Source organism: Niallia circulans, assembly GCF_007273535.1.
Lineage (GTDB): Bacteria > Bacillota > Bacilli > Bacillales > Cytobacillaceae > Niallia > Niallia circulans_B.
Map to the genome: position 1 here is coordinate 780,172 of NZ_RIBP01000004.1, position 57,671 is coordinate 837,842.

Genomic DNA, 57,671 nt, shown 5'->3' on the forward strand with positions numbered 1-57,671 from the left:
CTAATGTTTTAACTTCAGGCAATTGTGCAAAGTTATAGAATTGTACAGGTGAAGCTGTATGCCATTCTAGAGTTCTTGCATCCCATGGATCTGTAGAAATATTGCGTTTTGCATAACGTGCACTCCAGTAGATGTTATACACTAATACTGCGAATCCAGCCGCAAGAATCAATGAACCTACTGCAGAAAGTGCGAATAATGGTGCAAACCCTGACTCTACAGAGAATGTGTAAGAACGTCTTACTGCACCTTTTAAGCCTAGGAAGAACATAGGCATAAATGTTAAGTTGAAACCAATGTTGAACAACCAGAAATGCCATTTTCCAAGACGTTCGTTTAATGCGTGACCGAACATCTTTGGCCACCAGTAATAGAATCCTGCAAATACCGCGTATACTACCCCTGGAATCAACACATAATGGAAGTGAGCTACTAGGAATAAAGTATTATGGTATTGATAGTCAGCTGCAGCCATTGCAAGCATAACCCCTGTTACCCCACCAATAGTGAAGGTCGGAATGAAAGCAAGTGACCATAGCATTGCAGTTGTAAACTGGATGCGGCCTTTTCTCATTGTAAACAGCCAGTTGAAAATCTTAACCCCTGTAGGAACAGCGATTAACATTGTCGTAATAGAAAATACTGAGTTAACGACTGGTCCAGATCCCATTGTGTAGAAATGGTGAACCCAAACGACGAAACTCAAGATTGCAATTCCGACAATTGAAATAATCATAGATTTATATCCATATAATGTTTTTCTTGAGAAAGTTGAAATAATCTCTGAGAACATACCAAATGCAGGCAGAACAACGATATAAACTTCAGGATGTCCCCATAGCCAGAATAGGTTGTTCCAAAGCATTGCATTTCCTCCTCCTGAAACAGTGAAGAAATGTGTACCGAACATACGGTCAAAAGTCATCAATGCTAAAGCAACAGTAAGAATTGGGAATGCAAAAATGATTAAAACGTTTGTCAATAAAGCAGTCCAAGTAAACATAGGCATTTTCATTAATGTCATGCCTTTTGTACGCATTTTCAGGATTGTGACAACAAAGTTAATACCTGTCATCAATGTTCCTGCCCCTGCAATCTGCAAGCCAATTGCGTAATAGTTATTACCTACTCCAGGTGTAAACTCCTTACCTGCAAGCGGGAAGTACGATGTCCAACCAGCATCTGGAGAACCACCGACTACGAAAGAAATATTGAAAAGCATTGCTCCTGAGAAAGTTAGCCAGAAGCTCAAAGCGTTCAATTGCGGGAACGCAACGTCACGTGCTCCAATTTGTAATGGAATAACAACGTTCATAAGACCAATTAAAGCAGGCATCGCCATGAACAAGATCATGATAACACCATGTGTTGTAAATACTTCATCGTAATGCTGTGCATCCAAGAACTTCATGTCTGGTGCCGCTGTTTGTGCTTTCATCATTAAACCATCTATACCGCCACGGAAGAACATTAATACCGCAACAATAATGTACATTATACCAATACGTTTATGATCGACAGTTGTGATCCATTCATCCCATAGGTAACGCCATTTTTTCAAATACGTGATTAGAACTAAAGCACCAATCATCGTCAATGCGATACCGATTTGGGAGCCAAGGATCAACGGGTCTCCTTTAACAAGGATTTCATTCCACTTAATGTCCATCAATGCTCACCCCCATCAGTTTTCTCTTCGCTGTCTGCATCTTCATGATCGAAGATTTTACCTTGGTAACCATGAACTTTGTACAATTCAGGGTTCAAGTAATAGTTAGAAGTTCCGCCTTTACCATGATCAATCCATTCTAAATGTGTATTAGAGAATGTCATGCGTCCTAAATGCGTAGGCTTCAACAATTCTTTATATTTATCTTCTGATAGCTTAGGTGCAGTATCTTTTACTTCATCTACCCAAGCATTGTAATCATCTTGTGTTTCAGCTTCTACGTTGAATTGCATTTCTGCATATCCTTTACCGTTGAAGTTTGTGTTTTGTCCTAAATATTCACCTGTATGATCTGCAACTAGGTATAGCTCTGTTTCAGCTCCATACATTGTGTATTTTTGACCAGCAAGCTGTGGAACCCAGAAAGATTGCATTGTTCCAGCAGAAGTCAATTTAAATTCAATCGGAACACCAGCAGGGATTTTAACGTAGTTCACTGTTTCAATTCCCTCTTCTGGATAACTGAAAATCCATTTCCAGTCTGCAGATGTGACATTGATCACAACTGGTTCCTGATCTTCGTAATTCTTTGGAATATCTTCCACTGCATAGATTGTTTTGACAGTTGGAATTGTCAAAGCAATAATGATTAAGAAAGGGATAACAGTCCAGACAATCTCAAGCACTGTACTTCCGTGCTCCTCTGGCGGTTCATACCCTTCATTTTCAGGTTTAGCACGGTATTTCCAAACAATGTAACCGAACAAACCAAAAACAACTATTACGATAATTGCCATAAAAATAAGCGACCAGTTAATCAAATCCATAATGCTTTTAGCTACAGGGCCTTTTGGATCAAATACAACCATGCTTTCACAGCCGCTAAGTACAAAAATTGGCAAAATCGCTAGAAGTGATAATAACAAGCCTTTTTTTGACTTCATTTAGTGCATCTCCTTCCAATTTAACTTTTAAATGTTAAAATATTCACAGAATGTTCAAGATTTAGACATAGAACATTCATTTTAAATAGGTAAAATACTATTATTACTACCTGTATGATGATATCATATCTCGAAGCATGTAAATGTGACAAAAATCGTAAGGATATTTTTTCCAAATATCACAATTAAATTGCCCTTAATCTAGCAAACATTTTCCAAGAAGATACCAACTCAGTAATTATAGCAGATGTGGCTATGAAAATCTATGTCCATAAACTTGTCACATCTACTTTTTTAAAAGGATATGGACCCATTATTACCCAAACGAAATGCTTCTATTATATATACCTTTTTTTCATGAGAATTAATATAGAAAAGGCTGGAACATTTCGTTCCAGCCTTTGGTTTTTATTGACCCATTATTTCATTCCATTTGTCTTTAAGCTTACCGCTGATAACTCCAGCATCTTCTTTCATTTCATCTAGCACTTGACTCCATTTGGAAGAATTCTCTTCAATTGTTGTTTGAATTTCTTTTGCCTTTTCCTTAATTGCTTCTTTTGTTTCTTCCACTTTCTGTGTTCGCTCTTTTTTACCTGCAAGCTGGTCGCTCACAGATATAACAGCGAAGTTCTCTGGCTCCACATACTGGACTGCTTGATCCATGATTGTTTTGAAAATTGGTACGACATCTCCTGAGCTTTTACTCTTAAGATAATGCTGATTATCAGTTTTGTCATAGCCGAGCCACATTGCTCCAACTAAGTTTGGCGTATAGCCGACAAACCACTGATCTTTTGTACCAGACAGATTAGCGTTAGCCAATTGTGTCGAGCCTGTTTTTCCAGCTATTTCAAAACCTGTCACCTTTGCTCCTTGGCCTGTACCTGAATCTATAACATCCAACAGCATGGAGGTCATATCCTCTGCGACAGACTTTGATGTCACTTTAGTCGACTTTGATTGATACTCTGCAATGACATTGCCTGTTGGTCCTACAATCTTAGTAATCAAATGGCCTTCCATCCGAATTCCGTTGTTCGGGAATGTGGAATATGCTTCTGCCATCTGCAGTGGAGATACACCCTTATACATTCCTCCAAGTGCAATACCTAGATATTTATCTTCTGTCTCATCATACGGAATGCCGAATCGCTCTAAAGCATCGAGCCCTTTATCAAGTCCTATTTTATCCAATAACCAAACTGCAGGAACGTTTAAAGATTTCTCCAGTGCCTCATACATCGGCACATCCCCTTGGTAGGTCTTTGTAAAGTTTTGCGGCTCATAGTCACCTTTTTTAAACGGTTCATCCTTCAGAATAGAAGTGGTCTTATAGCCTGCTTCAAGTGCCGGTGTATAAACCGCCAACGGCTTCATTGTTGAGCCCGGCTGAACCTTAATTTGTGTTGCACGGTTATAGCCTCTGAAAACCTGTTCTCCCCTGCCCCCAACAAGACCTCTAATACCGCCTGTCTCAGGGTCAAGCAACACAGCACCACCCTGTGAAGAAGTTCCATCACTGCTTGATGGAAATAAGGAGTCATTTGCAAATGTTTTTTCTAGTGTTGATTGCAGGTTCTGGTCCATTTCTGTATATATTTTATAGCCTCTTGTTAAAATCTCTTCTTGGGTAAGCCCATATTGGGAAATTGCCTCATCTATTACAGAATCGACAAAGTAAGGATAATCTCTATCAATGAACGAGCCTCCGCCGTCTTCTAGCACAATCTTTTCATCAATCGCTTCTTTATATTCAGCTTCTGAGATTACTTTTTCTTCCTTCATTTTGCCAAGCACTATATTTCGCCGCTTAATCGCACCTTCATAATTTTTATACGGATCAAGAGCAGATGGTGCCTGTAGCAAGCCCGCAAGCAGTGCTGATTCGCTTACAGAAATATCCTTGATGTTTTTGTTATAGTACTTTTTAGCTGCTTGATCTATTCCCCATGCACCGCTCCCAAAGTAAACATGATTAAGATACATTTGTAGAATTTCATCCTTGCTGTAGTGCTTCTCTATTTCCACAGCTAAAAATAATTCCTCTGCTTTCCGTTTGTATGTCTGTTCAGAAGATAACAGGGCATTTTTTGTAAGCTGCTGTGTAATTGTGCTGCCTCCGCCCGTTATACTGCCAGCAAGAAGGTTTTTAAAGAAAGCGCGTGTTATGCCTTTTAAATCAAAACCATTATGACTGTAGAATCGCTCATCCTCAATGGAGACTACAGCCCCCGGCACATAATCTGGCAGATCCTTCAGCTCTATTCCTTCCGTTCTTTCTGTCTTTATTTCCGTGGCCTCATCGCCGTCTTTGTCATAAATGACGGTAGCCTGGCTTAATCCAGCCTTCAACGTACTTACGTTTGCTTGGCTTGCCAAATACATGAAATATAATATAGAAACTAGTACAAATAATAGTAATGCTAACAAAAGAATTTGTGTTAAATGTCTTCTTTTCCAAAACCGCCAGAACATACCTAGCAGAGATTTGATTTTATCCATCATTTTACCCTTTCCTTTTCTTCAATCTATATACTTTCTATTTAGACGTAATGTTGCCATAAATTGTTGCAGTTCATTCTATAAAAACTATATGCTCTTTCAGCAGCAAATACAATATTTATTATAGCCAAAATACTAGACTCTCCCTCCTTTTGGCTTGTTTATCTATTACTCAGGCTGGGAATAGATAAGAAAAAGGAGTGATTGATATGAAGAAAATGATAAGAACAGCAATTAAATGGGCTCCAGTCATTTATCCTATCGTCAAAAAACTGATGGAAAAGCGAAAGCAGTCTAAAGGCGGTTCTGCTTCACGAATGCCAAACTAAATAAAAAAGGCTGAAACTTAAAGGTTTCAGCCTTTTCTAATAGAAAAAAAAGCTGATATTCGTCAGCTTTTTTCCATTATATGTTCTTAGCACTTGCTCCTTGCTCTAACCCTGATGCAGTCTTTTCTAAGTAATGATAATATGTCTTTTTATATGGGTGAACATATCCTTTGAGCCACGGCTTTTCTTCTCCGCAGAAATGAACAATTGCAGGCTTACTGAATGCTTCCTGCTTTTTGATTTCATCAATGAATTCTAATTTTTTTTGTTTTAACAATAAATACGCTTGAGCATTCCACTTTGGATGAAGCTCGAGCCACTGATTACAAAGCAATGTATTAAGAATATCTTGGTCATGGTATTCTAGCTGTTCATCCGTTGCATTTTTTATATAGTCAAAGGCTCTGTCTGTTATCTGGTTGTCCCTCCAGCTTTTTAAGTCTATTAGCATAATGCCTGCATTAAAATAGTTTGCATCCTCACTCACGTTAAGTGTTTGCAGTCTGTCATGAAGTCCGCAGTCAATTACTGCAGCAGCAATATTAGGTGAAATATCTAGATCGTAGATTTTGGAAACATCCTCTAGCACTACAGTGTCACTGTCGATATAAAGGACCTTTTCAATATCTGGATCAGAAATTAAATCTGGAATGGAAATACGGTAATAGGAGGCTTTTGTGATATGTCTGCTTTCAATAGCATTCTCATATTGTTTTGGATCAACATCCAAAAATTGTATAGAAGTTTGATATGGAGCGACAGTCATTTGCAGCCATTGTTTATTCTTCTCAGCTATGCCACCATTCAGCACATATAGCTGCACCTTTCTGTCTTGTTGTGTATTTTCTAAGAGAGAAACAAACATCACTCCTAGATGGGGAACATAATTATCATCTGTTGATGAAACCACATGGATAGTCTTATTAGTATTCATTTTATTTTCTCTCCTCTCTGTATGCTCCTTATTTACCCTTGCCCAATTCCAGCAAAACTTATTGGAAAATAATACAAAAAAAGCCGTCCTATTTAAGGACAGCTCTCTTAATCAAGTTATTGAATTTCTTTGTAAGCAGCAGCTACAGCACTAACGAGCTTGTTGTCTGCTGACAATCCAGATGCCTCACTGAATGCTTGCTCTGCACCTTTTGCCAAAATCAATTCTTTTAACTCAACTGATTCTTGGTCTTCTGATGAGTAAAATAACATTGCTGAAGCCATTACTTCCACTAATCCTGCCGGAAGTCCTTTGAATAGTTCAACGTATTCCATTGCTGGTGCAACTAAGCGGTCATTGCGGCTTAATTTGCGAAGTGGAGAACGTCCAACCCTTTTCACATCATCAACGATATGTGGATTAGAGAATCTTCCGATGATTTTTTGAATATACTTTTGATGCTCTTCCTTGTCGAACTTGTATTTTTCAACGAGTACTTTTCCTGTCTCACTTAAGACTTTTAACACTTTTTCCTCCACATCTTTATGAGCAATTGTTTCAGAAATTGTTTTAAAGTCTTTTATGTTACCAAGGTATGCTGTTGTTGCATGACCAGTATTAACAGTGAACAGTTTTCTTTCAATATAAGCAGTTAAGTTTTCAACGAAATGTGCTTCTGGAATCTCAGGCTTTTCACCTTTAATTTTCGTCTCATCGATAACCCATTCAAAGAATGGCTCAACAAGTACGTCCAACAGCTTTTCATTTGACTGATTTGGAACAATGCGGTCTACTGCAGAATCAGGGAATCCAATATATTCTTCCGCCCATGTTTTTTCTTCATCATTTAGGTGCTCAAACACGAACTTCTTCAATTCTGTGCTTCCGCCAATCATGTTTTCACACGCAATGATATTCAAAAATTGTCCATTTTTTGCTTTTCTTGCTTTTAACCCATCTGCAATTAATGGTGCAATGAACTTAAGGATATTTGGACCAATAGCCGTTGTAACTAAATCAGCAGATGCAATTTCTTCCACTGCCTTTTCCGGATTTGCTTTGCTGTTAATACCTTTAATATTCGTGACTGTAAATTGGTCCTTCGCATCATTTGCCAAAAGTACATTGTATGTACCCTCTTGGTTGATTTCATCAATGACTTTTTCATTTACATCCACAAAGTGAACTTCATATTTTGATTGATGTAATAAGAGGCCAATAAAGCCTCTCCCAATATTTCCTGCTCCAAAATGGATAGCTTTCATATTAGTTAACCTCGCTTAAAATTGAAATGATTTCCTCTTCTGATTTTGCTTGTACAAGCTTTTCAACATTTTCTTCTTCTGAACATACGATTGCGATTTGAGAAAGAATCTCTAGGTGCTCTCCGTCTTTACCTGCAATACCAACTAGTAATTTCACAATGTTTCCATCACCGAAATCAACACCGTTTGGAACTTGTACTACTGAAAGACCTGATTGTAGAACAGCTGCTTTTGCTTCATCTGTACCATGAGGAATCGCTAGGAAGTTACCCATGTAAGTAGAAGAAAGTTCTTCTCTTTGAAGCATTGCTGGAATATAATCTGCTGAAACATAGCCTTGGTCTACCAAGATTTGACCAGCTAATTTAATAGCCTCTGTTTTTTCAGATACATTGCTGTTTAGGATGATGTTTTCTTTTTTTAATATAGACATTTCGTTGCCTCCTGATTTGTATGAATATAGTTTTTTAAGTATTGGTTGCTAATGAAATGCGCTAATTCATCTTTAGTTCCATTTTCAAACAGCTTAATGCTAGTTTGCGACTGAATAATCAAGGAACTAATAAAGCTTAATAATTCCAATGTTGATGAAGTCAGCTTGAACGGTGCCAGCAATAGCAAAATTCTTGTTACTTTTTCGCTTCCTCCATTCATCGCCTTTAATTCATAAGCAGTTGTTGCATCTATTATATTAAAAGATGGGTATGCCACTTTCTCACTTCTTGTATGGTAAAGGGCAAGTGTTGTATCTGGAATAGCTAAGCCGCCTATCTTTTCTCTATTCTGTAGAGAGCACAATACTTCGTTAGCGTCTAAGATAGAACCTTTATACAAAAGCCTTTCCAGCCCATCCTGTAATACCTTGTTTAAATCAGCGTTGCCTGCTTTCCACACCTCAAAATCCTTCAATAGGTCTGCAAGAACTGTTACTTGCTTGCCAAGTTGATCAAAATGTTGAAAGCTGAGGGATAATATTTCAACCCCATCATTAGCCGGTTCTGCTATTTCTGTTAATTGTCCGCCTTTTTCTTGCAAATAGTTTTTGACAAGTTCGAGTTCCTGATTCGTCAAAATTGGACTGACTACAAAATAATCTCTATTTATATCCTCAATTGGAATCGTTGAAAGAATAGCATCATATTCATCAAGGGAAATGTTTTTCATTTCAAAAACAGATGCCGTTTTAATTTCAGATAGACCAGGAATCTCATTGCCAATTTTTGCGGCAAGCATTTTTGATGTACCAATTCCACTTGAGCATATAATTAAAACCCTTAATTTAGTCGTAAGCTGTTTTGAATTTAATGCCGCTCCAAAATGCAAAACCAAATAACCGATTTCCTCATCAGGTATATCCTGATTAGGCAAGGTCAGCTCTGCTGCCTTTTTTACGACTTTAAACAATTCATAATAGTCATCTTTAATATTGCTCAGCAGCGGGTTGGAAATTCTCATTTTTTGCTTTAATCTGTATAACGCTGGCTGAAGATGTGCCAAGAGCCCTTGGGACAAGGTTTCATCCAATAATCTTGTATGGAGAAGATTCTCCACATTTTTGATTAAGCTCTGCACAATGACAGCAACCTCGATATTTTCATCCTTAATCCCTATATCCTTGTCATAGCGGATTTTTGCTCCCCGCAAATGCATCGTAATATAACCAATCTCTTCATCAGGAATGGTGACTTCAAACGTTCTTTCTAAGCGAGCAGCAATTTTTTGAGCAAAACTAAACTCTTTTGTCGATTTCAATTCTCGCAAATAGTCTTCCTGAAGAGTAATATTTTCGCCTCTTTGGATTCGTTCCATCGCCAAGGCGATATGGACAACTAATCCAACATAAGAGCTGTCTGCTAGACTGTACGGCAGCTCTTCATTGATTTCCTCAATGATTCCCTCTATCAAGATGATTTTTTCTTTATGAACAAGGCCTAACAGCCTTTCTGAGATAGAATCTATTTTATTGGTGGATTTCTTTTGAATATTGTCTCTGACCATCTTCAAAAATTCTGGCACGTCAAATCTTTCCGATATAAGACTTGTTATTGCCTTTCTTTTTGCATCCTCTGAACCTTCCAGTTCGATTCCATAACCCCGCTTACGCACAAGCTGCAGGTCATATTGTTTAATAATCGGTTCTAGCTTATCCAAATCGTGACTGACAGTTGCTGTTGTTACACCCATATCATTTGCAAGAGAAAAAAGCTTAACAGGCTCTTTATTATCCAACAATGTACATAGCGCAACGATAAGCCTTTCATCCGGGGTGTATTCTGTAAAATCTTGTTTAAGGATTGTTACTCTTAATTGATAAATATCGCCTTGTGTACCAATTACCTTTACTCCCACTCCTGCCTTTTTTTGAAGCTTTAAGTGGAATGCCTGCAAAACATCTTCAATATTTTTCAGGTCACGGTGGATTGTCCGCTCACTTACATTCACAATATCAGCAAGCTGCTTGATTGTGACATCCTCTTTCATATCTTCAAGCAAAAATTGCAAAACCAGTCTTTCTCTAGCGGAAATAACCATGCCATACCACCTTGTTTTCTTGACATAATTTAATTATAAATAAGTGTTTTACAAGACTCAATCAGTTGTTATAGCATTTTTTTCACACCTAATGTTGCCATTATTAAATAAACCATAGACTGGATTAGCAGATGGTTTATTTTTACCCGCTTTTAAGACTTTTACAACATAAAAAGGAGCATTACCTAATTAAGGTAATGCTCCTCCCAACATTATTTCAAGTTATTGATAATCTCATCATATTTAGGGCTGTTCATAAAGTTTTCTACAGATACGTGTTGTGCGTTTGGAAGCTTAGCTACTGCACGGTCTGTCAGATCTTTATGTGTGATAACAAGGTCAGCATCATTCGGAAGGTTAGCAATAGATGTGTTTGTTACATCTACACCTTCAACGCCAGCTTTTTTCACTTTATTACGCATGATGGAAGCCCCCATAGCACTTGAACCCATACCCGCGTCACATGCGAAGATAATTTTCTTCACGCTGCTATAGTCAAACTCTGCAGCTTCGTTAGTTGCTTCAGCAGCTTCAACAGATGCATCTGCGCCAGTTACGGCACCTGCAACAGAGCTCTTTTTACCTTTAAGCTCTTGCATTTTTTCAGCAGCAGCATTGATATCTTCTGCTTCGCCTTTGCTTGTTTTCAAAACAATTGCACCAATTACGAATGAAACTACAGCTGCTACAACTACACCAGCTAATACTCCTAAATGTTCACCTTTTGGAGACAATGCCATTATGGCAATAATACTTCCTGGTGATGGTGTTGCTACAAGTCCTGCATTGAATACAGTGAATGTGAACACACCACTCATTCCTCCACCAATAACTGCCAGCAGCATTGCAGGCTTCATTAGGATGTAAGGGAAGTAAATTTCATGAATACCACCTAAGAAGTGGATAATCGCTGCACCAGGTGCAGTTTGTTTTGATGTACCTTTACCAAAAATACTATATGCCAATAACACGCCAAGACCTGGTCCTGGGTTTGCTTCTAGTAAGAATAGGATTGATTTTCCTACTTCTTTTGCCTGATCTACACCAATTGGTCCAAGAATACCTTGGTTGATCGCATTGTTCAAGAACAAGACTTTAGCTGGTTCAATAAGAATACTTGCAAGTGGCAGAAGGTTTGCATCGACAATAAATTCTACTCCACTTGAAAGCATTTGGCTTAGTGCTTCAACAAGAGGTCCTACAAATTTTAATGCAAGAAGTGTAATAATTGCACCTAGAATACCTGCTGAGAAGTTGTTTACTAACATTTCAAAGCCTGCTTTTACTTTACCTCTGAACAGATCGTCAACCTTCTTGATCAAGTAACCGCCGAGAGGCCCCATAATCATTGCTCCAAGGAACATCGGAATATCAGAACCGACGATAACACCCATTGTTGCGATGGCACCGACTACGCCCCCGCGGACATCGTAAACCATTTTACCGCCAGTATAACCAATTAATAATGGCAGCAAGTATTTGATCATTGGATCAACTAGTTGTGCAAAACTTTCGTTTGGAAAGTATCCAGATGGTATAAAAAGTGCTGTAATAATTCCCCAAGCGATAAATGCGCCGATATTCGGCATTACCATTCCGCTCAGGTGACTTCCAAAACGCTGTATTTTAACGCGAAAACCTTTATTTTCGTTAGACATTTTAATTGTTCACCCCTTATTCTTTCTACCTTCATGATAAAGCGGTTTCAGCTTCGTTACAATTTAAACTAAGTATAACTTTGACGGACACAATGTTGACATAATTAAATAGAATGATTCTTTTCCAATTATTAGTTTAAAAAAATACCTATTATTGGATGTTTTTACTTTTTTAAACTATAAAAAAATTTCTAAGGCAAAGCCTTCTGTATATTTTCCACAAAAAAGAGGACTTCATGCACATGAAGTCCTCTTTTTTTTAAATTGTTTCTTTTTTTAAGGATGCTTTAAAAACTTCGATGAAATGAATATGATGCTCCTCTATGCTTTTCAGCTTAAAAACATAATCTTCTTCTTCAATTTCATCGCCTTCGACAGCTTCAAAATTATTAGTCAAGAACCAGCCGCCGATTGTATCCACTTCCTCTTCAGATAGATGGATGCCAAGAAGATCGTTTACTTCACTAATAAGTACTTTCCCACTCAAAATATAGTGGTTTTCTTTTATTTTACGGATCTCCGCTACTTCATCGTCATCGAACTCATCACGAATATCGCCGACGATTTCTTCCAATATATCCTCTGCTGTCACAATTCCGGAAGTTCCGCCATACTCATCAAGCAGGATTGCCATATGGGTACGTTCCTTCTGCATCTTAATAAGCAGGTCACGAATAGGTATTGTTTCAATCACACGGATAATCGGCTTCATATATTTCTCAAGATCCAACTGTTCCTGCTCTTGAATCCTTGCTGTTAAGAATTCTCTTATGTTGATTAAACCGATAACATTGTCCTTATCACCATTGACTAATGGATAACGAGTATAGTTTTCCTCTTCTAAAATGTCCATAATTTCATCAAAGGTATTGTCTACACTGATTGTTACCATCTCTGTTCGAGGAACCATAATTTCCTTCGCTATTCTTTCATCAAATTCAAAAATATTATTAACGTATGCTAATTCATTTTTATTTATTTCACCGCTTTTATAGCTTTCAGACATTAAAATACGGAGCTCTTCCTCTGAGTGGGCAAGCTCATGCTCTGATGCTGGTTTTAAGCCAAACAATCCTGTTAAAACACGAGCAGATCCGTTCAAAATCCAAATAAATGGATACAGCAGCCTGTAAAACCAAATAATTGGTGGAGAGAAAAGCAAAGTAATCATTTCAGCTTTTTGGATAGCGACTGTTTTAGGAGCAAGCTCTCCGACAACCACATGGATAAAGGTAACAGACACAAATGCTATCCCAAAAGATAAAATAGTCGAAACAGAACCGGATAAATGAAACTTCTCAAATACCGGATGAAGTATCGCTTCCACCGTAGGTTCACCAATCCACCCTAATCCTAGTGCCGTTACTGTTATACCAAGCTGACAAGCTGACAGATATTCATCAAGATGACTAGTTACTCTTTTCGCAGCTAACGCACCTTTTCTTCCTTCTGCAACAAGCTGATCTATCCTTGAACCCCTTACTTTAACGATTGCAAACTCTGTTGCAACGAAAAAACCCGTAAAAGCTATAAGTATTGCGAATAAAATTATATTAAAAATTTCCAATGAACAGCCTAAAAAGGCTTACACCTCCTGATATTATAAGAAAATTAGCTTAAATTAGCAGCATGTCTGCAAAGAAGGAAATACTCTCATCTGAAATAGTATTTGTAACTTCCTTCTTTTTATGTCGGCACCCTTTTGCACTTTTCACAGGACAATTCACCACATATTTCTGGGTTGCATACTGCGATTTGTAATGAAGGCTATATTTCATTACATACCATCATCTCATCCAATTTAAGCTTTTTTCTATGCATTACTTCATCTATATAAGGAAAATTTTTGCCGTTTCACCGTAACACATAATATGCAGCAGACCTTCTGGATGGACAGACTTTGGTTCGTGTAATGAATATCACTTCGTTTTACTCTATTTGTAATTTCCTTTAGTTGCACAGCCCCATTTCTTCCACCCCCCAAAAAAACCGTTTTAATTGAATGAAATAATTATATAGGTGAACACGAATAATATTCAAGAAAAAACCCTTTCTAAACTATTCTAAATGTGGGAATACAAGCATTGTTACATAATGGAACGTTTTCATTTGACTCATCTTAGGTAATACTCTATAATTAAATTATGTTACTCAATACTATTATTTATATATGTTGAGTAACATTAAATCCAAAGGAGCAGAGAATATGGAAGTTGTAGAAGCAATAAAGGACTTAAAGCAGATAAACAGTATGAAGCGTTACCTAAAGAAACAATCAGAACGTGACTACTTGCTGTTTTTGCTTGGCATCAATACTGGTTTAACGATAACGGAGCTATTAGATATTCGCATCTCCGATCTTCTTGAGGGAGACGGAATCTGCGATTTCTACACAATTAAAAAGGATGATCTTCGGGATGAGCGTAAGGTGTATTTAAACCAAAAGGTAAAAAGGGAAATATTGCATTATGTTTCAGCAAGCAATCATGAACCTGACAGCTTTTTATTCCAATCGAAAAAATCCAAAAATCATCTGAGCAGGCAGCAGGCTTACAGAATCATTCACCAGGCTGCTGAAGCGTTAGGCATCGGCTCCAATATCGGCACTAATTCGATGCGCAAGACATTTGGCTATCATGCTTATAAGCGAGGTGTCGCTATTTCTTTACTGCAAAAGCATTTCCACCATTCCACAAAGCAAGAAACTTACAAGTTCCTTGGGATTAACAAAGAAGAGGTTACCATACCTCGCATTGATGTAAATTTATAAAAAATATATTAAGGAGGAAAGAAAGATGAATATCAGAGAGACTGAACTCCCTGGCATTGGAAAAAAATTCGAACTAATAACAAAAAACAACGACAAGGTAGTAATTGTCATTCACGATGATGGCAGACGCGAGGTTTATCATTTTGATGATGACGACCATGAGGAAAGCATCTCAAGTGTTACTTTCAACGATTTAGAATCAAGACAAATCGCAGGTATCCTTGGCGGGATGGCGTACAAACCAAAAGCTTTAGAAAATATCGAAATGGCTTTTAATGATTTAATTATCGAATGGTATAAAGTGGAGCGTGACTCTAAAGCTGCGAATCATACCATTGGCGATATGGATATCCGCAATAACTACAATGTAAATGTTATTGCCATCATGAAAAAAGGCGCTGACAAGATGCTTAGCCCTGGACCAGAGACATTAGTCGAAGCAGGCGACACCCTTGTCATATCAGGAGAAAGACAGCACTTAAAGAAAATTATCCTTGAGCAATTGACTAGCAGCACTGGAGGTGACACTTAATGGATCACTTAGTTTTTGAAGTTGGTACCGCCTTACTTCTCGTTGCTCTTGCAGCCATTTTAGCGGGCAAACTGAAGTTCTCCATTATTCCATTTTTAATCATAGTCGGCATGTTGGTTGGTCCCCATGCACCCCATTTTGGAATCATCGACCTCAGATTCATTGAAAGTGCCGAAATCATTAACTTTATGGGCAGAATCGGTGTGCTATTCCTCCTCTTTTATCTAGGGTTGGAATTCTCCGTTGGCAAACTGATAAAATCAGGTCGCTCTATTGTCACTGCCGGCACAATATATATAATAATTAACTTCTCACTAGGGCTTATATACGGCTTCTTAAACGGTTTTGACGTAATCGAGGTCTTTATTATTTCGGGTATTATTACTATTTCCTCAAGTGCAATAGTAGCAAAAGTACTCGTCGATTTACGTAGAACAGGTAATGCTGAAACAGAGTTAATACTCGGTATTATTATGTTTGAGGATATCTTCCTTGCTGTTTATTTATCAGTCATTTCCGGTCTCGTATTAGGAGACGCCACTTCCATCGGCGGAACACTGCTTAGCATTGGTACTGCTCTCGGATATATGCTACTATTTTTCGTTATCGCCCGCAAAGGCGCACCTCTATTGAACAAACTGCTTGATATCTCTTCTAACGAGATTTTTATTATTGTCATCTTTGCAGCACTGTTTTTTGTTGCAGGCTTCTCAGAAACAATCCATGTTGCAGAAGCTATCGGCGCATTACTGCTTGGACTTGTTTTCTCTGAAACAGAGCACAGCCATCGTATCGAACAGCTCGTTGTTCCTTTCCGCGATTTCTTTGGAGCTATCTTCTTCTTCAGCTTCGGATTAACGATTGATCCATTTGAGTTAGGCGGTGCAATCTGGTTTACTCTTGGCGCTGTCATTCTGACCATTCTTGGAAACTTTATCGCAGGTATGATTGCCGGAAGAAGAACAGGCTTGTCACATAAAGCATCTGCAAACATTGGGTTAACCATTGTGTCTCGCGGAGAGTTTTCCATCATTGTCGCAAACTTAGGAATCGCTGGCGGACTTATGCCAATGCTCAAACCATTCTCTGCCCTTTACGTGCTAATCTTGGCCATTTTAGGTCCTTTACTGACAAAAGAATCATCAAAAATCTTCTATTTTCTGAACAAAATCTTTAAATGGAAAAAAGTTGACACAAAAAAGAAAAAAACCAGCCAAATATCATAACTTTTTGTTATGATATTTCTCCATTTAAGGTAAAATTAAGGTAAAGATGTAAATCAATAAGGGTCAGGAGAAGGAGAATGGAGTTAGTAAATAAATTAATAGCAAATAAAAGTGCAAAACGAGTTGTCATTTTCGGATTGCTCATTCTTGGGATTTACTTTTTAAGAAGTATGATTAACCTAATGCTTTTTACCTTTATCCTTTCATTTTTAATGGATAGGCTAGAAAAAATTATTTCTAAAAAAATCCCAATCAAAAGAAACATTATCGTCAGCCTGCTTTACCTTATAACGATCAGTTTATTGTCGTATGGATTTATTAAGTATTTACCGATGCTCGTTGAGGAAATTACAGCATTGATTAGGCAGCTTATTGATTTTTACTCTCGTCCTCACGATAATGCCGTCTTGAATTATGTCGTAACAGCCATACAAGCTAGGGACATTAACAGCTATTTGGAACAAGGACTCGGTTTTATTGTCGTATACTTTACGAATATCAGTGCATTTAGCATTCAGTTCTTGCTCGCGATTATATTAAGCTTTTTCTTCTTGCTGGAAAAGCCAAGACTCATTAAATACAAAGAAAACTTTAAAACAAGCAAGATTGCTGCTTTTTATAACGAGATAGCATTTTTCGGAAAGAAATTCGTTTTAACATTTGGGAAAGTTCTTGAAGCACAGTTTATTATTGCGTTAGTCAATTGTATATTAACAACGATTGGTTTATGGATTTTAGGATTCCCGCAATTGCTCGGCCTTTCAATCATGGTTTTCCTATTTGGTTTAATACCTGTAGCCGGAGTTGTGATTTCCCTAATCCCGCTTTTGACAATAGGTTATACGATTGGCGGTTATATGTATATAATTATCCTCATCGTATTTATCTGCATTATACATGCGCTGGAAGCTTATGTTCTTAATCCAAAATTAATGTCTTCCAAAACAGATTTGCCTGTTTTCTTCACATTCATTGTGTTGATTTTCTCAGAGCACTTCTTTGGAGTTTGGGGTTTAATTCTCGGGATACCTGTATTTGTATTCCTGCTTGATATCCTCCAAGTTCAGAGTATTCACACGGAAGATAAACAAAAAAAGTCGATGGAGTAATTACCATCGACTTTTTTTGTTAGATTTTCATGATTCCGCCAGTACTTGCGGAAGTAACCAATTTAGAGTATCGAGCAAGATAGCCTGTTTTAACTTTCGGTTCAAAGCCTTTCCACTCCGATTTTCTTTGTTCCCACTCCGCTTCATCAACGATAGCATCCATTGTACGATTTTCGATATCAATAACAATATGATCGCCGTCTTTAACGAATGCAAGCGGACCGCCTTCAGCAGCTTCTGGTGAAGCATGACCGATTGACAAGCCGCGGGAAGCTCCAGAGAATCGTCCGTCTGTTACAAGTGCTACTTTTGGCCCAAGACCCATCCCCACAATTTGTGATGTCGGTGCAAGCATTTCCGGCATTCCCGGTCCACCCTTTGGACCTTCATAGCGGATGATTACAACATGGCCAGGCTGTACCTTGCCTTTTGAAATTCCTTCAAGGGCATCCTCTTGTGATTCAAAACAAATAGCAGGCCCTTCGTGTTTTGTGATACCATTTTGGACCCCGCCTGTTTTGATGATCGCACCATCTGGAGCCAAATTCCCGAACAATACTGCCAATCCACCTTTTTCTGTATGCGGATTATCAATTGGACGGATAACATCATAGTTCTGTACTTCACAGCCAGCGATATTTTCACCAAGCGTTCTGCCGGTTACAGTCAATGTATCCAAATGAAGAGCATCCTCTTTTTTCGACAGCTCATTAAGTGCTGCTGAAACACCACCAGCTTCATGTAAATCCTCAATATGAATATCAGAGGAAGGAGCCAATTTCGACAGATGAGGAACCCTGCTTGCCACTTCATTAATTCTTTCAAGCGGATAATCAATTCCTGCTTCATTAGCTAATGCCAATGTATGCAAGACAGTGTTTGTCGAACCGCCCAATGCCATGTCCAATGCGAATGCATTATCGATTGCTTTTTCTGTTACGATATCTAACGCCTTAATATCCTTCTCAATTAATTCCATTAGTTGTTTTGCTGATTTCTTAACGAAATCTCTGCGCTCTGGAGCAACAGCTAGAATTGTTCCGTTTCCTGGCAAAGCAAGTCCTAAAGCTTCTGCTAAGCAGTTCATAGAATTAGCTGTGAACATACCTGAACATGATCCGCAAGTTGGACAGCCAAATTGCTCTAATTCCAGCAATCCTTTTTCATCAATTTTTCCTGATTGGAAAGCTCCTACTCCTTCAAATACGGATGATAGGGAAATCTTTTTGCCATCGCTTGTAACTCCAGCCTTCATTGGGCCGCCGCTGACAAATATTGTCGGAATGTTAAGGCGCATCGCTGCCATCATCATCCCTGGTGTGATTTTGTCGCAGTTCGGGATACAAACCATTCCATCAAACCAGTGAGCAGAAACTACTGTTTCAATAGAGTCTGCAATGATTTCTCTACTTGGTAGAGAATATCTCATCCCAATATGACCCATAGCAATCCCATCATCAACACCAATCGTATTCATTTCAAACGGCACTCCGCCCGCTTCTCTTATCGCTTCTTTCACGATTTTTCCGAACTCTTGTAAATGAACATGTCCTGGAACAATATCAATATATGAATTTACCACCGCAATAAATGGTTTATTGAAGTCCTCTTCTTTAACCCCTGCTGCTCGTAATAGGCTTCGGTGCGGTGCACGGTCGAAACCTTTTTTGATCATGTTGCTTCTTAACTCTGCCACTTGTACCCCTCCATTTTCCGATTAAAAAGAATTATCTGTATATTTAAACTTTAAATCATTGTAACACTATCATAGAAAAATTGGTATAATTTCTTCTCATCGTTTTCAGAAAAAATAAATATATCATATAAACCTCTGTTTATCTTTTAAAATAAGGACCTTTATCACATTTCACGTTAAGTATCCTAACATAATTCCTCTTCTATTTATTCCTTCCTTTTACTACACCGCCACTGATTTATTATCTTGAAATAGTTTTATCTATATAAAAAAAGCACCCTATCAAATTAGGGTGCTCACCAAACTAATCAGGAAAAAATCCTGCTGATTTTTGCTGTTTCATCATCTGTCAAATTGACGTCTAATGTTCTTAAGTTATTTTGCAGCTGTGCGACTGTTTTAGCGCCTGGTATAATTACATCCACTGCAGGCTGCTTTAAAAGCCACGCTAGCGCCAAATGAGTTGCGTCAAAGCCTTTTTCTTTAGCCAATGCTTTTAACTGCTCAACCTTTTCCAAGTTTTGCAGGAATGCTTGTCCTTGGAAAAGCGGATCCTTCGCCCGGATATCATCAAATTTAGCATCCTTTGAGAACTTCCCTGTCAGCAGACCTGATGCTAAAGGAAAATATGGTACAAAGCTTATGCCGTTTTCCACACAATATGGCAAAAAGGTGTTTTCCGCTTCTCTTTTCAAAAGCGAATATTCTCCTTGAAAGACTTCCAAGTAACCATCCTTGTTAAATTCCTTTAATTGCTCTGCATTTAGGTTGGATGCGCCAACTGCTCCAATTTTCCCTTCGTCCTTTAGCTCCTTAAGCGTACCTGCCACTTCTGCCAATGGAGTAACACCATCTGGATAGTGAACATAAAACAAATCAATATGATCAGTCTGCAGTTTCTTCAAGCTTTCCTCTACAGAATCTCTTAAGAATTGACGGCTATTATCTAACACAATTTTACCGTCCACTGGCTTATGAGCTGCTTTGCTGGCAATTACTACTTTATCTCTGTTTCCACGCTCTTTGAGCACTTCCCCGATTAATTCCTCTGACTTTCCAAGCCCATAAATAAACGCAGTATCTAAGAAGTCTACTCCTGCATCCAAGGCCGCATTGACTACTTCCTTACCAGTTTCATCTTTTAAGTTAGGAAATAAATTATGTCCTCCAACTGAGTTTGCTCCATAACCTAGCTTCGTCACTTGCATCGAGGTTTTTCCAATTTGAACTTTGCTACTCAAAATGATCCATCTCCTTATTTCCATATTTGGGATTGTAGGAAATTCAAATTCCCGAAAAGATATTGCCCTTCTCTTCTATTATGGGAATCCTTGGATAAATAGTAAAGTAATCTGCACTTCTGCATTTTCGCTTCTACTTTAATTTAAGAGACCATATATATATAATGTATTTATAACATGAAAGGATTTTGAGATTTGAAAGTGTACATACCGAAAAAAATCATCCTACTAGCTTTTCTGACTCTTTTATTTATCATATGGATTCAGACGGATATCGAATTGGCTCTTAACTTCCCAATAATCCTCCTTCTGCTTGTCCCAATGTGGACTTACTACAGAATTTATCGTTCGAAAAAAAAACAAGTTGTCGACGTGAAAAGGGAATTACTTGTTAATTTCTTTTTTCTTTATTTATTGATGGTCATGTACGTTACACTAACTCCCTTTCATTTCACTCCTTTAGGTAATAGGGGGAATATCAACTTAGTTCCGTATGTGCAAATACTTTATCAATATGAAAATAAGCCTTCTATTTTTTGGATGCTTTATACACTTGGCAATATTATTATGTTTATTCCTTTTGGCTTACTTGTACCTGCCATTTATCGGCGAAGATTTAAGTGGCTTGCGACAATCTTTTTAGGGGCGTTTGCTTCATTAACTATTGAGGTTACTCAATACTTTTTTACAGTTGGGCGTGCCGCAGATATTGATGACTTTATTTTGAATGTATTTGGAAGTCTATTGGGATATTTTTTATACAGATTTACAAAGATAATTAAAAGTAAATATCCGGAAAATATCCAGACAAACCAAGGACTAACTAAAAAATAATGAAAAAAGCCACATTGCTTAAAAGCAATGTGGCTTTTCCTTTTATATCTATTTATCTTCCCCAATTATTCTAACTTCTGTTTCCAAGTTAACGTCATAATTCTCTTTGACTGTTTTTTGTACATGTTTGATTAGGGAAATATAATCGTCTGCTGTCGCATTATCAACGTTAACGATAAAGCCAGCATGTTTTGTAGAGACTTGTGCTCCGCCGATTTTTGTTCCTTGAAGATTGCTGTCTTGAATCAATTTTCCGGCAAAGTAACCTGGCGGCCTTTTGAAGACACTGCCGCATGATGGATATTCTAAAGGCTGTTTTGATTCTCGAAGAAATGTTAATTCGTCCATCTTCGCTTTAATCACATCATAGCTTCCAGCTTGCAGCTGAAACACCGCTTCTATCACTATATAGTTGTTTTTCGCAATATTACTAGTGCGATACCCTAGTTCCAAATCATCCTTTTGAACAGAAATGATTTCCCCATCACCTGTAAGTACAGTGGCGCTTTCTAACACATCTGCAATTTCACCACCGTATGCTCCGGCATTCATATAAAGGGCACCACCGATTGAGCCTGGAATCCCACACGCGAATTCAAGACCTGTTAAGGATTGCTCCAATGCAAATCTGGATGTGTCAATGAGGGCTGCTCCACTTTGAGCATATACCTTATTACCTTCTAGTCGAATATCAGCAAGCTTTGTCAAGTTGATCACAGCACCGCGAATTCCGCCATCCTTGATTAGCACATTTGAACCATTTCCTAAAATCGTAATTGGGATTTCGGCTAGAAGTGCTATTCTATAAGCTTGCTGAAGCTGTTCAAATGTAGTCGGGAACAACAGGTAATCTGCATTCCCGCCGATTTTTGTATACGTATACTGACTTAATGGTTCATCTATTTTCACTTCATCTTCTGTCATTATCTGCAGTAATTTTTCTTTCACATCATAATTTTTCATAATCTCAACCTTCTGTTAATATTTCAGTCCTTAAAAGCACCTTATCATTGTATAACAATCTTGCTTATCCTAACGACAACAATTATCTTTTTTATATGAATTTTATATTTTTGTAACATTATATGAAGTAAACATCTGCTTTATGTCTTTATAACTGGCTGTTATCTCAGCCTGGAGCTAGCGATTTTTCTTTTGTCTGTTCCATTCCTACTAAGTCATATGATAAACAAACAGGCTTATTTGTTCTTGGATCTGTCACTATTTCTGCATCCACATGAAAAACATCCTTCAAAACTGCTGCTGTCATTACCTCATTTGGTGTACCTTCTTTTATTAGCTGACCCTTTTTCATTGCAATCATCTTATCAGAAAAACGCGAAGCATGGTTAAGATCATGGATCACCATCACAATTGTTCTTCGCTCTTCTTCGTTAAGCTTTTTAAGTAACTGAAGCACCTCTAGCTGATGGGCCATATCAAGATAGGTAGTCGGCTCATCCAGCAAAAGAAGCTCCGTCTCTTGAGCAATTGCCATTGCTATCCACGCCCTTTGTCTTTGTCCGCCTGATAAGGTATCTACTTCTTGGTATTTCCATTCAGATAAGCCTGTAACCTCAAGGGCCCATTCTATTACTTCTTTATCTCTTTCCCCTAATCTGCCAAAGCCCTTTTGATGGGGGGAGCGACCATAGGAAACAAGCTCATACGTTGTTAAGCCATTCGGTGAATCTGGAGATTGGGGCAGCACTGCCATTTTTTTGGCGATATTTTTAGTGGGAATCTTTTGAATGGCTTCGCCATCTAAGTAAATCGCCCCAGCCTTCACTTTATTTAACCTAGCTAAAGCCTTTAATATCGTCGACTTTCCACAACCATTCGGTCCGATAATTGTCGTGATTTTCTCAGTTTCTATTTCCAGACTCAATTGCTCCACAATAATTTTTTCGTCATAACCTATCTTTACATCTTTTGCTGAAAGGATATTCATTTAGAAGCTTCACTCCTTGCCTATTCCCTGCCTAACGCGTTCATTCGCTTAAATAATGTTCTAATTCTATTGCTTGTCCTAAAGGTTATTTTACAGAATATAGATAGCCTTGTTCCCGAAACTCTTTATTTATTTCAATATACACTCTGTTTCTGCCATTTCGTTTAGCTTCATACAATGCCAAATCTGCCTTTTCGGCAAGAATGCTTAACGCTTCCTCAGAATTACTAATATTCCTTTTAGCAGCGACCCCAAAGCTTGCCGTAATAGTCAGTGCATCTCCTTTTGAATGGAAACTCGACACTTCAAGTGCAGCTCTAATTCGAGTTGCTACTTCTGCTGCTGATTCAAGAGAGTAACCAGGAAGTAGCAGCACAAACTCTTCACCGCCATATCTGCCAAACAGCATATCATTCTCAAGCAGACCCTGTGTAACAGAAACGATATGCCGTAAAGCATCATCTCCCGCAAAATGTCCATACGTATCGTTAATTCTTTTGAAATGATCTATATCAAACAGAAGCAAGGATGTACAATCCTGAGCTTGACTATTTTCCATAATTGCTTGCTTGGATTTCTCCATAAAATACGTTCGATTATATATTTTAGTAAGACCATCATTATAGGCCAATTCTCTCAACTGCTTGTGTACTTGCTTTAACTCTGTTATATCAATAATAACAACTGCTGTTCCAACAACAACATGATTTCGCTTATGAATTGGCGAAATTCTTATTTGATAATATTTGTCTCCATCTTTCCATTCTAGCTCATTAATAGAATCCTCATTCACACCCTTATGAAACGGTAGGGTTTCACCGTTGTACCTCATTATATCATCAATCCGTTTTCCATTCTTCAAAGCCGGAAAGAGCTGGGATGCAAGTGGGTTGTATTCAACTACCTTTCTCGATAAATCCAGAACAATGACAGCATCCCTCATACTTTCAAACAGATAATCCTTAGCAACAGGAGCAACTGTCAGCATATGGGTAGACATGATTGCCCATAAATACAACAAACCTGTAATACACATAACAATAGGTACAGGGTCAATGCCATATGGCGTTAATCCTAATAAATACAGCAAGGATGTTGTAATCGGCAGCAAAACGCCAATTAATAATGTTAAAATTTGCTTCCAATGCTTTGTCTTTGTTTTAATCCAATACCAAATTAGAAAAAGTGCTGCGACAAACAATGTGCCAAATGTGTAGCTTCCGTGGACAACATACCATTGTCCAACTGTCATATCCAGTAATAAAGCACCTTGGCTCTGAACAAAATTAACCTGCTTGTAAAATAAATGGTGGTAATTATTTGTTGATATAAAAATAAAGGTGAGCAAAGGGATAAGATAATAAAGAAACAATGTTTTTCGATTGATATGCTTATCAAGGCCTATATACTGCAAAACAAGAATCAAGGTTGCTGGCGCAGAAAAAGGCATACCTAAGTATTGAAAGACAACCCAAAACATGACTCCTTCCCCTGTTGTACTCGTGAGTTCTAGTGCATGTCCAAATGCATAAATGGCAGAAAACAGCGACAGCCAAGCAAATGTTTTTGTTCCAGCAAAAACATGCCTATTTGTATAGCCAATAAAAGTCAGTACAAGCTGCAATACCCCGCCTGTAGCCATGATTACAATATATGTCAATATAATTTGGTCCATCATTTTTAATAGCCCCTATTTAGGAATTCTAATATCTTTTTTTTATTCAGCTTTCATTATAATAATGTATAAAGATGCTTTCTACAAAAAATAAGAATATGTTAAATCATTAGTATTGTTCTCCATCAAAGCAAAAACTTTCCTAATATTTTCATTAGATGATTATATGTTTTAGATTGGTGGAATAAGAATGAAAAAAAGGAGGGTTTGAATTGTCCTATCTCATTCTTAGCCTGTTGTTTTATGTGATTATGGTCATAGTCAACGCACTTGCCAATATCATCCCAATCAATGGTCAAACAACTGGTGAAATTTCAAATAAGCTAGAAGTGCTCATAACCCCTGCCTCCTATGCATTTATGATATGGGGTGTGATTTATGTTTTGTTGGCCGTCTGGCTCGTGCGGGGCTTCATAAAAAAATACAGGGGAATTTCATATACGAAAACAAGCAGCACTCTATTTGTGATTACATGTATTCTCAATGCCTGCTGGATTCTCGTATGGCACTATGAGCTATTTGCCATATCGGTAGTAGTTATTCTATTATTGCTGTTAACACTGCTTATACTTTATAAATCAATAAAATCTGCTGCTTATCGCTTTTTCGATGTCTTTCCATTCTCAATTTACATAGGCTGGATATCCGTTGCTTCCATTGTTAATATAAGCTATTTCCTCACATACATTGGTTTAGGTCCACCTGAGCCACTTTGGACTGTCTCTTTACTTGCTGTCGGCGGAATTTTAGGGATATTCTTCCGTGTTATGGAAAAGGATTGGGCTTATTCCCTCGTAATTATCTGGGCTTATATTGCAATCGGGATTAAAAATTGGCAGACTGAGCTTGCTGTATCTTACACAGCCTTCTTTATATCCCTGCTCCTGCTAATCCTAGTGTTCATTAGATTTAAGAAAAAACGGCCATAAGAGAGGTGCTGGTTCAAACCAGCACCTTTTCACTTATAAAAAAGATTTTGCTAATTCACCAGCAATTTCCTCTCCATTTGCGATACACGCAGCAATTCCCACTCCATAATAAGAACTGCCTGCGAGCAGTATATTCGGGTAAACGTCAGCCATCCCCTTGTTTATTGAATCAATTGCAGTTTTATGCTGAAGTGAGTAAACAGGCATTAAGTCATTCCACTTTGTCACTTCATAGCTTGTTGGCTTTTCCGTGATTCCGAGACTTCTCTCAACATCCTTAACCGCTACCTTTAACAATTCCTCTTCTGTCAATGAATTAAGATGATTGTATGCCGGATTCGACTTTTTATAGAACAATCTCAGCAACAAGCTGCTGCTTTTAGAGGTATGTGTCCACTTTCTGCTTGTCCATGTACATGCATTGCAGGTTAAATCACTATCCTCTGCAACTATGAATCCAGTGCCATCCTTTGGAAGTCGGTCGTCTGGAATGTCATACGCAAGGTACATTGTAATATTTGATGAGTTTTGAAGCTTAGCAAACTCCTCTGCAAGACCTTCTGTCGCAAGCAGCTTTTCAGCAACCTGATGCGGTGCAGTGAGCACAATATGATCTGCCTGTAAATTACCGCCGGTTGCAAGACCAACACTGTAGCCCTGCTCCTCTTTTCTAATGGAGGTAACTGCCGTTTCCTTTTTGATTTCAACATCTTCCAACACTTCCTCAAGACGGTTAATAATCGTCGAGAGTCCATTTTGGAAGGATATAAATTTTTTATTCGAAGCAGACTGAAATTGACTTTTATTTTTTCCTAGTCCGTAAATGATGCTGCCGTACTTCTCTTTATAATCAAGTAAATACGGTAGGGTTGAAGCCATCGTTAAATTATATAAGCCTCCAGAATATACTCCTGCTAATACAGGGGTAATTTGTTTTTCAACGATCTCCTTCCCTAAGAAGTATTCCAAGAACTCTCCTATGGAGGTTTCCTTCGTAAAGTGTTTATTTGTTTTGAATAAGTCCTTAAGTGCTTCAAGCTTTCCTTTTGGAGAAATTAGCTCACTCGATAACAAGGATTCTATCGTCATCGGAATACCGAATACAGAGTCTCTTGGTATTTCTAAAAGCTTATCCTTCGTATGAATATAAGAAATTCCAGTTGCATTATATACAAGCTCTTCCTCTAATCCCAACTCTTGTACGAATGGGAGAACATTCTTGTTTCTCGCTACTATAGAATCCGCTCCGGTTTCCATAATAAAGTCTCCTTTTTGAATGGAATGAATCTTTCCACCTAGGAACTTTTCTGCTTCTATTAATATAAGCTTGATATCAAGCTTATGTTCTCTTTTTATTTTCTGTAAATAGTACATGGCAGATAAACCTGTTATGCCTCCACCAACAACGACTACATTCTTCAAAATAATTACACCGCCTCGCAAATCTTTCCTGTATATATTATGCCATTATTCCCATTAAAAAAGAGAATATATATCATGACTTTTTTGTTAACAATTAAGGATAGCCACTTAGAACTATTCATTATTTTAGCATTGTTTACCGAGAATCGCTTTTAACTAGCTTATATAAGTAAAAGGAAGAGACTGAATAAAATAAATAACCCAAACTATTACGCGAAGGACATAATAGTTTGGGCTTATAATAGATGAGTTTTTACTTTCATAGCTTTGTCATTTGTGCAAAGATACTGTTCCAATCTTTAGTTTTCGCTAGCGATATCCGTCTTTCTTCTATATTCTTTACCGCTTTATTTATCCTCATTTCCTCACAGGCTAATATAAAGCTGTCTGTATCACTGCCTTCAAGGCAAATATATACGCCCTTTTCTGCATATCCCTGTGTGGATGGAAGATTTGTTCCAATCGCGGCTTTTCCAGCAGCAAGGAATTCAAAAAGTTTAAGAGGAAATATCGCTTTATTATAAATGGACGGTTTGTATGGCATAATGCCAATATCAATTAAATTCATATAATGGGAAACTAGTGGCGGTGGTACACTACCTGTCCAGGTCACATTTGGAAGCTTCAACAGTCTTTGAAACTCTTCATTTCCATTTGTTCCGTCAGGCCCGACAAACAGGAACTGCCAATCCGGCTTGCGCTCTGCTGTTGCCTGAATGAGGGCGAAATCCAGCTTTGGCTTTATGCCGCCAATATAGCCTAACACAGGTCCATTACCCTTTATAACTTGATCAGCCTTTTCCTTATGTTGAAAAAGGGAAAAATCCACACCATTTTCATATGTGTATACCTTTTCTCTGCTTGAGCCTTGCAGCCTTTCTTTCACTTGCTCCTCTAAAAACACAGAGGTACATGTGATAATATTGGCCTTATTGATAATTGTGCTCTCGCCACTATGAATGATCTTATGCTTGAGCATCGATACTGCTGATTTACTGCCATTAATGGACTCAGCCCATAAATCACTGCAGTCATATATAATCTTGTTCCAAGGAAACATGTTTGCCAAGTTTGGAAATGCGGGGTATGTGTACCATAGCTTAATCTCATACATATCCTCTTTATCCTTTAAATACGCAATAAGTGAAGCTAGTTTATTTTTATAGAAGATCGAAATAAACCGACTGAAACGTAATAGTTTACTTTCTCCTAGGTCAGCAATTTTCCATTGTCTAATACCATTTTCCAACAACTTCTCAGCATTACTGTCCAGTGATTTCCCAGGACATAACCAAATTACTTCATGTGTATCCTCTTGTTTTTGTAAATATTCTGCCAAACGATGTCTTCTATAGCGCAATTGGTCATTTTCCCATTCTCCAGTTGCTACTAGTACATGAATTGATTTCATCCTGACCACCTTACATTCTTTTTCTTATCGCATGGTAGGCATAATGCGAAAAACACCATGCTGCTTTAGCAAGATTAAGTCTCTCAATTTCCCGATAGACAAACCATGTCTTTTGAGCTGACTTCCACTTATTATTTGAGATAGAGTCATTGCCAACTCGGTATTCTGCAAGTATCTCAGTCATTCCATAAGCGTTATGCCCTTTTTTTAAGATGCTAAGCCATGTTGCCAAGTCCTGCCGGGTCCGTATATTCGGCATTTGGAATGGTCCAACAATGCTTCGATCAACTATAACTGTTAGACAGCCTACGATTGTATTTTTCAGCATATCTTGATAGGAGATGACCTTTGGAGCATGGACCCACTTCTTAAGTGATTCTCCATCTCTTGATATATATTCATAGGAAGAGAATGTAAAAGCATAGCTGTTCTCCTGCATAAAACCAAGCTGCAACTCAAGCTTATTTGGCTTCCACCTGTCATCACTGTCTAAAAAGGCAATATATCTTCCAGAAGCATTATCTATCGCCATATTTCGTGCCATGGCTGCCCCGCCATTTTCTTTTCTGTGCTTCACTTGTATCCGTTTATCTGCTTGTTCCCACTCAGCCAAAAGCGCTTGAGTTCCATCTGTTGAGCAATCATCAACAATAATCAGCTCCCAATTGGAGTAAGTCTGACTCATCACAGACTGAATACTATCAGAAATAAAACCCTTGCTATTGTAAGACGGCATAATTATTGAAACCAATTCTTTCACAATGACACCTCATTATTTAGAATGTGCTCGGATGAATTCTGGGGTAATTAGGATTAGGACACTAGCAAGAATTCCTAATAACGCACCTAAAACAACTCTATCCTTTACAGAAGCCTCTTTGATCTGCCCCTTTAAATAAGCTTCCTTTATTAACATAGCTGGTTCTAAGCCAAGCTTTTCTGTTTTCAATTCATACAGAAACCGCTCTTGGTCAACAATCGCATCACTGCTCGCATTTGCTGCCTCTAATGCCTGTATACTTGATTCAATTATTTCGCTTTTTTCCTCATAGGCGGACTTATCTAGCTTCATAATTGCATTCTCAATTTCAGAAAGTTTATCTACCGATTGTTCATCATTCCCCGTTATGTTCAACACAACCAATTTACTTGGGGTAACAGAGACAGTCAGCTCTTCCGTGATGCCTTCCTCCCACACATCTGGCAGAATGTTTTTAAATGATGTTTCATTTGATAACAAGGAAACAAGCTGATCGGCATTAGTTAAATAGCTGTTTTCATAGTTTCCTAGTTTAATTATCGCTTCTGAACTATATTCCGACTGCCCGTTGTTGTTACCTATAGGCATAAACCAGCCGATAATTGGCATTGCTAGGCATATAATTAAAATTGCCCATCCAAATTTTTTCAATCTGCCAACAATTCGTTTCAAACTATCTTTCATGAATTCCAATCCCCTTATCCACGGTGTTAAGTCTGTTTTTAAATACTGACAAAACGGAAATGATAAAGCCCATCAATACCCAATGAAAATACAAATTACTGATTGTACTCGGGCTGATACTAGATGCCAAAAATGCTGCCAGTCCGACCATGCTTGCCTCTAAAAGCATTTTATAAGCACGTCCGTTAGCCTTTCTGTAGATCCTGTACAATTGGATAAATAACGAAAGGATTAACCCGATATAACCGAGAAGAATAAAGATCCCAAAGTTGCCAGCTATTTCGGCCAGCCAGTTATGCACTTGCAATACACCGCCTGTTGAAAAGGCTGAATGATGCTTTAAATAATAAGAAATATTTCCTGCTCCCACGCCCAATCCAAAAGTATCAACGATATACTGAAGGGTGTTTCGCAGCAAATTTATTCTCGCTAAGTTGGAGGGCATTGTTTCAGTTGCACCATAATAGCTTGCTTGTGTGAAAGCCAGCTGGAGTTTGTCTAATATTCTTCCAGAGAGTAAAACAATAGCAATCCCTGCTACAGAGACAGAACCTATTAAAAGCAGCTTTTTCACTTTGTCACTTACCAGCAGGAAGACATATAAGCACAGCCCAATAATGACTGCAAGTATGCCTGCGCGTGACTCCGTCAAGTAGATGACATAAAGGGTTAAAATACTCAAAAAAAGCGCAGGTATCCGTACCTTTAAACTACTGCTGTTTTTGGCTGCTGCCACATAGAAAAAGAAGGTAATGCTTAAAAACGTGGCAAAATCATTCTGGTTCGTAAACACAGCGGTTGGAAAGCCATTTCTATATTCACCAGCACCATAAAGACTCGAGCTCGGCAGTTGAATACGAAGGAAATGGTTCATTAAACCAAGCACCAACAAAAAGATGGTCATTCCCATCCAAATTCCGTAAAAGATTAATAGACGGGATATTCGTGTAAATATAACATTAGCCAAGTATACGAATAACACCCCCATCCACATGAGAGACATATACTTGAAGTTATCAATAATTGATTTCGACCAAAGCATTGATACAGTGCCATACGCAAGCCAAATAGCTAAAAACAGCCAAATACCTTTAACAGAAATTCTATTAAAATCTGCTTTAAGACCTTTCTCTGAGAGTGTATACAGGAAATAAGTGGCTACTGCGGCAATGAGTAAAATTCTGTACAGAAATAAACTAAAAAAACCAATGTTGACGCTTAAAATAGACTGATTCAAAAAGGTAGTAACGAGGGTTGCATATACTGCCCCCCTCGCCATATCCTCCAAGCCAAACGTCGATTTTAAATATAAAAAAAGGAGCAGCCCCCCTAAGCTCACAAGCAGAAGAAGCGCAAGCCTCATATCGGCTTCCCTCATCGCATAAAGAAGGGGGAGTAACACCATGACAACGATTAGCGCTCCAATTGTCTGGCGGACTAGTTGCTTGCTTTCCATTTACTGTTCAGACCCTTTCTTTCCGTTAGTCAATTTGTGCCTTGGAGCAGACTTCTCGTAAAAGCTAACGTATCCTTCAAACCATCCTCCAGGCTTGTTTGCGGGGCCCAATCTAATAGTTCTAACGTTTTTTCATTACATAAGGTACTATGCAAAATATCCCCAGGTCTCGCATCCTTGTGCTCTGCCTTTAATTGCATATCACCTGCTCTTACCATTGTCTCCCATAACGCATTGACTGTGATTTGCGTCTGAGTTGAAATATTTACACATATATTGCCTTGAGCATTTAAGGCTTTAACATTTGCTTTTGCGACATCCTTTACATAAATGAAGTCCCTTGTCTGCTCTCCATCTCCAAATATAACTGGTGCTTTTCCTTCAGCTATCTTGTCAGCAAAAATAGAGACGACACCACCTTCGCCCTTTGCATCCTGTCTTGGACCGTAAACATTACTGTAACGAAGAATGCTGTATGGCAACTGGTAAAACTTATAAGCCATTTGCAAATACCTCTCCACCGTAAGCTTAGTTAACCCATACGGAGATTCTGGCATTGTCGGATGATCTGTTGTAACAGGCAAGAAAACCGGATTTCCATAGACGGCTGCAGATGATGCAAACACGAGCTTTTTAACAGACGCTTTTATAGCTGCTTTAATAACATGCAATGACCCCTTCACATTAACATTTTCATCATGCAGAATGTCATGGACTGATTCGGCAACACTCACTTGAGCTGCTTGATGGATAATGTACTCTGGTTCTAGAGAAGCAATGAAATCTATGCTGGAGGAATCGGTAATATCATATTCGTACAATCTAATTGGAAGATGGCTAATATTTCGATAATTACCTGTAGTTAAGTTATCTATCACAATCACTTCATAATTATTTGCTAACAACTCTTCTGCAATATGGGAACCAATAAATCCTGCTCCTCCTGTTATAACTACTCTGCTCATCCTTACTCCCCCTTAATGCTTTGTTAAATGACTTTGACCAAATGCCAGATTTCGATAGCGTTCTTCTAAGATTACGGCATTCCTGCCTACATGAAAGTTTTCTTGTACTGACTTAAACAAGTTTCCTTTAATAACTGAAAGATCATATTTACCTGATGTATAGTCCGTTACTCTTTCAACAATGCTGTCGACTGATTTTGGCTGGATTAGCAAATGATTGTACTCACCGAAAAGGTCAGGGACACCTCCAACTGCTGTGCAGACAACTGGTACTTTCATAGAAATTGCCTCAATAACAACAGTTGGCATTCCTTCAGAATAGGAAGGTAATGCGAATATATCACTTGCCTGTAAGAAATCTTTCACCTTATCATTACTAATTTGCCCTGGCAGAAACAACCGTTTTCCATATTGTTCATGTGCTTTCAAATCATCCCTCGCTGGACCATCTCCGACCAACACAACAGCCATATCGTCTGGCAAATGGTTGAGACTATCCACAAGCTCGTAAACTCCTTTTTCCTTCACAAGCCTGCCAATAAAGGTAATCAGCTTTTTGTCTAAAGGAAGCTGAAGCTCCTTTCTGACCTTTTCCCTCGAGATTTCCTCATATTTAAATTCAGACAGATTTATACCAATCGGCAGAACAACGCTTTTTCTTCCCGTCTTTTTCTGGGCTGCTTCAGCGAGATTTCTTCCAATAGCTACTACTTCATCAGCAGCATGAACAGAGCGCTTAAATGCACGGTTCGCACTCCTGCTGAAGGAGGGATAAACATGTACATCGCTCCCGTGCAGTGTAAGCAGCCATGGTTTTTGCAGCTCTCGTGACACGATATGGGCTGCACCTCCTGATGGCATCGCAAAATGAGCGTGTATCATATCAAATTGAATTTGCTTATCTTGGATTGTCTCCAAAACGGCCTTAGCAATTCTTTTATCAGGCTGTGCCCATCTGAGTTGCCCTGGAAGTGCTGTGTAGATTGGCCGATAAACCTCAACTCCGTTTCGCACTTCAAGGAACGGCAAACTCTTACGCTTGTATGTTTTCTTCAAAGTCCTTAAAATGGCATGATTTTGCGGTGTTGGGCAGATCACTGTTATATTTAGCCCGAGTTTTTTTAAAGCTTGAACCTGTGTCTCATGGAATACGCCATTGCCAGGCTGTTCTTTACTTGGATAAACGCTCGTAATCCAAAGAATCTTCATGCTTCTCTTCCTTTTTCGTTTTATTTAAACCAACTGTTAACTTTCGGATAACAGCATAATAAGCTGAGCATGCAAAATTGTATTGACCGTTGTACTTGAAACAAAAGCCACGATGAATATAACAGGCAGCCATTAAAAAGCTCAGGAGAATTGTGGGTAGACTCCATCTAAATATTCACTGTCAAATATAAACATAGGAGGTGCTTTTTTGAGAATAAAACACGTCCTCTGACCACACAAAGAGAAATCAGCTTGTCTAAAAAAGCAGCACTAACTAATAACTGCTATATTATCAGAATGCCGATTTCTCCTGTGCGAATGTAAACTTTACTGTAAGGAAGTACAATTAACGGGCACCTTCTCCAGTAACCAATACTTTTACTGTCTTCAGCATGATTTTTAACTCAAGCTTAAATGTCAGGTTAGATATGTACTCAAGGTCATACTTAAGCTTTTCACCTGGGGTGATTTCATACCCTCCACTTACCTGTGCGAGCCCTGTTAAACCAGGCCTTACTGCAAGCCTTTTTGCAAAGCCGGGTATTTCACTGTCAAACTGAGCTGTAAATATCGGTCTTTCCGGACGTGGACCGATCATGGACATGTCACCCTTCAAAACAGATAAAAGCTGTGGAAGCTCGTCTATTCTTGTTTTTCTCATAAAATTCCCGATTTTTGTTACACGTGGATCATTTGCTTCAGCCCATTTAGCGCCTTCCTTTTCCGCGTCATTATGCATGGAACGAAGCTTTATTAAATTAAAGTAATTTCCGTTTTTTCCAACTCGTTGCTGGATATAAAATGGTGAGCCAGGGCTCTCTAATACAACTAGGATAGCGAAGACAGCTATGATTGGTATCGCCAAAATTATCCCAATGCTTGCAAGCAGCAAATCTAAACACCTCTTCGTATAAAGGTAGTATGCTGCTTCCTTTGGTACGGAAAAGTTTTCCCCTTCGACAATGGAATAATCGTGGTAGATATTCAAGCTCTTTTCACGCATTTATTGTCACCTCGTAGACTGTTTATGTGTATTTTGAACCTTTGTGTCAAGTATAGAATTAGATTGTATGGTAATCGTTTAGCGAAAATTAATTATTGGTAAATGTTTGTAAAGATAATTTTAATAATGAAGAAATATAGTGCTTTGGTTTTAGAAATCCCTTCATTAAAAAGCATATCCAGAAGATTTGTCGACTGTAACCGGGGGAAATTCGTGGTATTTCTACAATTTTTTAAAACAAAAAAAGCAGTCTACATGAAGTAGACTGCTTTTTTTCTATTATTAATGCTTTGGTTTAACCCTTTTAATAAAGAAACTACAAGCAAATCCAATTGCTGCAACTATCAACGCAAATACAAAGGCACTTTGCACACCAGAAGTCAAAGCTGCTGGGATATTAGCTGGATCGGCTGGATTACTTACACCTGACAAGAAGGTTTTCTGACCAGATGCTAAGATAGAAACACCAATTGCAGTACCAATTGCACCAGCAACCTGTTGTAATGTATTCATGATTGCAGTTCCATCAGGATATAGCTGTGGTGGAAGCTGATTCAAACCATTTGTTTGTGCTGGCATCATAATCATAGATACCCCAATCATTAAACAGCTGTGCAGCACGATAATTAAGGCAACTGTTGATGTTGTTGTAACACCAGTGAAGAACCAAAGCACTACTGTACACAGTGCAAGCCCTGGAAGGACAAGCCACTTCGGTCCATATTTGTCAAACAGTCTTCCCATAACAGGTGATAAGAATCCATTAATTAAGCCACCTGGTAGTAATAATAGACCTGCTGTAAAGCTAGTTAAGCCTAAACCACCCTGCAGGTACATAGGAAGTAGCAGCATAGTAGAAAGAATAATCATCATTGACATAAATACTAATAGAAGTCCTAATACAAACATTGGGTATTTAAATGTGCGCAGATTAATCATTGGCTGTTCCATTTTAAGCTGTCGAATAGAGAATAATAGCAGTGAAAGCACACCTACAATTAAGGAGACAATGACAACTGGGCTTTCCCAACCGCCTGAGTGATCTCCGCCTTCTCCAGCACTGCTGAAGCCAAACACAATTCCACCGAACCCTAATGTAGAAAGCAGGATTGATAATATATCAATTTTCGGTTTTGTTACAGTTGAGACATTTTCCATATAACGAATTCCGAATAATAAAGCAAATACTAAGAACGGTAAGGAAATCCAGAAAATCCAATGCCATGTCAGATTTTCAATAATCAAACCTGAAATCGTCGGTCCAGTAGCAGGAGCGAACATGATAACAAGCCCGATCATTCCCATAGCTCCTCCTCTTTTTTCTGGAGGGAAGATAAGCAGGATCGTATTAAACATTAAAGGCAGCAGCAATGCAGTACCAACAGCCTGCACAATTCTAGCCACTAACAAAAATTCAAACGTCGGTGCAAGAGCAGCAATCAACGTTCCGAGAATAGAGAAACCCAAAGAAGCAAAGAATAGCTGTCTTGTTTCAAACCATTGTAATAATAATCCTGAAATCGGAACAAGAATTCCTAATGTCAGCAAAAATCCAGTTGTAAGCCATTGAACCGTTGTCGGCGCAATATTAAAAATTGTAATCAAATCATTTAATGCCATATTCAGGGCTGTTTCACTGAACATACCTATAAAACCGGCAATCAAGAAAGAAGCTACGATAGGCACTGTTTTAAACTGCTTGCCCTCCATTGACTTCCCCTTTACCGCGTCCATATTCATTTCCATTAATTAATCCCCTTCTTTCTTACTTTTCTTGAGACAGTAGCTTTGAAAGCTTTTCGGAAACAATTCTCAATGGCATGCCTGACTGTTTTGTCAAACACAACACAATTGCTCCCTCTATCATAGAATTAATAACAATGCTTAAATCTGCAGCTTCTTCCGCAGGAAATCCGCTTTCCTTAAGCTTCTCCGTGTAGACAGCTTGCCATTTTTCAAATGACACTACACACGCCTTTCTTATCGGCTCACAAGTTGATGCTGTTTCCGATGCGATAAGTCCGATCGGCATGCCCTGAACATTTTCCTTTTTATCAAAATCAGCGGCAATTTCATTAATATGTAGCTGAAAGGCTGTTATTGGATCACTTGTAGAAAACAGCATATCCTTTGTCTTCTGAAGCAGTAGATTTTCTGTATATTTTATTGCCTCTATTGCTAATTCCTCTTTACCGTTAGGGAAATAGTAATAAAGTGATCCTTTCGGCGTTTTGCTCTCTGCAATTATTTGATTCAAGCCAGTACCATAATAGCCTTGTGTCTGGAATAATCGAGAGGCCGTCTCCAGAATCAGCTCACGAGTGTTTCCCTTTTCACCCAAGTTTACATCCTCCCCAAAAAAATTATAACGATTGGTCTATATAAAGGTAATTGTGTAAACGTTTACTTGTCAACAGCTTTATTTTATAAATCTTTCCTAAATAAAAAGGCTCCTTTATCGTTTGAAAAAAGGAGCCTTTTTATTAATTTATCTCAATATCACCGTTGTTTGTTTTTAAGCTTACTTTATTTTCACCTTTTCCAAAGATAAGATATGAGTTGGAATTGTTGAACATTTCAATATCACCGTTATCCGTATCTGCCGTTATGCTCGTATTTTCAGGCTCCTTTTCAGTTGTTATTGAAATTTCACCATTACTTGTTTCTAAGCGAATATCCTCATCCAACGTCTTTGTGTTCAGTTCTATTCTTCCGTTCATTGTTGTCCCTTCAATCTGGCCTGAAACATTGTCCAACTGGATTCGTCCATTTGCAGATCTTGCTTTAACTTTGTCAGCAGTAAGATTAGCGAGGTCCAATCGGCCATTCGAAGTATGAACATCAACCTGTTTAGCAGACAGCTCCTGTATGGAAATTTTGCCGTTGCTGATTTTTGCCATCAATTTATTATATTGTTTATCTGGCAAGTAAAGCTTCAAGTTAAACTCAATGCTTTCAAAGAAATTCACGGAAAATAGCTGACTTCCTTTTTCTTTAGCTGTCACCTTTAAGGTAGTTCCATTAACATCAGCAGTAAAGTCCAGCTCCCTATTCCCTCGTTTCATTCCTGTTAACTCAGCATATGAGTCAGCGTTGGCAGATGGGTAAATTTCTATCGTAGCATTATCGGCCGAAACTTCCACATTTTCAAAATTTTCATTTTCAATTTTCTTATTTTCATTTATTGCATATTTTGCTGTGCTTTGCTTATAGGTAGCAACACTGCCAAGAAGTCCGATAACAAGCAAAATCGCGCCAGCCCAAAGTAGCTTTCGTTTGTTCATCGCTTAACGCCTCCTTTAACTAATGCTGCATTGTATGAAATATAGCGGATAAACCCGCGTGTGAACCATTTTGTGATCCATTGCATTGCAATAATAAGAAGCAGACCAACTCCGCAATATCCTATTGCTAGAAACCATTCAAACAGGTCAAAATAACTGCCAAAAAGATTATTTAAAAGAACAAAAACTGGGGAAGCAATTCCAGCGAAACTAATAATCCATCCTGCAAATATAATCCCAACCAGCCCAATGAACGGGCCTAAAACGAAAACAAGATTAAAGAAGCTTAACCCGATCACTGCCCATACTGCCCGCACGACATTTCCAGCTGTTTGAGCTCCTTTCGCATTTTCAATATGATAATTAGCAAGTATTTCTTTCGCAAGAATTTTAGGTGACCCTAATGATGCTGCTATTTCGTTCTCCGTTTTCCCTTCGTCCAAACCAAATTGAAAATGCTCCTCATAATCATTCAGTACCTCTTGTCGTTCTTGTGTATTCAAATCCTTCAATAATACAGACAGTTCTTTTATAAATTGGTATTTACTCATCACTAGCACCTTCTTTAATTAAAGTATCAACACCGTCTCTAAATTGCTGCCATTCCAGCAGCAATGCTTGGAGGTATTCTCTCCCTTTTTCTGTTAGTGTGTAATATTTTCTTGGAGGACCTTCTGTGGATTCCTGTAAATAGGTTGTAAAGTACTCTTCTTTTGTTAGCCTTCTTAACAGTGGATAAACAGAGCCTTCCGATATCTCTATCTGATCGGAAATTTTTTGAACAAGCTCATATCCGTATCTGTCTTTTTTATCAAGCAGGACAAGAACACAAAGCTCAAGGACTCCTTTTTTAAATTGGACGTTCAAACACAAATCACCTTTCTTTCGGTACTATTCAATAAACAGTACTACTCTTTAATTAATAATATAACACCAGCTATTATTCATTGCAAGGTACTAAATTTATTTTTCTTTATTTTGGAAAATAATAGCTTCTCCATCACCAATTGACGGAGAAGCTATTATTTATGATGAGTTTCTCTTGCTAAGCTTGTCTTTGAATTCCCAGAAGCCTGGGACATTATCTAAGTCATAAAGCTGAATACACTTCATTAATAAAATCTTCAGCTCCTGTGATAAATCATCCTTTTCATTTGCTGAAGTTTGTGCGACAGCTTTGCTGACTTTAGGACCAAACAGTTCAATTACTTCCTCTAAAGCTTCAGGGTTATGTTTTGACTCTTTAACTAATGAATACAGGGTAGCCATTATGCATTTTCCTTTCTTTCATCTTTTGTTCTTTCTGCCAATTCTTTTTTCAGCATGTCGAGCTTTTTATCTATTCTTAACAAAAGGTATAACGAAACACTGACAGGAAATGCATAATTACTGATAATCGACATCCATTGTGTCAAATCTCCGATACTCATCGGCTACATTCCTCCTTTTTTTCTCGCCATATAGCTATAGATCTTTTTTAAGGCATTCTGATGAGACTTCGATACATTTTGCTGTGTTTTCTTGATGACTGCTCCAATTTCCGTATCATTAAGCTTTTTAATGTATGCATAATACAGAACGGTTTTTTGAGCATTTGAGAGTGATTGTATAGCAGCATACAAAAGTGGATCAGCGATATATTCTGTTATGCTCTCTCTTATACCCTCACTTTCTGCATATGTTTCGAAATTAGATGTTGGGTCTTCCATATAATCCTGATATGACTTGCCTCCATCCTCGGCATCTGCATCAAGCAGCAAAGGAAATCTTTTCTCACGGAGGTTTAATTTCTTATAAAAATTCAATGCACTGAAATGGATAGAGGAGGAAATATAGGATGTGAAGCGGATCGTGAAATAATACTTCTTAAACGCTTCATCGACTTTGTCCTTGTTTTCCTTTGAAGGATGGTAAACTGCATCTGTAAACAGCTTAAAGTTCCTTTGTTCTCGTAAAAAACCTTGTACAATCACATTTTCCATAAAGTCTTTATTCTCTTCCCTAAACCTTGCTACTTCATCAACAGATTCTTCATACATTAATTAAGCACCTCCTAACAAAGGAACGTGTGTTCTGTTTTTAGTGTAAAAAAAGGGGCTAACTTTCATTAGCCAGTCTCATTATAGCATATCCATCCAGGTTCGTATTCAATCAATCTTACTTTCCTCCCTCTATTTAATAAAGAAAGATTTTCATGAAAAATAACAACCTGTTCTTAAATAAATTTATTAAATCACTGGCTTATTCCTCAGCTCAATATTAAACCGCATCTTTTCCTTTTCCAGTTCCAACTTATTTATGACCCAGTTTCGCGCGATATTTTTCGTTAATTTCTCATGGTCAGAATGGGATAATACCATGCCCATTAGTGCTTCTCCACTGTCTTTATAATCTTTTCCTTCCTTTAAACCAAACTTGAATAATAGAAATCTCTTTAATGTACCCTTCGTTAAGAAGCTGATTTCATATTCTCCTTTTAACAGCAGCCCTATCATATTGGGATTGCTTTGATATAATGAGCACAGCGTTTCCCAATCAGGCAATCCCCTGCCGAACTCTCTGAAAAAACCAACATTTCCTTTCGCCAACGCCGTCAGAATTTCCTCTTCGCTAACACTATTGCTTTTTACTTGTTCAATCATCAGAGCATAATTTAATGCCACCTTTTCTGTCATCATTTAATCCCCCTCTTTTTTCAGAAAAATAGTGATTTTCTGAATTCCCCCGGCTACAATAATTATAAAATATTTTAAAAGGAGTGGAAATGATAATGACTAATCCATTTATCCCATTTAGCATTGCAATGATTACCCCTTTCATGGCGGATGGCAATCTCAACTTAGAAGGCATTCCCTCTTTAGTGGAGCATTACCGAAAAAACAAGGTTCCCGCCCTTTTAATAAGTGGCTCTACAGGTGAACAGCACTCCATGACGATACATGAGCGAATATCTTTGTTTCATGAGGTAAAAAAAGCAGCTGCCGATGATTTTCTATTATATGGGGGTGTTGCTTCCGTTCTAACAAAGGATACAATTGAACTTGCAGTTGCTGCAGAAGGTGCTGGACTTAATGGTATCATGCTTGGTTTTCCTCCCTATTTAAGAATCAGTCAACAAGAAGCGTTTCATTATGTAGAAAGAATTTGCTCGCACACTTCTCTGCCAATCATGCTCTATAACAACCCTCCAAGAACGGGATTCAACCTCGAAACTGAAACACTGATTTCTTTAACAACTCAATTTCCGCAAATTGTCGCGTTGAAGGAAGCTGGTGATCCGGCAGATATCCTCTATGTTAAGCAGCAATTGGGCAATAAATTTCCTGTTCTATCAGGTTCTGACCTTACTATTTTTGAAAACAAGGAATATGGCTATGATGGCGTCACAAGCATTGTCGGAAATATTATTCCTAATGAGATGCTGGCCATTTCACAAGCGATTAATAGTGGCGAGTCAGATACTGCTAAAGCTATTTTTGAAAAAGTTAAACCGCTATTGATATCAATGCTCGAGCTAGGTATATTAAGATCCATTAAATTCTTGCTTAACGAGCAAGGTATTCATGCAGGTTACTGCCGTGAGCCTATTTCTACTCTGTCTGCAGATGAAAAAGTTAAATTGAAATCTTCCTATAATACATTCCTCTCAAAGAATTAAGAGCTGACTTCAAAACGAAGTTCAAGCATATTGCTTGGCAAAAGCGGCTAAACTATTCTAATCTAAATAGTGAAATTAGCGTCATTATTAGAAAGCTAAAAAGAGGAGATGGTATGATGAAAATTACATATCACGGACAGTCAACAATTGTAATAGAAGCAAACGGCAAGTCACTTATTATCGACCCGTTCATTAGCGGCAATCCGGCAGCTACTGTTAGTGTCGAGGATATTAGTGTGGATGCTGTGCTTTTAACACATGCTCATGGAGATCATATTCTGGACGCAGCACCAATCTCTAAAGCAAATAACGCACCAATTGTCGCAATTCCTGAATTGGCCGCATACATGTCCTGGAAAGGTGCAGAGACAATTGGAATGAATATTGGCGGTACATTGGATCTGCAATTTGCAAAAGCAAAAATGACTCATGCCTTCCACAGCTCAGGAATAATTGACGAAGAGAACAAAAACATTCTTTATGGCGGAATGCCTGCTGGATTTGTCATTGAGGCAGAAGGAAAAACAATTCTTCACGCAGGTGATACAGGCCTTTTTGGTGATATGAAGATTATCGGAGATAGACATGATATTGATGTAGCATTCCTTCCAATTGGCGACCACTATACAATGGGACCAGAAGATGCTGTTCAGGCTGCAGAATGGTACAAAGCAAAATTGATTATCCCTATCCACTACAATACTTTCCCTGCTATCGAGCAGGATGGAGACGCATTTGTCAAAGCGTTGGAAGAACGTGGTATTAAAGGCAAGGTTCTTCAGCTTGGCGAAAGTATCGAACTGTAAAACCCATAAAAAAGCTGCTTTCCTTATAGGAAAACAGCTTTTTTTATTATGCTAAGTTGCTTGAATGGTTAGCTTCCCACTCCGCAATTTCTTTCACTCGTGCTTCAACTTGCTCTGGTGTCAGCTCATTTGCTTTCACATATAGGTTTCTTGGATGTGTACGGCACTCATGGCTGCAGCTCTTCATAAATTTCTCTTCACTTTCTGGTGAAGCAAGAATTTTACGGTTACATTCTGGGTTTGCACAGTTCACGTAGCGCTCACATGGCTCTCCTGTAAAGTAATCTTTACCAACAACTACATGCTCCACTCTGTTAACAGGGACACTAATTCGTTGGTCGAATACATAGCATTGCCCATCCCAAAGCTTACCTTGTGCTTCTGGATCTTTACCATATGTTACGATACCACCGTCAAGCTGTGATACATCATCGAATCCTTCACGCTTAAGCCAGCCTGAAAATTTTTCACAACGCACTCCACCTGTACAGTAAGTCAAAATTTTCTTTCCTTCAAGCATTTCACGGTTGTCTTCAATCCATTTTGGCAACTCACGGAATGTTTCAATGTCAGGCTTGATTGCTCCTCTGAAATGACCTAAATCAAATTCATAGTCATTGCGAGCATCAATAATCACTGCATTAGGGTCTTGCATTTGTTCAAACCACTCCGTTGGTTTCAAGTGATTACCAGTCAATTCTAACGGATTAACATCATCTTCAAGACTTAAGTTAACCAACTCTTTTTTATGACGTACATGCATTTTTTTGAAGGCATGTTCTTCTTCTTCGTCTACTTTAAAAATAGTATCTGCCAAACGTGGGTCTTGTCTAAATGCTTCTATATATTTATCTGTCTGTTCAACTGTTCCAGAAACCGTTCCATTAATTCCTTCAGAAGATACAAGAATACGCCCTAACAAACCTAGCTCCTTACAAAACGCTAAATGTTCACTAGTGAATTCTTCTGGATTCTCAATAGTTACATATTTATAGTAAAGAAGTACTCTATATGGTTTTTCACTCATTATTTCAACATCCTGTTCTATCAAATTTTTTTACATTTATATTTAACTATACAACAAAAGCGGAAACAGTAAAAACTCATTGCTCACTTGCTATATTCTATAAGAAATTTTAAACAAACAAAAGGAGACTCCAATATATGAAATCCCCCCTTGCTTATGTGTACATATATTATAGTAAATTTCGACTAAAATAGGAAGGACTACTTTTTTCCATGGACGAATATTGTCGAATTTCCCTCTTCTAAATGGATCGAACTATCCTTTAATGGATGATCAGAAAACTTTTTCAGCTTTGTGAATAAGTAACAGCCGGCTATAACAACAATGCTGCCTAAAGCCTGCATCCAGCTCATTTTTTCATTAAGAAATACAAATGCCAAAATCGCCGTAAATATCGGGTTGAAGTTAAGGAATAAACCTGCTTCGGTAGCACCGAGTTTTTGAACTCCAATATTCCAAAGCACCATACAAATGACAGTTGAAACAACACCAGTATAGATGATAGATATTATAAAGGAAGCATTTATGTTCGTAATCGTGAAATCAACAGCATTAAACGGTAACAGCAGAATAACACCAATTGCCCCAGATGCAAATGTTGCCATTAGCGGCGATGTTTTTCTCATTGCCCATCTGCTGCACACAGAGTAAATGCCCCAGATGCAAACAGCGCCAATCATGTATAAATCACCTTTATTAAAATGCAGTTCCAGTAACAAACCAAGCCTTCCTTCTGTTAATACGAGCACAACTCCAAAAAGGGACAGAACCATGGAACCGACCTGCCAGCGATTAATTTTTTCCTTTAAAAAAAGAAAGGAAAACAAAGCAATTGAAATGGTATTTAATGTGGAGATTAAGCCAACATTGCTGGCTGATGTGTACTCAAGTGCATGAAATTGCAGCAGATTAAAAGCAGCTACCCCTGTTATTCCCATTAAGATTAAAGGCAGTAATGCTTCCTTTGGAGGAATAAGTCGTTTCTCTTGTCTCCAAATGATTGGCATTAAACATATAACAGCAAGCACCCATCTCAAGCTTGTCAGCGTGCCTGGCGATGCATGACCAACAAGTGATTTACCTAAAACAAAATTCCCCCCAAATAAAAAACTCGTAATCAGCAGAAAAACATACGGCATACTAACAGCTCCTTCGCACAAGCAACATGCGTTATTCTTGTTAATATCGTATCACCGCGTCTTCCTTAACGGTATAAAATTTTGTATAATACAGTAAATACAAAACTTTATTAATTATTATAAATATTATCGTAATTATATTCATTTCCAGCTACTTTCCGAGGGAGTATACGGAATAAAAGAAAGGTGGGTAAACTCAATGGAAACCATTGTTAATAAGGTACTTGATGGAATTGACTTAAATCTATTGGACTTATTACAAAAAAACGCACAGCTTTCTAATGCAGAACTGGCTAAGCTCGTTAACCTGTCTCCTCCTGCCACACATGCCCGCATTAAGCGCTTGGAAAAAGAGGGGTTTATTGACAAGCAGGTTGCCATCCTTAACCATAACAAGCTAGGCTTTGATTTACTGTGCTATATTTCTATTTCGACTAATATTCATCAGGAAGAGGCGATCGCAGAGCTTGAAGGTGTTTTAAGCAGGATGGAGGAAATTTTGGAATGTCACTGTTTGACAGGCGAATACGATTACCTTTTAAAGGTTGCCAATAAAGACACAAGAGGATTAGAAAGCTTTATTAAAAAACTGAACAAGCTTGGTATCTCAAAAATCAATACTAGCCTCGCACTTAGAGAAATCAAATCTTCAACGGTATTGCCTATCAAGTAATTTAATTGGTACACTATGAGCCTTTAGTTTTTTAGCAAAGCAAAGAGACCTCCTTTTTCCAGAGGTCTCTTTGCTTTTATTAAAAGGGATCACCAACAGCCTTTGCCGTAAAATGAAGTGCACAACCATATTTTGATTGTTTAAAAACATTTTCAAGATGTTTTAACACTTCATGTGAAGAAAGCAATGTTTTCACAATGACAATTGCTTTTATTCTGCTAGTTTGCGCCACAGTTGTTGACACATAATTGTCTTCATATTCCGTAAAAAAATCTCTTACAAATCTGATTTGACCACAATAAAACTCAAAAGTAAATTCGTTCATTCTATTAGGCTGATTTCTCCGAATCACCAGAGCCAAAATTATTTTCAGCAGCAGCTTTGTTTGCTGCCATTACAAACGGAATATAGATGAGTGTCGAAACGGCTAAGCAGACAAAGCCAACAACTAATGCGAGCCAGTTTCCGCCAGTTCCTAGGAACGCAATCAGCGGTCCAGGTGTTGTCCACGGCACTGAATAGGCGATAGGCGGAATCAATCCTGTAACAATAGCAGCATAGCCGATAATAATGTTGATAGCAGGAACCAATATAAACGGCAGAATTAAGATTGGATTAAGCACGACTGGTAAACCGAAAATAACTGGTTCATTGATATTGAATAGACCTGGAGCTATGGAAAGCTTGCCTATATCTCGGTAATCCTTTCGCTTAGCAACAATAAATATCGCAATTAATAAACCTAAGGTCATGCCAGATCCACCATAGTTTGCAAAGGCATCATTGATTGCCCATGTCACAGGATATGGCGCTCCCCATGCAGAACCATGCTCTGCCACATAGTTCAAGTTCTCTAGACCTGCTTCAGCAAACATAGCCTCACGAATGGCAGCAATTGTATTAGGACCATGAATACCGAATACCCATAACAGGTTAGAAACGATTGCCAAGATGACAAGTGAAAAGATATTAGTGCCCAAATGCTTTAACGGTGTTTGAATGACAGCATAAATAAATTCATGCAAGCCTTTTGGATAAAAAGCATTAATGATTGCGTTTCCAATTGCGAACGCCACCGTAATAATGATGATCGGAATCAGCACCTTAAATGACCGTGCAACAGCAGGCGGGACCGATGCCGGCATATTTATCTGCAATTTCTTCGACTTGGAAAGCACACTGAAAAATTCACCAACAAGCAAACCTACAATTATAGCTACGAAAAGCCCTTGTGCGCCAACCCATTGCGTTGTAAGGAAGCTTGTGCCTTCAACCGCAGTGTATGGCGGATAAATAATAAAGAAGGTGGACAAAGCCGTCAAACCGCTCAGCAGTTCATCTGATTTAAGTGAGATGGCCATATTTCTTGCTACGAGAAAGACGATGAACATGGACAAAATGTTCGTTGATCCGTTTAATACAGGCGAAAAAACGGATTGCAGGTCAGCTAAGCCTGGAAACAGCTTATGAAGAAATAATATCTTGGCGATAAAACCGTCTGGCGCCAAAACAGCAAAATTGAGCAAAACGATAAGTGAACCAGCAAGGGTAATCGGAAAAGATAAAATAAATGCATCCCGAATTGCTACAATATGCCGCTGTGAGTTCAATTTAGACGCAACAGGCACCAAAGCCTTCTCAGCAAACTTTTCAAAATTGGCCATAAAACCCATATGTTACTCCCCCTATTAAATTATAATTCTGCACCCTTTAGATGTAGAATCTGTTTGACAGGCAGATGGATGTTTTTTCATGCTGTACAGGAGGTCTTGCCTGACTTATTTTTCTTTATTTATATTTCTTACAGCAGTTCAAGCGCTCTTTCTAAAACAGCTTTGCCATTCATCGTTCCATATGCTCTCATATCAATTACCTCTACCGGTACTCTGCCCGCAATAATGGACTCCACCTGTGGCTTTTGGTAACGAACCTGAGGCCCTAACAAAACAACATCGACTTGATCAGCAACACTTTGGCATTCTGATACAGGCAAGGCAAAAATTTCAATGCTTATTCCCTTTTCCTCTGCCGCATCCTTCATCTTGTTAACTAACAAACTTGTAGACATTCCTGCTGCACAAACTAATAAAAGCTTTTTCATAATGAACCCCTCCTAATTTTTCTCCTATATATTCTTTGTTAACTCCTCCTTGTATTGTATTGTATACGCTTTCATTTATTTATCAATATCATTTCGTAACTTAGATTTTTGTTTCATTTTAAGGAAATTGTTTCAATTATGGCACATGTTGTTTTATAGTTATAATGTGGTTTGAAATCAATACGAAATAGAACAAATCCTAGCTTAGGAGGAGATCAACCTGTTTACAAAAGAGATGGTCCAAACATTTAATGAATTGGAAATGGTTCTTTACAACTTCATCACGAAAAACAGCGATAAGGTCATTTATATGCGGATAAGAGAGCTATCGGATCAAACCCATGTATCCACCTCAAGTATTTTACGTTTTTGCCGAAAGCTGAACTGTGATGGCTTTTCAGAATTTAAAGTGAAGCTCAAGCTGTTTTTGGACAGAAATGAGCAAGAGAATTTAAAATCTACAAAGTACTATCTATCTGAGTTTCTTGAACGGACGATGAAGGGAAATTTCGAATCACATATTCAAAAAATGGCAGAGCTTGTGCTGCGGACAGACAAAATCATTTTTGTAGGCACAGGGAGCTCAGGAATACTCGCTGAATATGGCGCAAGGTATTTTTCTAGTCTTGGCAAATTTTCCTCTTATATTAAAGATCCTTTTTATCCCATAAACAGCAAAGAATTAAAAAACAGCACTTCCATCATTCTCTCTGTTTCTGGTGAGACAGATTTCACCCTTAATTTAGCTAACCAACTTAAAATAGAAGGCTCCAACATTGTAAGTATCACGAACAACAAAAACTGCCAGCTTGCAAAAATCTCAGACATAAACATAGCCTATTATGTGACAGAAGTGTTTTTGGGCGATTCTAATATCACCTCCCAAATGCCGGTTATGTACATATTAGAAGAAAGCGCTCACATAATTCAGCAAAATTTAAAAAAACCTGCTACGTAAAAAAAGACAAAGCCTCCTTTTATGTAGGCTTTGTCTTTTTTTTTACGTTAACAGAAAGCAGTCATAGTTACTCCGATTGCTTCTCTTTAATAAGTTTTTCCCTATCGGCTGTTGCTGGAGGCTGCTCAAGCCAGCTGTTTTCAATCATAATATTTGCGCCAGTTTTCGCATATTGAGCTATTTCAAAGGAAAGGCGTTCATAATTAATAGCAATGTCACTTCTTTGGCTCGCACCAGCAGCTGTTGCATAATTGCCTATTCCTGATGCACTCAATAAAGCCATATGAAACATCATTAATTTATCAGAGAATGTCCTGATTGTTGATTGTGTTATCCCAATATCAGATGACATCGGACTCTGGATATTGCTATCAATTAAAGTGTCCGCAAATAGTTTTACATGTTTTTGCGAAATATCCTTCCCACGAACCATATAGCCCTGAACATCCTTGTTATCAGAAGTTTGCCCAAAGGCAAGACTTATTTTATAGCCAATATTATTCGTCTGGATATTCATAAATAAATGAGATATCTCTATTGCATTTAATGGACGCTTTTTATGGAAGATATTTAGTCCGCTTAAATAGCTGTTACTGTCAATATAATCTTTATTTGCAGGTGGCATTATGTAAGGTGACCGTACTAACAGACCCTTTTTCCTTAACACATCATTGCTGTGCTTATAAAGCTTAACAGTTAATTGCAGGGATAAAATAAAATGCTCTATGATATCTTCCCTAAAGCTCATCGCAGTGAAACCACTGTAGGCAAGCATCCCTGCTTTTGCCATATGATTTATATATAGTAAAGAGAAGGTATCTGTAAATAAAGCAGGGGCATCAAGGTAGACGTCTTTATCTGTAAAGCCATATGGCTGTGCAAACTTCTCTTCCCTAAAAATTTGCTCAAGCTTATCCACTTCCTTGATAGAGATTGTATATGCACTTTCCACAACCTCAGCTATTTCTTCATCTGTAATATACTGCTTCATATGGCTCAGCACACATTTACTCATCGTGTTATTCATATAAGAGGTCCATAACGAAGCTATCTCAGTTGAGGTAAGCTCAATCTTCTGTTCTGGCATGATTATCCCCCCGCGCAAAGTTGATACACTTACTATTCTCCTTTTTACTTTTTTTTATTATTAGTCAAGCTGTTAAAATAGTGAGTGCCTGCACGGAGAAAAATCATTTTAGTTTAAGGTTAGAGGTATTTATGCAGTGTGCCCAAGCTAATGCCTTTTGTTCAAGAGCGGTTGTTAGCTCATGCTTTCCCATTATATAAGCGGTAATATTATTCGGATACTTTTTTGCTAAAGCCTCTTTTAAATCACCATATTGTGTAGCATCCTCTTTGTTTACACGCAAATAATCACGAAATGCAAGATGACGGAGTATATCCTTATTATCTCTTTCATAAATATGGACATGATGTGTGCGTTCATCTCCGCCTTTTTGCAAGTATCTTCTGCCAGGAATTCCGTTCTCACCCTTCGCTTCATAACCCAATTCAGCCAACTCGTTATAAAATTTCTCCACATTATGTATATTTTTCACAACAGGCATAATATCTATAACAGGCTTTGCCTTCATGCCAGTTATACTTGTGCTTCCTATATGATGTATTTCCAGTAGTTCATGCCCGAATATCTTCTTAATCTCCCGTTTTTCTTCTTCAAACAGAAAACGCCACTCTTCCTTATATGTGCACACCGCGATTTTGCGCATAAGCTCACCGCCTTTTAGTTTTCTAAATAGCGGTATAAAGTAGATTTACTTATACCTGTAGACTCTTTAATTTCTTTCAAGCTATATCTTTTACTCTGATACATCTCAATAGCCTTTTTTACATTTTCATCTGCTTTGCGGGGTCTACCTGTCGATATCCCCTTTTTCTTCGCAAATTCCATCCCCTTTTTCGTTCGTTCACTGATGATTTCATTTTGGAACTCAACTAAATGTCCGACCATTTTCTTTAAGGAATATTCCTTTTTATGTTCCATATCAATATCTTCATGCAATGTTTGTAAAAAGGCTCCCTTTTGCTCGAGAACTTCCAGTAATTCAAAAAGATGCCTGCTTGAGTCTGCAAGTGTAAACAATTTGCATACGACAATTTTGTCGCCCTTATTTAACTGCTCCAGCAGTTGGTAAAGCACCACTCTTTTTTTTGCTGAGGAATGCTCTTCTTTTACTAACCTTGCGCATAAGCCAGTTAGCTTCTGTTCCTGAAGCTTACAATCCGTATCCCCTTGGGCAGGCCGCATATAGCCAATTATCATCATTATGCCTCCCTTGTTATTTCTGCTACTAATTATTATAGATAGGAAAATGACTTTTGTAAAAATCTTCCCAATACATATTCCCTTTTGGGAAGATTTCTGTTACACTTCTCCTTATTGAATGGCCAACTATAATGAGGTGAATAATTTTGATAGAAAAAATAAAACGTGAATGGTTTTTCAATGTCAGAGCGGATATTCTTTCAGGTATCGTTGTTGCATTGGCATTGATTCCAGAAGCAATTGCCTTCTCGATTATTGCAGGTGTTGACCCAATGGTTGGGTTATATGCTTCCTTCTGTATTGCTATAATTATTTCTTTTGCTGGCGGCAGACCTGCGATGATTTCTGCAGCAACAGGGGCGATGGCTTTGCTGATGGGACCACTAGTAAGAGATTACGGGCTGCAATATTTGTTTGCAGCAACAGTTCTTACAGGAGTTTTTCAGGTGATTTTCGGTATCTTTAAAATTGCCAAGCTAATGAAGTTTATACCAAGAGCAGTTATGATTGGGTTTGTGAATTCCCTTGCCATCTTAATATTTATGGCACAAATGCCCCATTTTCTTGGGATTTCCAATATGACGTATGTTTTCGTGGCGATTACTTTATTGATTGTATATATTTTGCCTAGATATGTTAAAGTCGTACCAGCACCTTTAATTGCTATTATCGTGTTAACAATTGTATCTATCTTTGGAAATATGCAGCTTGAAACTGTAGGCGATTTAGGCAATATAACAAAAACCTTGCCTTCATTCTTGATTCCAGATATTCCATTCAACTTTGAAACACTTGCTATCATTTTTCCATATAGCATTGCCATGGCAGTTGTAGGATTACTAGAGTCACTGCTAACAGCGAGTATTCTTGATGATGCAACAGACACAGACAGCAATAAGAACAGAGAAGCTAGAGGACAGGGGATCGCTAACATCATTACTGGCTTCTTCGGTGGTATGGCTGGCTGTGCTATGATTGGCCAATCTGGAATTAATGTAAGATCAGGGGGCAGAGGCAGACTTTCCACCTTTGTCGCAGGAGCTTTCTTAATGTTTTTAATCATTGTGTTAGGCGATCTTGTTGTCCAAATACCAATGCCAGTGCTTGTTGGCATTATGATTATGGTTTGTATCGGCACATTTGATTGGTCTTCCTTCAAGTACTTAGTAAAAGCTCCGCGAACAGACGCAATTGTCATGCTTGTTACAGTGATTATTGTAGTTGCTACACATGACTTGTCAAAAGGAGTCATTGCAGGTGTTATTTTGAGTGCCGTCTTTTTTGCAGCGAAGCTATCACATGTTAATGTTACGAAGAAGTACACAGAAAATGAGCAAAAATTCTATGTGCAGGGCCAACTGTTTTTTGCATCTGTCGACAGCTTTGTAACAGCATTTAACAACGAACACCAGCACAAAAATATCGTTATTGATTTTTCCGAATCACGTATTTGGGATGACTCTGCTGTTGGAGCCATCGATAAAGTTGTTCTTAAGCTCAGAGAAAATGACAATACAGTCAACATTATCGGCTTAGATTCTGCCAGCAAAAATCTCGTAGATAAGCTGGCAATCTTCCAGAATCAAGATGCAAAACCATCAGGAAGCTAAATATAAAAAAGATTCATGGATACATTACCATGAATCTTTTTTGCTCTTTCAAGCATTTCAGCCGCCAAAATAATTCCCAGGAAATCCTTTCACATCCATTTTGCATGTAAAAAGGGCTCCTGATAACGGAAACTTTTCCAGATCCTCTGAACTCATACCTGTTCGTGCTGTTGTGATATATAGTTCATTTAAATTTTCACCGCCAAACGCACAGGAAGTGACATTCGGTGCGGGCACATTTATGCTCTCTAATTTCTTTCCACTGTTTGGATCCCATCTTGAGACCTGTCCGCCTCCCCAATGGGCAATCCACAGCATTCCTTCTTCATCTATCGTCATTCCATCTGGGAAGCCTTCTTCATCTGAAAAATCAATGATAGCTTTCTTTTTATCAATGTCCCCAGAATCTAAATGAAAATCAAACTGATATACCTTTTGTACAGGTGTATCAATAAGATAGAGGTACTTATTGTCTAAAGACCAAGCCAAACCATTAGAAGTACTTAACTTATCGACCTTCTTCGTTATGGATCCATCTTTATCTAAACAATATAATGCTGCTTTCTCCTTCTCATCACTTGTACTCATTGTTCCTGCCCAGAAACGTCCTTTTGCGTCGCATTTCCCGTCATTAAACCTGTTAGCAGGCAAATGCTCCTCTGGATCAAATATCGCCTGCAATTCCCCGCTGTCCAAGTCTAAATAGTGAAAGCCATTTTCCAACGCAACAACTGCTCTATTCTTGCCAAGGGCTGGAATAATGGCACTGACTTTTTGTGAAAGTACTACTTCCCTACTTTCATTTTTGCGCGGATTATGGGTACAAACTTTTCTCTTATCAATATCAACCCAATACAACAGTTCTTTCTTATTATCCCAAAAAGGTCCTTCGCCTAATTCTGCATTCGCATCAAACACAAGTTCTAATTTACGAACCATACAATCTCCTCTTTCTTACGTTTTTTCTTTCCATATACCTCAATTCTCCCCTCTAAAAACCGCTTCCATTTTTTTCTTTCCCTTTTCAATCATGATAACCTAGCTTAACCGCATACCTTAGAAAATAGAATAACGTTACCCGAGGTGATTACTTTGGAAACAGAACTGATTGTTATGGAACAAAAACGGAGAGTAGCTGAACTTGCGAGCCTGCAACATAAAGACGGCTCCTTTCACTTTCGTTTTCAAGGCAGTTTAATGACAGATGCCTTCTTTATCATTACATGCAGGGCGCTGGATATGAAAACAGAGGAAGCAAACATTAAGCTACTTGTTGATTCATTGCAAGCCTCGCAACAGAAGGAAGGCTATTGGAAAGCATATCAAGATGAACCGAACGGCCATTTATCTGCAACAATTATCGCTTATACTGCGCTTTTATATTCCGGATATGTGAATCGTACCGATGAAAATATGAAAAAAGCAAAAACCTTTATAGTGGAGAACGGAGGCATTTCTAAGGCACATTTTATGATTAGGTGGATGCTTTCAGTCAATGGACTTTATCCTTGGTCTAAAATGATATACGTTCCCATGACTTTTTTGCTGCTGCCTTCCTTCCAACCACTTAATTTCTTTCAATTCAGCGCATATGCACGTATCCATTTCATCCCGATGCTCCTTGCCTCTAATAAAAAATTCACCATCAAAGATGGTAACAAACCAGACCTAAGCGACCTACATATTAGAAACGACGAAACTTCCCCTGCCATTGATTATATAGAAGATGAAAGATCTCCTTTTTCGTTTGTTTGGAAGGAAATGAAAAGGATTGGGAAATGGCCCAGCTACCTTCATCAGCTTGGCTATTACTATGCAGAGAAATATATATTAGACCGGCTTGAGGAGGACGGAACATTATACAGCTATGCAAGTGCAACTTTTTTTATGATTTACGGGCTTCTGTCACTCGGCTATCGTAAAGACTCACCAATTATCCAAAAGGCTATGTCAGGACTCTCCGCCCTTATTGACAAGAAAGGAACATATGCCCATTTGGAGAATTCAACAAGCACGGTATGGGACACAGCTTTGATTAGCTACAGCCTGCAAGAAGCAGGCTGTTTACCAAGCGATGAGTTAATCTCCAAATCTGTTGACTATCTTTTAAAAAAGCAGCATACAAAATTAGGAGACTGGCATGTTCATAATAAAGGGACCTCTCCTGGGGGCTGGGGGTTCTCTGATATTAATACAAATAATCCAGATAATGATGACACCTCTGCTGCATTAAGAGCCTTAACAAGATCAACCACCAATAGTAAAGTCATTCACGCGGCCTGGCAGCGTGGGACTAACTTTCTGCTGTCCATGCAAAACAAAGATGGTGGTTGGGGAGCGTTCGAAAAAAATACAGATTGGGAGCTTCTTCAGCATGTGCCGATTGAAAATGCCAAAGATGCTGCTGTCGACCCATCTACACCTGACTTGACAGGCAGAGTACTTGAATATTTAGGAAATTTTTCCGGGTTAACTGCAAACCACCCTCACGTAAAAGCCTCTGTTCAATGGCTTCAAGATAATCAAGAGAAAGATGGCTCTTGGTACGGACGCTGGGGTGTTTGCTATATTTATGGTACATGGGCAGCAATCACTGGATTACGGGCTGCTGGCTTCTCCAAAAAACATGCGAGTATAGCAAAAGGTGTCAAATGGTTGAAATCCGTTCAAAGACAGGATGGTGGCTGGGGTGAATCATGCCGAAGCAGTGAAAAGCGCACCTTTATCTCCCTTCCTTTTAGTACAGATTCCCAAACTGCCTGGGCAATTGATGCCCTGGTTGCCGCAGGTGAATCAAAAAGTGAGGCAGTTACAAGAGGACTAAAATTTCTTTTGACAAAAAACAAGGATACAGAGAGCATCTATCCAACAGGCATTGGACTGCCTGGACAATTCTATATTCATTACCATAGCTACAACAAAATCTATCCCTTATTGGCAATATCCCATTATTTGCAGTCACTAAAAAGCACAACTTCCGTATAGTATATTACTACAGCTATTATCTCTTGAATAAAAAAATGATAAGTGCTATTATATACAAAACATTCCAGAATTTATAAAAATCGATGAAGAGAACAAGTATGTCTTGGCATGAATTTACAGCGAGCCGGGTATGGTGGAAGCCGGCAAATGAATCCAGACAGAAAAATCATCTCTGAGATGCAAGGCTGAAATAAAGTAAGCCTTGCCGGGACTTCCACCGTTAACAAGGAACACGTATGATGGTACGTTGACTAAGAGCTGACTGCTTATTGCAGCAGAATTTGGGTGGTAACGCGGGTATATAACACTCGTCCCTTTTTATAGGGACGGGTGTTTTTTATTTACTCCATAATCATGTTCCGGTATTTTCTGGTAAGCATTCACCTTAAAGGAGGATTTATCATGGAAAAAAGCCAACAGCAAACGCAAGCAGAAAGAGAGAAAAAGATACGCTTATTTTGGGAGCAGGAGCATATTTTTGAAAAGTCAGTTGAAGCAAGACAGAATCAAGAATCCTTTGTTTTCTACGAGGGTCCACCTACTGCTAATGGTATGCCACATGTAGGCCATGCACTTGGCAGAACAATTAAGGATATCATCGCACGTTACCAGACAATGGCAGGTAAGCAGGTTGTCCGCAAGGCTGGCTGGGACACACACGGTCTACCAGTTGAACTTGGCGTTGAGAAGGCTTTAGGCATCTCTGGTAAGCAAGCAATTGAAGAATATGGAGTAGAGGCATTTATTCAAAAATGTAAGGAAAGCGTCTTTTCCTATGAAAAGCAATGGCGGGATTTTACGAAGGAATTAGGCTATTGGGTAGACATGGAAAATCCCTATATGACCATGAGCAATGAATACATTGAGTCTGTGTGGCATATCCTCGGCACCATTCATGACAAAGGACTGCTATACAAAGGACATAAGGTTTCTCCCTACTGCCCAAGCTGTCAAACATCCTTAAGCTCCCATGAGGTTGCGCAAGGCTATAAAGATGTGAAAGACTTGAGCGCAACTGTTAAATTTAAACTAAAAGGCAGGGATAACGAGTTTATCCTCGGTTGGACGACAACGCCTTGGACTTTACCAGCAAATGTTGCGCTTGCGGTTAACTCCAAGCTTGAATATGTTCGGATACAGACAGGTTCTGAAATCCTTATCACAGCTAAAGCGCTTGCCCAAAAAGCTATGTCAGCAGACAGCGTTATTCTCGAAACATTAGAAGGCAGCGACTTGCTCGGACTTCACTATGAAGCACCGTTTTCCTTCACCACTGTCGAAAAGGGCCATTATGTCGTCCACGGAGATTTTGTTACAGCAGACAGTGGAACAGGTATTGTCCATATTGCACCTGCATACGGGGAAGACGATTATCGTCTTGTTCAGGAAAATGATCTGTCCTTCGTTCAAGTCGTTGATGGGAGTGGTAAATATACAAAAGCAGTCACTCCATTAGCAGGCAGATTTGTTAAAGACTGTGACGTGGATATCATCAAGCTGCTGCATGAAAAAGGCTTATTATTTCATAAAGAAAAATATGAACATTCCTATCCTCATTGCTGGCGATGTGACTCTCCCCTTCTTTATTATGCGCTTGAAAGCTGGTTCATCCAAACAACGGCTGTCAAGGAAGCAATGATAGCAAATAACCAGCAGGTAAACTGGTATCCAGACCATATAAAGGATGGACGCTTCGGAAATTTTCTTGAGCAATTGGTAGATTGGAACATCAGCCGCAGCAGGTATTGGGGAACACCTTTAAATGTTTGGGAATGTCCTGCATGTAAAAAACAAACAGCTCCAAAAAGCATCGCTGATTTAGCGAACCTAACAGACAGTAATTTGGGTGAGCTTGAGCTTCATAAGCCCTATGTTGATAAAGTTACATTCCCTTGTGCTTCCTGTAGCACGCTGATGGTGCGCACACCTGAGGTAATCGACGTTTGGTTCGACAGTGGCTCCATGCCCTTTGCACAATATCATGCACCATTTGAAAACAAAGAACTATGGAAAAGCCAGTATCCAGCAGATGTAGTTGTTGAGGGCATTGACCAAACACGCGGCTGGTTTTATTCCTTATTAGCTGTATCCACACTTTATAATGGAGAGCTGCCATATAGAAATGTATTAGCAACAGGCCATGTACTTGATGAAAATGGGCAGAAAATGTCTAAAAGCAAAGGAAATGCACTCGATCCAGTTGAGCTTATCCATGAATATGGAGCCGACTCATTAAGATGGGCATTAATTGAAGACAGCGCTCCATGGAACCAGAAAAGATTTTCCGTTAAAAATGTCCAAGAAGCAAAGTCTAAACTAATCGATACATTAACAAGCCTCCACCATTTTTATACGCTGTATGCTGACATTGATGGATTTAATCCACAAACAACACTTATGGAAGCTAGTACGTTAACATTAATGGACAAATGGG

The 57,671-nt window shown here is 38.5% G+C and carries 54 protein-coding genes and 1 other annotated feature (2 of these 55 only partly in view); of the genes, 14 read left to right on the top strand and 40 right to left on the bottom strand.

All coding sequences use genetic code 11. The features are described from left to right. The 3 genes from qoxB to CEQ21_RS11805 form a co-directional block, all read right to left on the bottom strand. Positions 1 to 1,669, bottom strand: partial view of a cytochrome aa3 quinol oxidase subunit I gene (qoxB, locus tag CEQ21_RS11795; protein ID WP_144457539.1) — the 5' portion only. It extends 287 nt beyond the left edge of the window; the window shows 1,669 of its 1,956 coding nt (coding positions 1-1,669); the start codon lies at positions 1,667 to 1,669; its stop codon lies off the left edge, out of view. Beyond that, on the bottom strand, positions 1,669 to 2,613 hold the full coding sequence (qoxA, locus tag CEQ21_RS11800) for a cytochrome aa3 quinol oxidase subunit II (RefSeq protein ID WP_185764752.1): 945 nt from the start codon (positions 2,611 to 2,613) through the stop codon (positions 1,669 to 1,671). Before qoxA ends, qoxB begins: the two co-directional genes overlap by 1 nt. Before the next feature lie 408 nt (positions 2,614 to 3,021). Continuing rightward, positions 3,022 to 5,118 carry a transglycosylase domain-containing protein gene (locus tag CEQ21_RS11805; RefSeq protein ID WP_185767247.1) on the bottom strand — a complete coding sequence of 699 codons (2,097 nt, stop codon included), beginning with the start codon at positions 5,116 to 5,118 and terminating at the stop codon, positions 3,022 to 3,024. A 209-nt stretch (positions 5,119 to 5,327) separates the two neighbouring features. Between CEQ21_RS11805 and CEQ21_RS27155 the strand changes: the two genes are divergently transcribed. Further along, entirely contained in the window at positions 5,328 to 5,447 is a 120-nt protein-coding gene (locus tag CEQ21_RS27155) for a hypothetical protein (RefSeq protein ID WP_235856680.1), read from the top strand. Positions 5,448 to 5,523: 76 nt separating this feature from the next. On the opposite strand, the gene CEQ21_RS11810 is transcribed toward CEQ21_RS27155, so the two are convergent. From CEQ21_RS11810 to CEQ21_RS11835, 6 genes are all read right to left on the bottom strand, one after another. Continuing rightward, a complete protein-coding gene (locus CEQ21_RS11810; RefSeq protein ID WP_185764753.1) occupies positions 5,524 to 6,381 on the bottom strand; it encodes a glycosyltransferase family 8 protein in 858 nt (285 codons plus the stop codon). A 116-nt stretch (positions 6,382 to 6,497) separates the two neighbouring features. After that, positions 6,498 to 7,646 carry a mannitol-1-phosphate 5-dehydrogenase gene (locus CEQ21_RS11815; RefSeq protein WP_185764754.1) on the bottom strand — a complete coding sequence of 383 codons (1,149 nt, stop codon included), beginning with the start codon at positions 7,644 to 7,646 and terminating at the stop codon, positions 6,498 to 6,500. A gap of 1 nt (position 7,647) precedes the next feature. Further along, positions 7,648 to 8,079, bottom strand: a complete 432-nt coding sequence (locus tag CEQ21_RS11820) for a PTS mannitol transporter subunit IIA (RefSeq protein WP_127740751.1) — start codon at positions 8,077 to 8,079, stop codon at positions 7,648 to 7,650. Continuing rightward, the gene (locus tag CEQ21_RS11825) at positions 8,067 to 10,178 is read right to left on the bottom strand and encodes a BglG family transcription antiterminator (RefSeq protein WP_185764755.1); all 2,112 of its coding nucleotides are present in this window, start codon (positions 10,176 to 10,178) and stop codon (positions 8,067 to 8,069) included. The genes CEQ21_RS11820 and CEQ21_RS11825 overlap by 13 nt, the downstream gene beginning before the upstream one ends. Positions 10,179 to 10,390: 212 nt before the next feature. After that, positions 10,391 to 11,836: a PTS mannitol transporter subunit IIBC gene (locus CEQ21_RS11830; protein WP_185764756.1), complete on the bottom strand. Its 1,446-nt coding sequence runs from the start codon at positions 11,834 to 11,836 to the stop codon at positions 10,391 to 10,393. 259 nt (positions 11,837 to 12,095) lie between these two features. Continuing rightward, positions 12,096 to 13,403: a hemolysin family protein gene (locus CEQ21_RS11835; protein WP_185764757.1), complete on the bottom strand. Its 1,308-nt coding sequence runs from the start codon at positions 13,401 to 13,403 to the stop codon at positions 12,096 to 12,098. A gap of 639 nt (positions 13,404 to 14,042) precedes the next feature. On the opposite strand from CEQ21_RS11835, the gene CEQ21_RS11840 reads away from it, so the two are divergent. The 4 genes from CEQ21_RS11840 (at position 14,043) to CEQ21_RS11855 (ending at position 17,473) form a co-directional block, all read left to right on the top strand. Further along, on the top strand, positions 14,043 to 14,606 hold the full coding sequence (locus CEQ21_RS11840; RefSeq protein ID WP_185764758.1) for a tyrosine-type recombinase/integrase: 564 nt from the start codon (positions 14,043 to 14,045) through the stop codon (positions 14,604 to 14,606). Positions 14,607 to 14,631: 25 nt separating this feature from the next. Beyond that, positions 14,632 to 15,138 (top strand): cation:proton antiporter regulatory subunit, encoded by a 507-nt coding sequence (locus CEQ21_RS11845; protein WP_185764759.1) that lies wholly within the window; start codon positions 14,632 to 14,634, stop codon positions 15,136 to 15,138. Then, positions 15,138 to 16,364, top strand: coding sequence for a cation:proton antiporter (locus CEQ21_RS11850; protein WP_127740739.1), 1,227 nt, complete (start codon positions 15,138 to 15,140; stop codon positions 16,362 to 16,364). Before CEQ21_RS11845 ends, CEQ21_RS11850 begins: the two co-directional genes overlap by 1 nt. 77 nt (positions 16,365 to 16,441) lie before the next feature. Beyond that, complete coding sequence (locus CEQ21_RS11855; RefSeq protein ID WP_185764760.1) at positions 16,442 to 17,473, top strand: AI-2E family transporter; 1,032 nt, start codon at positions 16,442 to 16,444, stop codon at positions 17,471 to 17,473. A gap of 19 nt (positions 17,474 to 17,492) precedes the next feature. Here CEQ21_RS11855 and ilvD read toward each other — a convergent pair whose 3' ends face one another. Together ilvD and CEQ21_RS11865 are read right to left on the bottom strand one after the other, a co-directional pair. Continuing rightward, positions 17,493 to 19,169, bottom strand: coding sequence for a dihydroxy-acid dehydratase (gene ilvD, locus CEQ21_RS11860; protein WP_185764761.1), 1,677 nt, complete (start codon positions 19,167 to 19,169; stop codon positions 17,493 to 17,495). A 308-nt stretch (positions 19,170 to 19,477) separates the two neighbouring features. After that, positions 19,478 to 20,377, bottom strand: coding sequence for an aldo/keto reductase (locus tag CEQ21_RS11865; protein ID WP_235907365.1), 900 nt, complete (start codon positions 20,375 to 20,377; stop codon positions 19,478 to 19,480). A 234-nt stretch (positions 20,378 to 20,611) separates the two neighbouring features. Between CEQ21_RS11865 and CEQ21_RS11870 the strand changes: the two genes are divergently transcribed. Further along, a complete protein-coding gene (locus CEQ21_RS11870) occupies positions 20,612 to 21,244 on the top strand; it encodes a VanZ family protein (protein WP_235907367.1) in 633 nt (210 codons plus the stop codon). A 48-nt stretch (positions 21,245 to 21,292) separates the two neighbouring features. Here the strand turns inward: CEQ21_RS11870 and murB are convergent, their stop codons facing one another. The 3 genes from murB to CEQ21_RS11885 form a co-directional block, all read right to left on the bottom strand. After that, positions 21,293 to 22,207, bottom strand: coding sequence for a UDP-N-acetylmuramate dehydrogenase (gene murB, locus CEQ21_RS11875; protein WP_185764764.1), 915 nt, complete (start codon positions 22,205 to 22,207; stop codon positions 21,293 to 21,295). Between the two features lie 166 nt (positions 22,208 to 22,373). After that, positions 22,374 to 23,195, bottom strand: coding sequence for an ABC transporter ATP-binding protein (locus CEQ21_RS11880; protein WP_185764765.1), 822 nt, complete (start codon positions 23,193 to 23,195; stop codon positions 22,374 to 22,376). A gap of 85 nt (positions 23,196 to 23,280) precedes the next feature. Beyond that, positions 23,281 to 24,873 (bottom strand): histidine kinase N-terminal 7TM domain-containing diguanylate cyclase, encoded by a 1,593-nt coding sequence (locus tag CEQ21_RS11885; RefSeq protein ID WP_185764766.1) that lies wholly within the window; start codon positions 24,871 to 24,873, stop codon positions 23,281 to 23,283. A gap of 209 nt (positions 24,874 to 25,082) precedes the next feature. Between CEQ21_RS11885 and CEQ21_RS11890 the strand changes: the two genes are divergently transcribed. Further along, positions 25,083 to 25,799, top strand: a complete 717-nt coding sequence (locus tag CEQ21_RS11890; protein WP_185764767.1) for a tryptophan-rich sensory protein — start codon at positions 25,083 to 25,085, stop codon at positions 25,797 to 25,799. 33 nt (positions 25,800 to 25,832) lie between these two features. Here the strand turns inward: CEQ21_RS11890 and CEQ21_RS11895 are convergent, their stop codons facing one another. From CEQ21_RS11895 to CEQ21_RS11975, 17 genes are all read right to left on the bottom strand, one after another. Next, the gene (locus CEQ21_RS11895) at positions 25,833 to 27,221 is read right to left on the bottom strand and encodes a protoporphyrinogen oxidase (RefSeq protein WP_185764768.1); all 1,389 of its coding nucleotides are present in this window, start codon (positions 27,219 to 27,221) and stop codon (positions 25,833 to 25,835) included. Between the two features lie 259 nt (positions 27,222 to 27,480). Next, positions 27,481 to 28,632, bottom strand: a complete 1,152-nt coding sequence (tuaH, locus tag CEQ21_RS11900) for a teichuronic acid biosynthesis protein TuaH (protein ID WP_185764769.1) — start codon at positions 28,630 to 28,632, stop codon at positions 27,481 to 27,483. 10 nt (positions 28,633 to 28,642) lie between these two features. Continuing rightward, complete coding sequence (tuaG, locus tag CEQ21_RS11905) at positions 28,643 to 29,368, bottom strand: teichuronic acid biosynthesis protein TuaG (RefSeq protein ID WP_185767248.1); 726 nt, start codon at positions 29,366 to 29,368, stop codon at positions 28,643 to 28,645. 36 nt (positions 29,369 to 29,404) lie between these two features. Then, positions 29,405 to 30,076: a hypothetical protein gene (locus tag CEQ21_RS11910; RefSeq protein WP_185764770.1), complete on the bottom strand. Its 672-nt coding sequence runs from the start codon at positions 30,074 to 30,076 to the stop codon at positions 29,405 to 29,407. Then, positions 30,066 to 31,532 carry a teichuronic acid biosynthesis protein TuaE gene (gene tuaE, locus CEQ21_RS11915; RefSeq protein ID WP_185764771.1) on the bottom strand — a complete coding sequence of 489 codons (1,467 nt, stop codon included), beginning with the start codon at positions 31,530 to 31,532 and terminating at the stop codon, positions 30,066 to 30,068. Before tuaE ends, CEQ21_RS11910 begins: the two co-directional genes overlap by 11 nt. A 29-nt stretch (positions 31,533 to 31,561) precedes the next feature. After that, the gene (locus tag CEQ21_RS11920; protein WP_185764772.1) at positions 31,562 to 32,497 is read right to left on the bottom strand and encodes an NAD-dependent epimerase/dehydratase family protein; all 936 of its coding nucleotides are present in this window, start codon (positions 32,495 to 32,497) and stop codon (positions 31,562 to 31,564) included. 12 nt (positions 32,498 to 32,509) lie between these two features. Further along, positions 32,510 to 33,706, bottom strand: a complete 1,197-nt coding sequence (tuaC, locus tag CEQ21_RS11925) for a teichuronic acid biosynthesis protein TuaC (RefSeq protein ID WP_185764773.1) — start codon at positions 33,704 to 33,706, stop codon at positions 32,510 to 32,512. A 346-nt stretch (positions 33,707 to 34,052) separates the two neighbouring features. Continuing rightward, the gene (locus tag CEQ21_RS11930) at positions 34,053 to 34,709 is read right to left on the bottom strand and encodes a sugar transferase (RefSeq protein WP_185764774.1); all 657 of its coding nucleotides are present in this window, start codon (positions 34,707 to 34,709) and stop codon (positions 34,053 to 34,055) included. Positions 34,710 to 34,991: 282 nt separating this feature from the next. Further along, positions 34,992 to 36,419: a lincomycin efflux MFS transporter Lmr(B) gene (gene lmr(B) / locus CEQ21_RS11935; RefSeq protein ID WP_235907370.1), complete on the bottom strand. Its 1,428-nt coding sequence runs from the start codon at positions 36,417 to 36,419 to the stop codon at positions 34,992 to 34,994. Between the two features lie 55 nt (positions 36,420 to 36,474). Then, the gene (locus tag CEQ21_RS11940; RefSeq protein WP_185764775.1) at positions 36,475 to 37,050 is read right to left on the bottom strand and encodes a TetR/AcrR family transcriptional regulator; all 576 of its coding nucleotides are present in this window, start codon (positions 37,048 to 37,050) and stop codon (positions 36,475 to 36,477) included. Positions 37,051 to 37,192: 142 nt separating this feature from the next. Next, on the bottom strand, positions 37,193 to 37,993 hold the full coding sequence (locus CEQ21_RS11945) for a DUF4097 family beta strand repeat-containing protein (protein ID WP_185764776.1): 801 nt from the start codon (positions 37,991 to 37,993) through the stop codon (positions 37,193 to 37,195). Continuing rightward, positions 37,990 to 38,544: an HAAS signaling domain-containing protein gene (locus tag CEQ21_RS11950; protein ID WP_185764777.1), complete on the bottom strand. Its 555-nt coding sequence runs from the start codon at positions 38,542 to 38,544 to the stop codon at positions 37,990 to 37,992. Before CEQ21_RS11950 ends, CEQ21_RS11945 begins: the two co-directional genes overlap by 4 nt. Beyond that, positions 38,537 to 38,860: a PadR family transcriptional regulator gene (locus CEQ21_RS11955; protein ID WP_185764778.1), complete on the bottom strand. Its 324-nt coding sequence runs from the start codon at positions 38,858 to 38,860 to the stop codon at positions 38,537 to 38,539. The genes CEQ21_RS11950 and CEQ21_RS11955 overlap by 8 nt, the downstream gene beginning before the upstream one ends. A 159-nt stretch (positions 38,861 to 39,019) precedes the next feature. Next, entirely contained in the window at positions 39,020 to 39,262 is a 243-nt protein-coding gene (locus CEQ21_RS11960) for a helix-turn-helix domain-containing protein (protein WP_185764779.1), read from the bottom strand. Beyond that, a complete protein-coding gene (locus tag CEQ21_RS11965; RefSeq protein WP_185764780.1) occupies positions 39,262 to 39,423 on the bottom strand; it encodes a YvrJ family protein in 162 nt (53 codons plus the stop codon). The genes CEQ21_RS11960 and CEQ21_RS11965 overlap by 1 nt, the downstream gene beginning before the upstream one ends. Before the next feature lie 3 nt (positions 39,424 to 39,426). Then, complete coding sequence (locus CEQ21_RS11970) at positions 39,427 to 40,032, bottom strand: sigma factor-like helix-turn-helix DNA-binding protein (RefSeq protein WP_185764781.1); 606 nt, start codon at positions 40,030 to 40,032, stop codon at positions 39,427 to 39,429. A 189-nt stretch (positions 40,033 to 40,221) separates the two neighbouring features. After that, positions 40,222 to 40,671, bottom strand: coding sequence for a hypothetical protein (locus CEQ21_RS11975; RefSeq protein WP_185764782.1), 450 nt, complete (start codon positions 40,669 to 40,671; stop codon positions 40,222 to 40,224). A 92-nt stretch (positions 40,672 to 40,763) separates the two neighbouring features. Between CEQ21_RS11975 and CEQ21_RS11980 the strand changes: the two genes are divergently transcribed. Both CEQ21_RS11980 and CEQ21_RS11985 read left to right on the top strand, forming a co-directional pair. Continuing rightward, positions 40,764 to 41,651 carry a dihydrodipicolinate synthase family protein gene (locus tag CEQ21_RS11980; protein ID WP_185764783.1) on the top strand — a complete coding sequence of 296 codons (888 nt, stop codon included), beginning with the start codon at positions 40,764 to 40,766 and terminating at the stop codon, positions 41,649 to 41,651. Positions 41,652 to 41,764: 113 nt separating this feature from the next. Continuing rightward, entirely contained in the window at positions 41,765 to 42,457 is a 693-nt protein-coding gene (locus CEQ21_RS11985; RefSeq protein WP_185764784.1) for a metal-dependent hydrolase, read from the top strand. A gap of 46 nt (positions 42,458 to 42,503) precedes the next feature. Here the strand turns inward: CEQ21_RS11985 and CEQ21_RS11990 are convergent, their stop codons facing one another. Both CEQ21_RS11990 and CEQ21_RS11995 read right to left on the bottom strand, forming a co-directional pair. Continuing rightward, positions 42,504 to 43,484, bottom strand: a complete 981-nt coding sequence (locus tag CEQ21_RS11990; protein WP_185764785.1) for an oxygen-dependent tRNA uridine(34) hydroxylase TrhO — start codon at positions 43,482 to 43,484, stop codon at positions 42,504 to 42,506. A gap of 200 nt (positions 43,485 to 43,684) precedes the next feature. After that, a complete protein-coding gene (locus tag CEQ21_RS11995) occupies positions 43,685 to 44,623 on the bottom strand; it encodes a DMT family transporter (RefSeq protein ID WP_185764786.1) in 939 nt (312 codons plus the stop codon). 199 nt (positions 44,624 to 44,822) lie between these two features. Here CEQ21_RS11995 and CEQ21_RS12000 point away from each other — a divergent pair, with 199 nt between their 5' ends. Then, positions 44,823 to 45,296 carry an Lrp/AsnC family transcriptional regulator gene (locus CEQ21_RS12000; protein ID WP_185764787.1) on the top strand — a complete coding sequence of 158 codons (474 nt, stop codon included), beginning with the start codon at positions 44,823 to 44,825 and terminating at the stop codon, positions 45,294 to 45,296. Positions 45,297 to 45,375: 79 nt separating this feature from the next. Here CEQ21_RS12000 and CEQ21_RS12005 read toward each other — a convergent pair whose 3' ends face one another. The 3 genes from CEQ21_RS12005 to CEQ21_RS12015 all read right to left on the bottom strand — a co-directional run bounded on the left by CEQ21_RS12005 (position 45,376) and on the right by CEQ21_RS12015 (position 47,397). Beyond that, entirely contained in the window at positions 45,376 to 45,621 is a 246-nt protein-coding gene (locus tag CEQ21_RS12005) for a hypothetical protein (RefSeq protein ID WP_185764788.1), read from the bottom strand. A gap of 4 nt (positions 45,622 to 45,625) precedes the next feature. Further along, positions 45,626 to 46,969 carry a PTS sugar transporter subunit IIC gene (locus CEQ21_RS12010; RefSeq protein ID WP_185764789.1) on the bottom strand — a complete coding sequence of 448 codons (1,344 nt, stop codon included), beginning with the start codon at positions 46,967 to 46,969 and terminating at the stop codon, positions 45,626 to 45,628. A 128-nt stretch (positions 46,970 to 47,097) separates the two neighbouring features. Continuing rightward, complete coding sequence (locus CEQ21_RS12015) at positions 47,098 to 47,397, bottom strand: PTS sugar transporter subunit IIB (RefSeq protein WP_185764790.1); 300 nt, start codon at positions 47,395 to 47,397, stop codon at positions 47,098 to 47,100. 220 nt (positions 47,398 to 47,617) lie between these two features. On the opposite strand from CEQ21_RS12015, the gene CEQ21_RS12020 reads away from it, so the two are divergent. Further along, positions 47,618 to 48,355: a MurR/RpiR family transcriptional regulator gene (locus CEQ21_RS12020; RefSeq protein ID WP_185767250.1), complete on the top strand. Its 738-nt coding sequence runs from the start codon at positions 47,618 to 47,620 to the stop codon at positions 48,353 to 48,355. A gap of 67 nt (positions 48,356 to 48,422) precedes the next feature. Here CEQ21_RS12020 and CEQ21_RS12025 read toward each other — a convergent pair whose 3' ends face one another. The 3 genes from CEQ21_RS12025 to CEQ21_RS12035 all read right to left on the bottom strand — a co-directional run bounded on the left by CEQ21_RS12025 (position 48,423) and on the right by CEQ21_RS12035 (position 50,639). Beyond that, positions 48,423 to 49,442: a DUF3231 family protein gene (locus CEQ21_RS12025; RefSeq protein ID WP_185764791.1), complete on the bottom strand. Its 1,020-nt coding sequence runs from the start codon at positions 49,440 to 49,442 to the stop codon at positions 48,423 to 48,425. Between the two features lie 103 nt (positions 49,443 to 49,545). After that, entirely contained in the window at positions 49,546 to 50,085 is a 540-nt protein-coding gene (locus tag CEQ21_RS12030) for a GrpB family protein (protein ID WP_185764792.1), read from the bottom strand. A gap of 14 nt (positions 50,086 to 50,099) precedes the next feature. Further along, positions 50,100 to 50,639 carry a recombinase family protein gene (locus CEQ21_RS12035; RefSeq protein WP_185767251.1) on the bottom strand — a complete coding sequence of 180 codons (540 nt, stop codon included), beginning with the start codon at positions 50,637 to 50,639 and terminating at the stop codon, positions 50,100 to 50,102. Positions 50,640 to 50,788: 149 nt separating this feature from the next. Between CEQ21_RS12035 and CEQ21_RS12040 the strand changes: the two genes are divergently transcribed. Further along, a complete protein-coding gene (locus CEQ21_RS12040; protein ID WP_185764793.1) occupies positions 50,789 to 52,252 on the top strand; it encodes a SulP family inorganic anion transporter in 1,464 nt (487 codons plus the stop codon). Positions 52,253 to 52,309: 57 nt separating this feature from the next. Here CEQ21_RS12040 and CEQ21_RS12045 read toward each other — a convergent pair whose 3' ends face one another. Then, positions 52,310 to 53,191, bottom strand: coding sequence for an SMP-30/gluconolactonase/LRE family protein (locus tag CEQ21_RS12045; RefSeq protein WP_185764794.1), 882 nt, complete (start codon positions 53,189 to 53,191; stop codon positions 52,310 to 52,312). 144 nt (positions 53,192 to 53,335) lie between these two features. Between CEQ21_RS12045 and CEQ21_RS12050 the strand changes: the two genes are divergently transcribed. Beyond that, positions 53,336 to 55,237 carry a terpene cyclase/mutase family protein gene (locus tag CEQ21_RS12050; RefSeq protein WP_185764795.1) on the top strand — a complete coding sequence of 634 codons (1,902 nt, stop codon included), beginning with the start codon at positions 53,336 to 53,338 and terminating at the stop codon, positions 55,235 to 55,237. Between the two features lie 74 nt (positions 55,238 to 55,311). Beyond that, positions 55,312 to 55,556 (top strand) — a binding site (T-box leader). 83 nt (positions 55,557 to 55,639) lie between these two features. Beyond that, a protein-coding gene (gene ileS, locus CEQ21_RS12055) for an isoleucine--tRNA ligase (RefSeq protein WP_185764796.1) crosses the window boundary here: on the top strand, positions 55,640 to 57,671 show its 5' portion. It continues 1,058 nt past the right edge of the window; the window shows 2,032 of its 3,090 coding nt (coding positions 1-2,032); the start codon lies at positions 55,640 to 55,642; the stop codon falls past the right edge of the window.

Bases quoted from the DNA above. Each gene is read 5' to 3' on its own strand.
- CEQ21_RS11830 (WP_185764756.1), bottom strand. From the start codon at position 11,836: ATGTCTAACGAAAATAAAGGTTTTCGCGTTAAAATACAGCGTTTTGGA.
- CEQ21_RS11920 (WP_185764772.1), bottom strand. From the start codon at position 32,497: ATGAGCAGAGTAGTTATAACAGGAGGAGCAGGATTTATTGGTTCCCAT.
- CEQ21_RS11845 (WP_185764759.1), top strand. From the start codon at position 14,632: ATGAATATCAGAGAGACTGAACTCCCTGGCATTGGAAAAAAATTCGAA.
- CEQ21_RS11855 (WP_185764760.1), top strand. From the start codon at position 16,442: ATGGAGTTAGTAAATAAATTAATAGCAAATAAAAGTGCAAAACGAGTT.
- CEQ21_RS11995 (WP_185764786.1), bottom strand. From the start codon at position 44,623: ATGCCGTATGTTTTTCTGCTGATTACGAGTTTTTTATTTGGGGGGAAT.
- CEQ21_RS12005 (WP_185764788.1), bottom strand. From the start codon at position 45,621: ATGAACGAATTTACTTTTGAGTTTTATTGTGGTCAAATCAGATTTGTA.
- CEQ21_RS11880 (WP_185764765.1), bottom strand. From the start codon at position 23,195: ATGAATATCCTTTCAGCAAAAGATGTAAAGATAGGTTATGACGAAAAA.
- CEQ21_RS11805 (WP_185767247.1), bottom strand. From the start codon at position 5,118: ATGGATAAAATCAAATCTCTGCTAGGTATGTTCTGGCGGTTTTGGAAA.
- CEQ21_RS11945 (WP_185764776.1), bottom strand. From the start codon at position 37,993: ATGAACAAACGAAAGCTACTTTGGGCTGGCGCGATTTTGCTTGTTATC.
- CEQ21_RS12035 (WP_185767251.1), bottom strand. From the start codon at position 50,639: ATGATAATTGGCTATATGCGGCCTGCCCAAGGGGATACGGATTGTAAG.
- CEQ21_RS12015 (WP_185764790.1), bottom strand. From the start codon at position 47,397: ATGAAAAAGCTTTTATTAGTTTGTGCAGCAGGAATGTCTACAAGTTTG.
- tuaG (WP_185767248.1), bottom strand. From the start codon at position 29,368: ATGCCGTCTTACAATAGCAAGGGTTTTATTTCTGATAGTATTCAGTCT.
- CEQ21_RS11815 (WP_185764754.1), bottom strand. From the start codon at position 7,646: ATGAAAGCTATCCATTTTGGAGCAGGAAATATTGGGAGAGGCTTTATT.
- CEQ21_RS11980 (WP_185764783.1), top strand. From the start codon at position 40,764: ATGACTAATCCATTTATCCCATTTAGCATTGCAATGATTACCCCTTTC.
- CEQ21_RS12030 (WP_185764792.1), bottom strand. From the start codon at position 50,085: ATGCGCAAAATCGCGGTGTGCACATATAAGGAAGAGTGGCGTTTTCTG.
- CEQ21_RS11960 (WP_185764779.1), bottom strand. From the start codon at position 39,262: ATGGCTACCCTGTATTCATTAGTTAAAGAGTCAAAACATAACCCTGAA.
- CEQ21_RS27155 (WP_235856680.1), top strand. From the start codon at position 5,328: ATGAAGAAAATGATAAGAACAGCAATTAAATGGGCTCCAGTCATTTAT.
- CEQ21_RS11820 (WP_127740751.1), bottom strand. From the start codon at position 8,079: ATGTCTATATTAAAAAAAGAAAACATCATCCTAAACAGCAATGTATCT.
- tuaE (WP_185764771.1), bottom strand. From the start codon at position 31,532: ATGGAAAGCAAGCAACTAGTCCGCCAGACAATTGGAGCGCTAATCGTT.
- CEQ21_RS11975 (WP_185764782.1), bottom strand. From the start codon at position 40,671: ATGATGACAGAAAAGGTGGCATTAAATTATGCTCTGATGATTGAACAA.
- tuaC (WP_185764773.1), bottom strand. From the start codon at position 33,706: ATGAAGATTCTTTGGATTACGAGCGTTTATCCAAGTAAAGAACAGCCT.
- CEQ21_RS11990 (WP_185764785.1), bottom strand. From the start codon at position 43,484: ATGAGTGAAAAACCATATAGAGTACTTCTTTACTATAAATATGTAACT.
- CEQ21_RS12045 (WP_185764794.1), bottom strand. From the start codon at position 53,191: ATGGTTCGTAAATTAGAACTTGTGTTTGATGCGAATGCAGAATTAGGC.
- CEQ21_RS11930 (WP_185764774.1), bottom strand. From the start codon at position 34,709: ATGCGTGAAAAGAGCTTGAATATCTACCACGATTATTCCATTGTCGAA.
- CEQ21_RS12000 (WP_185764787.1), top strand. From the start codon at position 44,823: ATGGAAACCATTGTTAATAAGGTACTTGATGGAATTGACTTAAATCTA.
- CEQ21_RS12010 (WP_185764789.1), bottom strand. From the start codon at position 46,969: ATGGGTTTTATGGCCAATTTTGAAAAGTTTGCTGAGAAGGCTTTGGTG.
- CEQ21_RS11825 (WP_185764755.1), bottom strand. From the start codon at position 10,178: ATGGTTATTTCCGCTAGAGAAAGACTGGTTTTGCAATTTTTGCTTGAA.
- CEQ21_RS11885 (WP_185764766.1), bottom strand. From the start codon at position 24,873: ATGATGGACCAAATTATATTGACATATATTGTAATCATGGCTACAGGC.
- CEQ21_RS11865 (WP_235907365.1), bottom strand. From the start codon at position 20,377: ATGCAAGTGACGAAGCTAGGTTATGGAGCAAACTCAGTTGGAGGACAT.
- CEQ21_RS11950 (WP_185764777.1), bottom strand. From the start codon at position 38,544: ATGAGTAAATACCAATTTATAAAAGAACTGTCTGTATTATTGAAGGAT.
- CEQ21_RS12025 (WP_185764791.1), bottom strand. From the start codon at position 49,442: ATGCCAGAACAGAAGATTGAGCTTACCTCAACTGAGATAGCTTCGTTA.
- CEQ21_RS11970 (WP_185764781.1), bottom strand. From the start codon at position 40,032: ATGTATGAAGAATCTGTTGATGAAGTAGCAAGGTTTAGGGAAGAGAAT.
- CEQ21_RS11850 (WP_127740739.1), top strand. From the start codon at position 15,138: ATGGATCACTTAGTTTTTGAAGTTGGTACCGCCTTACTTCTCGTTGCT.
- CEQ21_RS11910 (WP_185764770.1), bottom strand. From the start codon at position 30,076: ATGAAAGATAGTTTGAAACGAATTGTTGGCAGATTGAAAAAATTTGGA.
- CEQ21_RS11965 (WP_185764780.1), bottom strand. From the start codon at position 39,423: ATGAGTATCGGAGATTTGACACAATGGATGTCGATTATCAGTAATTAT.
- CEQ21_RS11840 (WP_185764758.1), top strand. From the start codon at position 14,043: ATGGAAGTTGTAGAAGCAATAAAGGACTTAAAGCAGATAAACAGTATG.
- CEQ21_RS11985 (WP_185764784.1), top strand. From the start codon at position 41,765: ATGATGAAAATTACATATCACGGACAGTCAACAATTGTAATAGAAGCA.
- murB (WP_185764764.1), bottom strand. From the start codon at position 22,207: ATGAAAAATTATGATGTGAAAGAAAAATTACTGCAGATAATGACAGAA.
- CEQ21_RS11810 (WP_185764753.1), bottom strand. From the start codon at position 6,381: ATGAATACTAATAAGACTATCCATGTGGTTTCATCAACAGATGATAAT.
- tuaH (WP_185764769.1), bottom strand. From the start codon at position 28,632: ATGAAATCAATTCATGTACTAGTAGCAACTGGAGAATGGGAAAATGAC.
- qoxA (WP_185764752.1), bottom strand. From the start codon at position 2,613: ATGAAGTCAAAAAAAGGCTTGTTATTATCACTTCTAGCGATTTTGCCA.